56 protein-coding genes (1 of these 56 only partly in view) are annotated in these 57,189 nt (G+C 54.7%); 41 read left to right on the top strand and 15 right to left on the bottom strand.

Going from position 1 to position 57,189, the window contains the following annotated elements:
• Positions 1–617, top strand: the 3' portion of a protein-coding gene (locus tag ONV78_RS03310; RefSeq protein ID WP_279501096.1) for a hypothetical protein. It extends 115 nt beyond the left edge of the window; only the last 617 of its 732 coding nucleotides appear in the window; its start codon lies beyond the left edge, outside the window; its stop codon occupies positions 615–617.
• A 447-nt stretch (positions 618–1,064) separates the two neighbouring features.
• On the opposite strand, the gene ONV78_RS03305 is transcribed toward ONV78_RS03310, so the two are convergent.
• Complete coding sequence (locus ONV78_RS03305) at positions 1,065–2,078, bottom strand: tyrosine-type recombinase/integrase (RefSeq protein ID WP_279501094.1); 1,014 nt, start codon at positions 2,076–2,078, stop codon at positions 1,065–1,067.
• Complete coding sequence (locus ONV78_RS03300; protein ID WP_011400427.1) at positions 2,078–2,395, bottom strand: XRE family transcriptional regulator; 318 nt, start codon at positions 2,393–2,395, stop codon at positions 2,078–2,080. Before ONV78_RS03300 ends, ONV78_RS03305 begins: the two co-directional genes overlap by 1 nt.
• Before the next feature lie 495 nt (positions 2,396–2,890).
• Between ONV78_RS03300 and ONV78_RS03295 the strand changes: the two genes are divergently transcribed.
• The 6 genes from ONV78_RS03295 to ONV78_RS03270 all read left to right on the top strand — a co-directional run bounded on the left by ONV78_RS03295 (position 2,891) and on the right by ONV78_RS03270 (position 9,860).
• Positions 2,891–5,545 (top strand): toprim domain-containing protein, encoded by a 2,655-nt coding sequence (locus ONV78_RS03295; RefSeq protein ID WP_279501088.1) that lies wholly within the window; start codon positions 2,891–2,893, stop codon positions 5,543–5,545.
• 457 nt (positions 5,546–6,002) lie between these two features.
• On the top strand, positions 6,003–6,557 hold the full coding sequence (locus ONV78_RS03290) for a hypothetical protein (RefSeq protein ID WP_279501087.1): 555 nt from the start codon (positions 6,003–6,005) through the stop codon (positions 6,555–6,557).
• 168 nt (positions 6,558–6,725) lie between these two features.
• Positions 6,726–6,893 carry a hypothetical protein gene (locus tag ONV78_RS03285; RefSeq protein WP_279501086.1) on the top strand — a complete coding sequence of 56 codons (168 nt, stop codon included), beginning with the start codon at positions 6,726–6,728 and terminating at the stop codon, positions 6,891–6,893.
• Positions 6,894–6,957: 64 nt separating this feature from the next.
• Positions 6,958–7,536 carry a 3'-5' exonuclease gene (locus ONV78_RS03280; protein ID WP_279501084.1) on the top strand — a complete coding sequence of 193 codons (579 nt, stop codon included), beginning with the start codon at positions 6,958–6,960 and terminating at the stop codon, positions 7,534–7,536.
• 192 nt (positions 7,537–7,728) lie between these two features.
• Positions 7,729–9,129, top strand: a complete 1,401-nt coding sequence (locus ONV78_RS03275) for a hypothetical protein (protein WP_279501082.1) — start codon at positions 7,729–7,731, stop codon at positions 9,127–9,129.
• Entirely contained in the window at positions 9,129–9,860 is a 732-nt protein-coding gene (locus tag ONV78_RS03270; RefSeq protein WP_279501081.1) for a hypothetical protein, read from the top strand. Before ONV78_RS03275 ends, ONV78_RS03270 begins: the two co-directional genes overlap by 1 nt.
• A 596-nt stretch (positions 9,861–10,456) precedes the next feature.
• Here the strand turns inward: ONV78_RS03270 and ONV78_RS03265 are convergent.
• Complete coding sequence (locus tag ONV78_RS03265; RefSeq protein WP_279501080.1) at positions 10,457–10,720, bottom strand: ogr/Delta-like zinc finger family protein; 264 nt, start codon at positions 10,718–10,720, stop codon at positions 10,457–10,459.
• A 175-nt stretch (positions 10,721–10,895) separates the two neighbouring features.
• Here ONV78_RS03265 and ONV78_RS03260 point away from each other — a divergent pair, with 175 nt between their 5' ends.
• Positions 10,896–11,639 carry a hypothetical protein gene (locus ONV78_RS03260; protein WP_279501078.1) on the top strand — a complete coding sequence of 248 codons (744 nt, stop codon included), beginning with the start codon at positions 10,896–10,898 and terminating at the stop codon, positions 11,637–11,639.
• Positions 11,640–11,684: 45 nt separating this feature from the next.
• Here the strand turns inward: ONV78_RS03260 and ONV78_RS03255 are convergent, their stop codons facing one another.
• Positions 11,685–12,662 carry a phage portal protein gene (locus tag ONV78_RS03255; protein ID WP_279501076.1) on the bottom strand — a complete coding sequence of 326 codons (978 nt, stop codon included), beginning with the start codon at positions 12,660–12,662 and terminating at the stop codon, positions 11,685–11,687.
• A gap of 14 nt (positions 12,663–12,676) precedes the next feature.
• A complete protein-coding gene (locus tag ONV78_RS03250) occupies positions 12,677–14,422 on the bottom strand; it encodes a terminase family protein (RefSeq protein ID WP_279501074.1) in 1,746 nt (581 codons plus the stop codon).
• A gap of 159 nt (positions 14,423–14,581) precedes the next feature.
• Here ONV78_RS03250 and ONV78_RS03245 point away from each other — a divergent pair, with 159 nt between their 5' ends.
• The 26 genes from ONV78_RS03245 to ONV78_RS03120 all read left to right on the top strand — a co-directional run bounded on the left by ONV78_RS03245 (position 14,582) and on the right by ONV78_RS03120 (position 39,931).
• Positions 14,582–15,382: a GPO family capsid scaffolding protein gene (locus ONV78_RS03245; protein ID WP_279501072.1), complete on the top strand. Its 801-nt coding sequence runs from the start codon at positions 14,582–14,584 to the stop codon at positions 15,380–15,382.
• Between the two features lie 25 nt (positions 15,383–15,407).
• The gene (locus tag ONV78_RS03240; RefSeq protein WP_011394382.1) at positions 15,408–16,445 is read left to right on the top strand and encodes a phage major capsid protein, P2 family; all 1,038 of its coding nucleotides are present in this window, start codon (positions 15,408–15,410) and stop codon (positions 16,443–16,445) included.
• A gap of 3 nt (positions 16,446–16,448) precedes the next feature.
• The gene (gene gpM / locus ONV78_RS03235; RefSeq protein WP_279501069.1) at positions 16,449–17,150 is read left to right on the top strand and encodes a phage terminase small subunit; all 702 of its coding nucleotides are present in this window, start codon (positions 16,449–16,451) and stop codon (positions 17,148–17,150) included.
• A gap of 99 nt (positions 17,151–17,249) precedes the next feature.
• Positions 17,250–17,714: a head completion/stabilization protein gene (locus ONV78_RS03230; protein ID WP_279501067.1), complete on the top strand. Its 465-nt coding sequence runs from the start codon at positions 17,250–17,252 to the stop codon at positions 17,712–17,714.
• Positions 17,714–18,202, top strand: coding sequence for a phage tail protein (locus tag ONV78_RS03225; protein ID WP_279501065.1), 489 nt, complete (start codon positions 17,714–17,716; stop codon positions 18,200–18,202). The genes ONV78_RS03230 and ONV78_RS03225 overlap by 1 nt, the downstream gene beginning before the upstream one ends.
• Complete coding sequence (locus ONV78_RS03220) at positions 18,186–18,839, top strand: phage virion morphogenesis protein (protein ID WP_279501059.1); 654 nt, start codon at positions 18,186–18,188, stop codon at positions 18,837–18,839. Before ONV78_RS03225 ends, ONV78_RS03220 begins: the two co-directional genes overlap by 17 nt.
• A gap of 2 nt (positions 18,840–18,841) precedes the next feature.
• The gene (locus ONV78_RS03215; protein WP_279501057.1) at positions 18,842–19,945 is read left to right on the top strand and encodes a DUF2586 domain-containing protein; all 1,104 of its coding nucleotides are present in this window, start codon (positions 18,842–18,844) and stop codon (positions 19,943–19,945) included.
• Between the two features lie 18 nt (positions 19,946–19,963).
• Positions 19,964–20,419: a DUF2597 family protein gene (locus ONV78_RS03210; RefSeq protein ID WP_011394376.1), complete on the top strand. Its 456-nt coding sequence runs from the start codon at positions 19,964–19,966 to the stop codon at positions 20,417–20,419.
• 3 nt (positions 20,420–20,422) lie between these two features.
• Complete coding sequence (locus ONV78_RS03205; RefSeq protein ID WP_279501053.1) at positions 20,423–20,659, top strand: hypothetical protein; 237 nt, start codon at positions 20,423–20,425, stop codon at positions 20,657–20,659.
• Complete coding sequence (locus tag ONV78_RS03200) at positions 20,656–21,249, top strand: hypothetical protein (RefSeq protein ID WP_279501051.1); 594 nt, start codon at positions 20,656–20,658, stop codon at positions 21,247–21,249. The genes ONV78_RS03205 and ONV78_RS03200 overlap by 4 nt, the downstream gene beginning before the upstream one ends.
• Positions 21,246–21,725 carry a hypothetical protein gene (locus ONV78_RS03195; RefSeq protein WP_279501049.1) on the top strand — a complete coding sequence of 160 codons (480 nt, stop codon included), beginning with the start codon at positions 21,246–21,248 and terminating at the stop codon, positions 21,723–21,725. Before ONV78_RS03200 ends, ONV78_RS03195 begins: the two co-directional genes overlap by 4 nt.
• A 3-nt stretch (positions 21,726–21,728) precedes the next feature.
• Positions 21,729–21,959 carry a holin gene (locus tag ONV78_RS03190; protein WP_279501047.1) on the top strand — a complete coding sequence of 77 codons (231 nt, stop codon included), beginning with the start codon at positions 21,729–21,731 and terminating at the stop codon, positions 21,957–21,959.
• Positions 21,931–22,215: a putative phage tail assembly chaperone gene (locus ONV78_RS03185; RefSeq protein WP_279501045.1), complete on the top strand. Its 285-nt coding sequence runs from the start codon at positions 21,931–21,933 to the stop codon at positions 22,213–22,215. Before ONV78_RS03190 ends, ONV78_RS03185 begins: the two co-directional genes overlap by 29 nt.
• A 32-nt stretch (positions 22,216–22,247) precedes the next feature.
• Positions 22,248–22,391, top strand: coding sequence for a hypothetical protein (locus tag ONV78_RS03180; protein WP_279501044.1), 144 nt, complete (start codon positions 22,248–22,250; stop codon positions 22,389–22,391).
• Positions 22,392–22,397: 6 nt separating this feature from the next.
• Positions 22,398–24,422: a phage tail tape measure protein gene (locus ONV78_RS03175; RefSeq protein ID WP_279501042.1), complete on the top strand. Its 2,025-nt coding sequence runs from the start codon at positions 22,398–22,400 to the stop codon at positions 24,420–24,422.
• A 2-nt stretch (positions 24,423–24,424) separates the two neighbouring features.
• Positions 24,425–24,742 (top strand): DUF2590 family protein, encoded by a 318-nt coding sequence (locus tag ONV78_RS03170; protein WP_279501040.1) that lies wholly within the window; start codon positions 24,425–24,427, stop codon positions 24,740–24,742.
• The gene (locus ONV78_RS03165) at positions 24,739–25,908 is read left to right on the top strand and encodes a baseplate J/gp47 family protein (protein ID WP_279501038.1); all 1,170 of its coding nucleotides are present in this window, start codon (positions 24,739–24,741) and stop codon (positions 25,906–25,908) included. Before ONV78_RS03170 ends, ONV78_RS03165 begins: the two co-directional genes overlap by 4 nt.
• The gene (locus ONV78_RS03160) at positions 25,905–26,501 is read left to right on the top strand and encodes a phage tail protein (RefSeq protein ID WP_279501034.1); all 597 of its coding nucleotides are present in this window, start codon (positions 25,905–25,907) and stop codon (positions 26,499–26,501) included. Before ONV78_RS03165 ends, ONV78_RS03160 begins: the two co-directional genes overlap by 4 nt.
• Positions 26,502–26,514: 13 nt before the next feature.
• Positions 26,515–28,515, top strand: coding sequence for a phage tail protein (locus ONV78_RS03155; protein WP_279501032.1), 2,001 nt, complete (start codon positions 26,515–26,517; stop codon positions 28,513–28,515).
• A gap of 13 nt (positions 28,516–28,528) precedes the next feature.
• Positions 28,529–28,885 (top strand): phage tail assembly chaperone, encoded by a 357-nt coding sequence (locus ONV78_RS03150; protein ID WP_279501030.1) that lies wholly within the window; start codon positions 28,529–28,531, stop codon positions 28,883–28,885.
• Positions 28,882–29,784, top strand: a complete 903-nt coding sequence (locus ONV78_RS03145; RefSeq protein WP_279501029.1) for a hypothetical protein — start codon at positions 28,882–28,884, stop codon at positions 29,782–29,784. Before ONV78_RS03150 ends, ONV78_RS03145 begins: the two co-directional genes overlap by 4 nt.
• Entirely contained in the window at positions 29,781–30,302 is a 522-nt protein-coding gene (locus tag ONV78_RS03140; RefSeq protein ID WP_279501027.1) for a DNA-binding protein, read from the top strand. Before ONV78_RS03145 ends, ONV78_RS03140 begins: the two co-directional genes overlap by 4 nt.
• Positions 30,299–31,012, top strand: coding sequence for a hypothetical protein (locus ONV78_RS03135; protein WP_279501026.1), 714 nt, complete (start codon positions 30,299–30,301; stop codon positions 31,010–31,012). Before ONV78_RS03140 ends, ONV78_RS03135 begins: the two co-directional genes overlap by 4 nt.
• A complete protein-coding gene (locus tag ONV78_RS03130) occupies positions 30,988–32,079 on the top strand; it encodes a hypothetical protein (RefSeq protein WP_279501024.1) in 1,092 nt (363 codons plus the stop codon). Before ONV78_RS03135 ends, ONV78_RS03130 begins: the two co-directional genes overlap by 25 nt.
• A gap of 217 nt (positions 32,080–32,296) precedes the next feature.
• Positions 32,297–36,256, top strand: coding sequence for a hypothetical protein (locus ONV78_RS03125; protein ID WP_279501023.1), 3,960 nt, complete (start codon positions 32,297–32,299; stop codon positions 36,254–36,256).
• A gap of 531 nt (positions 36,257–36,787) precedes the next feature.
• A complete protein-coding gene (locus ONV78_RS03120) occupies positions 36,788–39,931 on the top strand; it encodes a transglycosylase domain-containing protein (RefSeq protein WP_279501021.1) in 3,144 nt (1,047 codons plus the stop codon).
• Between the two features lie 15 nt (positions 39,932–39,946).
• Here the strand turns inward: ONV78_RS03120 and ONV78_RS03115 are convergent, their stop codons facing one another.
• Positions 39,947–41,680, bottom strand: coding sequence for a glycosyl hydrolase family 8 (locus tag ONV78_RS03115; RefSeq protein ID WP_279501019.1), 1,734 nt, complete (start codon positions 41,678–41,680; stop codon positions 39,947–39,949).
• A gap of 174 nt (positions 41,681–41,854) precedes the next feature.
• A complete protein-coding gene (locus ONV78_RS03110; protein WP_279501018.1) occupies positions 41,855–42,760 on the bottom strand; it encodes a DUF4349 domain-containing protein in 906 nt (301 codons plus the stop codon).
• 294 nt (positions 42,761–43,054) lie between these two features.
• Between ONV78_RS03110 and ONV78_RS03105 the strand changes: the two genes are divergently transcribed.
• Positions 43,055–43,981: a 2-oxoglutarate and iron-dependent oxygenase domain-containing protein gene (locus tag ONV78_RS03105; protein ID WP_216735968.1), complete on the top strand. Its 927-nt coding sequence runs from the start codon at positions 43,055–43,057 to the stop codon at positions 43,979–43,981.
• Between the two features lie 3 nt (positions 43,982–43,984).
• Here ONV78_RS03105 and ONV78_RS03100 read toward each other — a convergent pair whose 3' ends face one another.
• Entirely contained in the window at positions 43,985–44,425 is a 441-nt protein-coding gene (locus tag ONV78_RS03100; RefSeq protein ID WP_279501017.1) for a nuclear transport factor 2 family protein, read from the bottom strand.
• Positions 44,426–44,556: 131 nt separating this feature from the next.
• Between ONV78_RS03100 and ONV78_RS03095 the strand changes: the two genes are divergently transcribed.
• Complete coding sequence (locus ONV78_RS03095) at positions 44,557–45,108, top strand: TetR/AcrR family transcriptional regulator (RefSeq protein WP_279501016.1); 552 nt, start codon at positions 44,557–44,559, stop codon at positions 45,106–45,108.
• Positions 45,109–45,127: 19 nt separating this feature from the next.
• Here ONV78_RS03095 and ONV78_RS03090 read toward each other — a convergent pair whose 3' ends face one another.
• The 3 genes from ONV78_RS03090 to ONV78_RS03080 form a co-directional block, all read right to left on the bottom strand.
• Entirely contained in the window at positions 45,128–46,744 is a 1,617-nt protein-coding gene (locus ONV78_RS03090) for an NINE protein (RefSeq protein ID WP_279501015.1), read from the bottom strand.
• Positions 46,745–46,922: 178 nt separating this feature from the next.
• Positions 46,923–48,695, bottom strand: a complete 1,773-nt coding sequence (gene ggt / locus ONV78_RS03085; protein WP_279501014.1) for a gamma-glutamyltransferase — start codon at positions 48,693–48,695, stop codon at positions 46,923–46,925.
• Between the two features lie 72 nt (positions 48,696–48,767).
• Complete coding sequence (locus ONV78_RS03080) at positions 48,768–49,751, bottom strand: AraC family transcriptional regulator (RefSeq protein ID WP_279501012.1); 984 nt, start codon at positions 49,749–49,751, stop codon at positions 48,768–48,770.
• Between the two features lie 163 nt (positions 49,752–49,914).
• Between ONV78_RS03080 and ONV78_RS03075 the strand changes: the two genes are divergently transcribed.
• From ONV78_RS03075 to ONV78_RS03065, 3 genes are all read left to right on the top strand, one after another.
• Positions 49,915–50,793: a metal-dependent hydrolase gene (locus ONV78_RS03075; RefSeq protein ID WP_279501011.1), complete on the top strand. Its 879-nt coding sequence runs from the start codon at positions 49,915–49,917 to the stop codon at positions 50,791–50,793.
• 68 nt (positions 50,794–50,861) lie between these two features.
• Positions 50,862–51,281: a MarR family transcriptional regulator gene (locus ONV78_RS03070; protein WP_216735961.1), complete on the top strand. Its 420-nt coding sequence runs from the start codon at positions 50,862–50,864 to the stop codon at positions 51,279–51,281.
• Between the two features lie 51 nt (positions 51,282–51,332).
• Positions 51,333–51,782: a hypothetical protein gene (locus ONV78_RS03065; protein WP_279501008.1), complete on the top strand. Its 450-nt coding sequence runs from the start codon at positions 51,333–51,335 to the stop codon at positions 51,780–51,782.
• On the opposite strand, the gene ONV78_RS03060 is transcribed toward ONV78_RS03065, so the two are convergent.
• Positions 51,783–53,339 carry a cryptochrome/photolyase family protein gene (locus tag ONV78_RS03060; protein ID WP_279501006.1) on the bottom strand — a complete coding sequence of 519 codons (1,557 nt, stop codon included), beginning with the start codon at positions 53,337–53,339 and terminating at the stop codon, positions 51,783–51,785.
• A 143-nt stretch (positions 53,340–53,482) separates the two neighbouring features.
• Here ONV78_RS03060 and ONV78_RS03055 point away from each other — a divergent pair, with 143 nt between their 5' ends.
• A complete protein-coding gene (locus ONV78_RS03055) occupies positions 53,483–54,247 on the top strand; it encodes a zinc ribbon domain-containing protein (RefSeq protein WP_279501004.1) in 765 nt (254 codons plus the stop codon).
• 8 nt (positions 54,248–54,255) lie between these two features.
• Here the strand turns inward: ONV78_RS03055 and ONV78_RS03050 are convergent, their stop codons facing one another.
• Positions 54,256–54,711: a GNAT family N-acetyltransferase gene (locus tag ONV78_RS03050; protein WP_279501002.1), complete on the bottom strand. Its 456-nt coding sequence runs from the start codon at positions 54,709–54,711 to the stop codon at positions 54,256–54,258.
• A 167-nt stretch (positions 54,712–54,878) separates the two neighbouring features.
• Between ONV78_RS03050 and ONV78_RS03045 the strand changes: the two genes are divergently transcribed.
• Positions 54,879–55,757 (top strand): transporter substrate-binding domain-containing protein, encoded by an 879-nt coding sequence (locus ONV78_RS03045; RefSeq protein WP_216735956.1) that lies wholly within the window; start codon positions 54,879–54,881, stop codon positions 55,755–55,757.
• Here ONV78_RS03045 and ONV78_RS03040 read toward each other — a convergent pair.
• Positions 55,751–56,224, bottom strand: a complete 474-nt coding sequence (locus ONV78_RS03040) for a hypothetical protein (RefSeq protein ID WP_279500999.1) — start codon at positions 56,222–56,224, stop codon at positions 55,751–55,753. The genes ONV78_RS03045 and ONV78_RS03040 overlap by 7 nt on opposite strands.
• Complete coding sequence (locus ONV78_RS03035) at positions 56,224–57,180, bottom strand: LysR substrate-binding domain-containing protein (RefSeq protein WP_279500997.1); 957 nt, start codon at positions 57,178–57,180, stop codon at positions 56,224–56,226. Before ONV78_RS03035 ends, ONV78_RS03040 begins: the two co-directional genes overlap by 1 nt.
• Positions 57,181–57,189 lie beyond the last annotated feature (9 nt).

The raw sequence follows: 57,189 nt of genomic DNA, 5'->3' as shown, positions 1-57,189 counted from the left end.
CAGCTCACGAAATGAGTGGGCCTTATAAAAAACAGTCTGGTTTAGTAGATCTTTACCAAGATGATCTTTACAGAAAATGGACTAAGAATAATACAGGGATGTCTCTAAGCCTTATTAGTACGGGCTGGAAGTTTTGGGACAGACCCATGGGAGAAGGCGCGCTAGCTTATCTTAATTTTGAAGTTAGGCTGAATCGCCGGGATCCTCATTATAGAGAGATTGACTCTCTATTAAACCCAGAGGAAATGGTGCAATGGCTACTCACATACAACAAAAATATGTGGGGAGAGTTTAATAAGGGACTACTGGCGCACCCTGAAAGACAAGCCATGCCTGTAGATCCTGAGCGAGACTTTTGGCGATATCCGAAAGCAGAAAATGATATAAAAAGAGTCTGCGTGAATGGGGTTAACTGGTTTTCTTACGTTGTAGATATGCCAAATAGAGCAAGAGAGCGTGTTTGGCACACTGCGATCACTGAAGACCATGAGTTGGCTTTTGATTTTGACCCGCAGCCTTTAGGAAGAGACTACTACTCAAATGAGCATGACTTAGATAACGCAATAGAACGTACTATCAATGAGTTTATAGAAAACGTTCATATTAAGCTCGACTAGCCCTCATCCTCCTGCATAGCGCTGACAAGCGCTATGCGCCTCACTTCTAAACCTTCCTCTATATTTTGCACGTCTGTAGGTTAGAAAATTTCGGCTCACATACTCGAACTTTCACTACAACCATCCTCCACATACCAATCCGTAAAATTTCGTTAACGCACGCACGCGCCGGGGTGCGGTGGACTATACTGAGAGTGAAGGCGTAGGCCCGCCGGGGAGTAGTAATACGGCGCAGATCTATGACAGTCCTTGTCGTCGTCACAATCAGCAACAGCACTTGCGTTCGGTTCAAAGATGGGCGTGTTTTCGCATATTCATCTCCCTGATTCCGAATCCGACTTAATAGCCCACAATAGGACACAATAGAACATAACTTACTGATTTATAATAGCCAAACCACTCCTTACACATCCTTACAGCTCGTTGCTGTGGACACAATGCGGACACTTAAAGCGTAGCAAGAGGGTTTTTGGATACTGCATCAGCCAAGTGGGCCGGAGCCAGTTTTGCGTAGCGAATTGTCATATCCAATGACGCGTGCCCCAAAATATATTTTAACTTCAGGATATTCCCATCATTGATCATATAGTGGGAAGCAAAAGTGTGTCGTAGGATGTGTGTTAGCTGACCGTGTGGGAGGGTTAATCCAGCTCTCTTTACTGCTCGCTCAAATGCTTCTTCTGATCCCGCTCCTCTAAACAAGCGCCCTCTTTCTGCACGTCCTGACAGTATCTCAACCGCCAATTCTTCCGAAATTGGAACTGCTCTTGATTTACTGTTTTTAGTGCCAACAAAGTGAACTTTGTTATGTCTGATTTGCTCCGCATTCAGTTTCTCAGCTTCCCCCCAACGGGCCCCTGTTGCCAAACAAATTTTCGACATGGCCAATACATTGGGATTTCTTGATTTCTTCAGGGCTTCTAGTAACGCCCTTATTTGGTCATTTTCCAGATAGGTTAAATCACGTTCGTCTATCCGAAGTTTTGAGACACCTTTAAGGGGGTTCTCAAGCTTCCAGTTACCGAACTTGATCAGTTTGTTAAAAACGGCCGATAAGTACATGTGATCATGGTTTACCGTGTTTGCTGAAACCAGCCTATTGCTGTTTTTAACTTTCTGCGTAAGTCGCCATCGCCTGTATTCTAAAAAGTCCTCGGCTGTAAACTCTTTGGCTATAGGGTTATTTAACTTCTCGCACAAAATTTTCAATGCGTGCAGCCGGTTATCTGCATCTTTAAGTGTATGGCCATGCAGATCATGCCAAGTTTTAACAAGATCAGATAATCTTCGCTTGTCCTTGGTTGGCGCCTTCCATTCACCAGAATAGGCTTTTGACTTTTGCTCGGCTTCCCACTGCTTCGCCTGCTGGAGCTTAGGAAATGTTTTTCTTACTCTTTTCCCTCCACGCCCTTCAGGCCTTATATCAACCTGCCATCCCGTTGCAACTTTCTTAAAAGCCATTACTTAATTTTTTCCTCCAACATATACCCTTCAGGAACCTGCCCTGCTTCTATTTTCGCTGCGATCAATCTACAGAGCTTTGCCTCACTGTTTTGCAAAGCGCTTAACGAGATATCACTTTCGCAAGCAACCCAATGCAGCATTTCTGGAATCAGCAATCCAACTTGAGCGAACTCATCCTCAGCCATTCTTGCTTTTTGCTGCTCAATATTTTTGAGCCGGAAATAGTCAATACCAAGCAGTTCGGCAAATTCACGCTGAGTTAATCCAATCAATTCTCTTAGTCCCTGGAGCCGATCACCCGCCTTCATTTTCATAGCTTTGCCTTCTCAAAATTTGATCATAAGTTGGCCTTCCAGTGATCTCGTTAATAGGCCACGTTAGAGCACATTATTACACCTTGCTGCATACATAGTGAATGTTACGTAAGAATTTTTACGCCTTCAGGAGTAACTATGAGCACCCGCAACCCAAATAGAGCACTATTTACTCTTTTAGGATCTAATACTACTTGACTGACGAGACGCAAGGAGTAAATAATACTCTGGAACACGTAAGACCAAGTTACAACATGATTAAATGGAGAGTTGTACTAATGAGTGAGGCTGTTGTGGTTTTAACGCCAGTGATGACTCAGGAGAATTTTGCAAAGCATTCTGGATTGAGGGTTGACCAGGTAAGAGGACAAGTTGACAGAGGGAATATACCAACCATGCATATTGGTAGGCTTCACCTCATTAACATCGCCCAGCTGACACTGGAATGCGTAAAAGCAAGCGAAAGCCAAGGGTAACTGGGGCTAAGGACGACTAATGCAAATTTTCGATAACAGAAACGAAATAGCGGAGGCGCTGGCCAGCGATGGCCAGTTCGCTTTCAAGCGTGTAGGGGAATACCTACAGCAGGGCAAGTGCCCAAACTGTGGAAAGAAAGAGCTTTTCGTCAGCATGAAGGAGCCCTGGCGCGTCAGCTGCAATCGCTTAAAGCATTGCGGCTATAGCGAGACAACCCGGGAGATATACCCGGAGCTTTTCAATAACTACTCCGAACGCTTCCCCACTACGGAGGCAAACCCGAACGCCACGGCGGACGCCTACCTGGCGCACAATCGCCGTTTCCCCCTTAGTGAAATGGTGGGCTGGTACGAGCAAGGTAGTTACAAGCTGCCCAAGTCTCAGGAGTGGTGTAATACGGTCCGTTTCTATCTGAACAGCGACCGGACCCTTTATTGGGAACGATTGATCGACAAGCAGAAGGACGACGGCCAGCGCATCAACTTCAGCGGCAAACGCCATAACGTCAATGGTCGTTGGGTGTTGGTTGATCCGGTCAAGGGCAAGTGGTGGATGCCTCCGACCCAGGAGCTTAAACAAGGCGATCGCGTTTATATCGTGGAGGGGATCTTTCACGCCTTGGCGCTGCACTTCTCCGAGCGTAAAGCGGTGGCGATCCTGGCCGCCGGTTATTACCCAAGCGAGGCGATAAAACCCTATCTAGGGAAAAAAATAACCTGGGTGCTGGCGCTGGATGATGACGCAGCGGGCCGTAAGAGCATGAAATCCCATTACACCAAGCTCCAGATGGCGGGTGAAAAAGTCGAGATATCTCTAACCGGGACCAGCAAGGACTGGGACGACCTTTACCGCCTGGACATGATCCACAATACGTTTCTGGAGGAAGCGCAATACCGGGGGAAAATGTTCACGGCGCAAAGCGTGATGTGGAAGGCGTACGCGTACTATTTGTGGAAGCGTCATTCTCACTTCGTTATCGACTTTGAGAACCGGCTGTATTCGGTTTCAGTGGACTTACATAAGCTGTCCGAAGCACTGGAAGGCGCAGCATTGACGCTAGGTAAAGGCTATGACTCCTTTAGTCAGCACTGCACGGCGTTCCCCATCAGTAACTTTGTGCCAGAGCTGCTTTATGCGGAGCGGGACGACATCCTGGACGAAAAATTCTATGTGTTCCGGGTGCAGTACAGCAGCAATAACGCGGATGCGTTAATCCAGTTGGACGGGAGCAACATCGACACGCCGTCTAGCTTTCATAAGGCGATGATCACCAAAGGCTATGGCGCGTTTTCCGGTAGCTCCAAAGACATGGCCATGCTGCATGAGCAGTGGTTAAACCGTAAGGTCAAAGAGATTCAATCCATTCCTTATGTGGGTTATCACGCCGACAGCCAGGCCTACATCTACCAGACCTTTGCTTTCAGCAAAGGCAAACAACTGGAACTGAATGCGGAGGGGTATTTTGAACTGGAACGGAGCGGCATCAAAACCAGCTTTAAGGGCTTTCGGGTGCAGCCTGGAGAGTTTAACCCGGAGTGGATCGACAACTTTATAACGACCTTTTCCTGGCAAGGTTTAACGGCGCTGGCCTTCTGGCTGGGCTCGTTGTTCGTTCAGCAGATCCGGGCGAAGCACAAGAGCTTCCCCTTTCTTGAATTAACGGGCGATCCGGGCGCCGGTAAATCCACGCTGATTGAGTTTCTTTGGAAGCTCTTGGGGCGCGACGACTACGAAGGATTCGACGCCATGAAGTCAACGGCCGCCGGACGCCGGCGCGCATTCACGCAAAGCTCTAACATGCCGCTGGTGTTGATCGAATCCGACCGGGGCGACGAGCCGGACGTGAAAAAGAAACAGTTTGATTTTGACGAGTTTAAACCCTTCTTTAACGGGCGCGCGGTTGGAACGTTGGGCGTCGCCAAGCGCGGCAACGACACGGAAGAACCGCTCTTTTTAGGCGGCCTGGTGTTTGCGCAAAATGCCGAGGTGGACGGATCGCCGCCCTTGCTGCAACGGATTGTCCATTGCCACTGTACGACGGAACACCACACATCTGGCACGCGAAAGCTGGCGCAGTGGTTCGAACGGCAAAGCGTCGACCAGATGGCGGGCTTTCTGCGTAAGGCGCTGGAGAATGAAACGCAGATCCTAAACACGTTCTTCAACGAGTTTAATCACTATGAGGAAGTCTTCACCAGCCGCGGGGAAATTAAAACCAGCCTGCTGCGTTTGGTGAAAAACCACGCCCAGTTAATGGCGGCTGCAAAAGCGTTGCGACATATCTTCCCAACCCTTAATGAAAGCGCTTTCAGTGGTTTGAGCGATTATCTGTATGGACGGGCTCTCAGTCGCCAGGAGCGCCTGGCGGACGACCATCCGGCGGTGGCGGAGTTCTGGGATTCATACGAGTACCTGAACCAGCAACCGGACCCGCAGGCGTACCACCAAAGCGCTTTGGTGGAGATGCTTAACCACCTAGTCGGAACGGGCGAGATCGCTATCAACCTAAACCATTTTGATGAGATGTGCCGCAACCATGGCCAGCGATCCCTGGACCTTAAAACATTGAAAAAGCTGTTGCCGAATAGCCGGCGTTACAAGTACTCAGACACCCGAAAAGTGAAAAGCAAATTGCTCGGAAAGACCATTCATTGTTGGGTTTTTAAGCGCTAACTAAATATGTAAATACGTGCGCCTATGTGCGCGTTAAGCATGGGAAGCCCGTTTTTTCAGGGGGGTGTCGGGAATTGGTAACTTTGGTAACCATTATTAAAAAAGTACTAAATTTATTAATTAATACAATGACTTATAGAGAAACTAAAAAGGTAACTTTTAGGTAACTTTTTAGTAACCGAGGTTACCTTTTGAGGCTCTGAAAAGTTACTCGCAGGTTCCCTTTTTCAAAAATGGAAAATCGTTATAAATCAACGTGGTAACTTTTTAGGTTACCTTCTGGTTACCTTTTAGTTACCAAATCGTGGAGGCAGAAAAATACTTTAAAAACATAGTTTTAAATTACTTTTTCGGAACTTGGTTACCAAAGTTACCAATTCCCGACACCCCCCACCCAATTATCGGGGGAGATTCAGGCCCGGGGCTGACCCGGAATCAATGTAAAGGAGTTAACACCATGATGAATAAAGGGGCGATTGCGCCCACTTTAGAGGCCCCCTTATGCCCAATGGAAACCTGGGCGGCGGGGATCTGCAACGGCCTGGCGATTGCGCCGGGCATGTCGAAGACCCTTAATTCGCGGCAGGCGCTGCGCTGTTGGGTGCATGAGGCGAAAACAAAAGGCCGGCTCGCCGTGCTCGAAACGCTGGGCAAGCGCCACTACAGAGCGCCGCACGAACTTCCCCAGGCGACCCCGGCTTTTTTCTTCTACTGGAGCCAAGCCGTCGAACTGCTGGGGGAAAACGCCTTTGCTATCCAAGCCATGAAAGAAGCCTACAAGGGCGTTAGGCGTCTGGAGCAGATTGGTTTGAGATCCCCGGCGGCGCTAAATGCGGCATTGCTCAACGCCAAACGTCGCGACCAGATCCTACTGGCGACCATGGCCAGCCTATTAAAGCCTGCGTGGGGAACATTACTTGTCGCCAGCCATGGCGTGTGTAGTCAAAGCGATCTGCCCGGGGGCGTGCTGGATAGCTATTACGAGTCGGTTATAGAGGGGTTGCTGATATGAGCAATCTTAAAAGAGCACTGGTAGCCGAACTTGGCGGGGACGCTACCAGCCGCACAAGCAACTCGGAAACCAATCCACACCAGGCCGACAAGTCGGCTCTGCTAGGCGCTCATGCGTTAGCCCGAGTGTGATTCTACGTGGTGAAACGTGCAGAGGAAAGCGCCGGCAATGGAACGCAATCACCCGAAACACAACGGCCACTTCATCGCCTGGCTAAAGCATCTAGTGAAAGGCGGCGAGTACCACCGCAGGTTAAGAAACAGGAACAAAAGAGCAACGCAGACGACAAGCGAAAACAACGACGTTTCGCCAGTTAACAATGGCGATATGAAATAACCAAATGGAAGCACAAGCAGAGGACCGCAACCGTTCGCCCTCTGCTTATTAGGACACTTTGAAAATGAAAATCGGATTAGAACTTTTTAATGCATGGCTAACAAGCTCCCGCGTGGTGGTGTTGGACACGGAAACCACGGGGCTGGATGATCAGGCGGAAGTGATAGAAATCAGCGTTATGGACATGCGCGGGAATGTATTGTTTGACCAGTTGGTGCGCCCGCTTAATCCAGTGCCGCCGGAAGCCACTGAGATTCACGGCGTTACCAACGAAAGCCTGGCGGACAAGCCAAACTTTCCAGACGTGTATATCTCACTCTGGCGAGCGATAGGCGGTAAAACTGTGGTCGCTTACAATGCCGACTTTGACCGTCGGCTATTAAAGCAGACCTGCGCCGCCTACAGATTGCCGATGATTGAAGCAGACTGGCAATGCGCTATGAATGCTTACGCCAGATATTGGAAAGAGCCCGACGTGAAACGAGACGGCTATAGAAGGCAGAGCTTAGCCAAAGCCGCCGCGCAAATGGGCATAGAAGTGTATGGAGCCCACCGGGCTGTGGCGGATTGCTTCACCACGGTGGAAGTGATTAGAGCCGTCGCCGCACTATCTAAGCCAGCACATCATAACACTAATCTATAGCCTTCCCGTTTAATATAAGCCCTATCCTCCAGTCAGTGGGTAAACCTACTGGCTGGCCCTTTCCCGTCGTTTCACTCGGTAGAATTGACCAGAAAAATTTATGCCATTAGGCTGATTCAGCGTTTGCCTAGACTTGGCTACTATACGGCCAGTTTTACCTTTCTGAGATACCCTAAATAAGGAGATTTACCCTTGAACGCCCCCGCAAAGAGACCCCAGCCTTCGATCAGTCAGGACAGCCTCACTAATTTCGGCTTTAAACGTGCTTTTGGTAATGCCGCATCTGGCTATATCTTGATGTTTGATGGCGTTGGCAATGAGTCAGGCCGCAAAATTTATGTGCCCGGCGGCTCATTGGGAATGCACTTCGCCAAGCTGGTGAAGATGCAGGGTAGTCATACCGAACAACTGATCCTATCCAGACTTTCGCGCTTGAGATCTTGCGCAGGCGGTTTTCAATCCTATTCGAATAAACGTGATGCATTTGAACATGTAGACATCGTTGAAAACCTCAGAATCAGCTACATAATTCGGCAAGACACGGTTGGCGGATTAGGACCAGGCATTTATATCACTGATATCGAGTTTGTGAACCACGCTAAAGGCCATACTCCTGGTTTATATCATATTCGATGTGACCAAGATGAGTGGATTCCATCTGAGACTGCTGATAACAAAATAGAAACAACACATGCTGCAATAAATGGCATGGCTGATAGCATGGAATATGCTGCTACTAAAGTTATACCAAGGATAATAGAGGGTGGATACGGGGGAGATGATAGCCTGGATAAGAGCAAAGGTTATACACTTGCTTACAATCCAAGACCTCTCTACTCAAGGGGAACAGAGTGGACAACTCCAGAGCAAAAAGTAACTTCGGCGGACTTTACTGCACAACTCGTTGCTAAAAGCCTTTACGACGCTCAAGTGGCTGGCAAAGAAATAAAGTGGACTATTCATGGTGATGGCGCCGACCTATTTCTTAATGCTCTGAACAAGCTCCCCCGACACTTTAAGCTGAACATGCACACTCTATATTTTGGGGCTCCATCAAGAGCAATCCTGGGTGTTCTTGATCACATTAAAATAAAAGAAATGAAGTTGGCGAAAGAGCTCATCAAAAATCAGTCGGATGACTTCCGAGACACAATTGCGAGGACTCAACTGTTATTTCAAGTGGCCCAGCGTGTTAAGGATTTGGGACCAGAGTACAAGCTCTACTCTTATAAATTGAGAGGGGACGCACGAAAATCCAGAAATACGGCCATCACCCAGGGGTTGATAGCTTCAAGCGCAGGCATGTCTATGGGTGGAATCATTGCAGCAATATCAGCAGATATGTCCGCTTTTTCTGCATTAGCTGCAGCAGTCGGCGGTATGTCAGGCTTAGGCAGCACTCTCTTTCTTCTGTATAAGAACGCTGAGTTAATTAGAAATTTATTCGCAACCCATACAATGAACCCTGAAATCAACCCGCATATGAACCCACATATGAGCAGCGGTGATTTTAATACTATGGTTGAGGCTAAATATGAAGGTTTAGGGAAATCCTTTATCGGTGTAATGAAGGAACTTGGGAGACGTTCTTGATGCGCTGGCTCCAAAGGCTAAAAGCATCCAAACTGAACCCAATGGGCCCTGACTTTTCAGCGGCCCCTTGGGTCGGATTTAATCTATCTGGAAAGAGGTTACGTTTTCGTTGTCCTAGTCATGAGATGAGCGGCCCTTTTGAAAGATACGCTGAGAATATAAACCTTTACCAAGATGATATTTTTGAAAAATGGAAAAAAACTAATTTAGGTATGTCTGTATCTCTGCTAACAACTGGCTGGAAGTATTGGGATAAACCTTTTGGTGAAGGGGCTCTAGGATATTTAACGTTAGATGTAAAACTTCACCGGAGAGATCCACACTATAGAGAAATAGACACTATGCTGAAGCCAGAGGATATGGAAAAGTGGCTATTGGTTTTTTCTGATGGATTATGGGGAAGTATAAATAGAGACTTGGTAGCTAATCCAGAAAGAAAAGTTCGCCCAATCATTCCAGAGAGGGACTTTTGGCGATACCCAACAGTTAGTAAGGATATCAGCAGGCTACGTATTAATGATCTCAACTGGTATACATACTCTGTCGACATGCCAGATAAGGCCAAAAGGCGCCGCTGGCACACCCCGATAACTGATGATCATGAGCTAGCATTCATTTTTAACCCTTCCGCTCTCGGGCGTGACTATTATGAGTCTGGTCATGGCTTAGATGATGCAGTGAATCAGACTGTTAAAGAGTTTATAGACAACGTTCACATAACGTTCGGTTAGCTCCCCCTTCCGCATGGCGCTGTAAAGCGCTATGCGCTTTAGCTCTGGCCTTCTCTTTAATTTTAAGGCTTCTCTCCTCCCTGCCTTTGTTGTGCTGGTTACTCGTTTAGTAAATAAGCAACCAGGGACAAAATGTGACGTAGTTCACAAAACAGAAAAGATTTAACAAAGATTTGTTACACACTGTTCCTGTGCAAAAGTGGTATAAAAAACAACTGTATTTACATACAGTTATCTGAAGAATCTAATGTGAAATCTGATCTTTTTATAGCCAACAAGTCAGTTTGTTATCAGATTGGTTATGCTTTGAACATTCACCACGTTAATTGTGGCCTCGATCAATCAGAGGTTCTGAGCCATGAAGGCGTAAAAGGAAGTATTTGGGAGTTATCGAGTTTTGTTATCCAGGACGAAAAACATTAACAACACTTTGGATCTGCTGACGGATAGTCAGAGAGTGTTAAGTTTCATGCAGCAGTGCTTGACGCGAAATTCATGGCCAGAGTTGAACCAGGAAAGCCAGGAGGGGTTCGATATCATCATTGAGGACGTAAAGGAAAAACTGGAGAAAGCGCAGAAAGCGATTAAAGCGGAAACTAAATAGCGCCCGCATTGTGTTGAGCCTGGGCCAGTAGTTCCAACTGCTCGGCCCGATCCATCCCCCGTAACATTTCAATCATCATTCGCTTGGCCTGAAACGACGACGGGCTGAGCGTATGGCTAAACGCCAGATTCATGACAAAGCTATGCCCGCATTCCGCGTTTTTACAGACGCAGTATAGATTCGCCAGTTTGGGGTCTAAGACTTGGCGACTGGTGATAATGGCCTTATTTCCGCACTCTGCACAGTTGACTTGCATCGACTTCGCCCTTACTTCAAGTGAATGGCAATAATACCATATTACGCCAAAATGAGTAATAAATACCCCATATCTATAGTGATTTGAAGAAGCAAATTTCTTAGAGATTTTTCAAAGAGGCTTGTTTAAAATTGACTGTGTAATCATATATAAAAATTGTTATAAAACGAAAAAAATGGACGCTAAATTTATTACTAAAAAACTAATTAGTGCTTTAAAAAGTCAGCTAAGATTATTGCCAATAAATATTAATGACGCTATGTTTTTCACAGCAATTGGAGTTATTACAAGCACGGGGATTCATACAAGTAGCTTGATTAAACTTCCTACTAACATGGACCGAGATTATTTTAATAAAATATTATTTGATCACCTCCCTATTCTTTCAATTGCTTCGCTATGGCTGGTTGTAACGATTTTGTCACTACTTAGAATGATAATTTCCAAACATACAAAAACATATAAGATAGTATCTTTACAGGCTCGCCATCTCTCAGAAAGGGTTTCACAGCTATTTTCGCCGGCTTTCTTTGTTTTATTGGGCGTTTCCGTGACAACTTTTTGTATCTTTTTGTGTAAGAAGGAGGAGGTATATTATCAGCTCTCTGTGTTGGTGCTATTTTTTGATGCGATAATGTTAATACTATGTACTTTAGTTAATTTCATATCAGAAGATTCAAATGCGAGGTATCCTCTATCAATTCAAAAACTATCTATTGCCTTATTGATATTTATTCCTAGCACTTTAATTTTTTATGCCGTCACTAACGAGAAAAAAATAGAGGTTAGTACTGAGTTTACTATTTCTGAGATAGACCATATCAAGGAGGCAGCTAAGATTGAGAATTTAAATATTTCTGAATTTATCCATCAGGCTGCGTTAAGCAGGTATAATTCGCATAACCTAGAAGGAAAATGAATACTATAGAATAGTTGGTAATCGTTTCACTTCTCAGGTAGAAGCTTATTTCATACTTATAAATCGCACCTGTTTTTGACTAGGTAGCTCGTCATTCAGTTTTAAAAACACATGCTGCATGGGGACGACTTCGTTTTCATAGTATACGCGGCTGATCTTTTCTATATCCCCAAAGCCCCCTGTGTTCTCCGGCATGATGCCGGCCAGCGCGGGCTGAATGCGCCACATGCTTAATACGTCGTTGCGGCTTAGATTTTTGACCCGCTCAAACTCATCTTTGGTGGCAATGTCGCCCACGGGGATGATTTTCACGGAGTCGGGCTTTCCCCCAGGTATGTTGATGTACAGGCTTCTAAAATTGCCCACGCCCTTGCTGGCGCGAATCTGTTCTTTCAAGGATTGTTCATCTTCAGGGTCCAGCTGCGCATCGGCGGTGTAGAAGATAAAGCCCATGTGGGCGCCGTTGTTGTAGTACTTGCGCCTAAACAGGGTGGCGCTCTCATTCAGCAAGACAGATTGCAGGCCACCCAGGTATTGCGGAACGCCATAGATTTGCTGATTCACGTCGTACTCTTTTAACTGAATGATTTCCCCCGGACGAAACGCTAACGGGTCCACCTGGTTAGGCTGCAGTAAACAGAACTGGTCCGGGGCTTTCATGCGTCGCATGTTCAGCGCCGGGATGTGCTTCAGGCGGACGACCTGACCCAGGCGGTTAAAGATCCGCTGAAAATAGCACATGCCAAACACCAGGTAATCGAAGCCGGCGTTCTCCAGATCGGTGGCGCTGAGCACGGGCGACGGCACGTAAAACTTGCGCAGCATGTTGCGCTTAAAATAGGGAATGGTCCCGTGATGGGCGTTAGCGCGTAGCAGTTTGGCCAGCCCGGTGAGACTGACGGGCGGCGCGTAATAGTCGCCATGGGGATTTAAGAACACGCCCAGGTAAGAGGTCAGCGTTGTGTCTAAAACAGCCTCGGGCGCGCCAAAGCTAAACGCAGTCGGGGAAGTCAGTTTGCTCATTTTCTAATGCTCTCTTATCCCGCCATGGCGATGGAGCCACGGCGTTGCTTACGGTCCAAGGGTTCATTGCTAAGCGCATGCATGATCGACCAGGCCACGTCCGCATGGCCGGTTTTGCTGCTACGGTCGGCCACATAGGTGACCAGGTCGTTTCCCGTCGTGGTCTGTTTCACCTGGAGGAACGCCTGAGGAATGTCGGTGTGCTCGGCGTCCCACTCAATGCGCGCGTTTTCGATCACGTCCATGGCCTTCAACACCAGGGCGGTTTTGGCGTTTAGGCTGTAGTGAATGGGCGTGGCCCGTGGGTAGAAGGCTTTCACCTGCTCGAATACGCCCAGGCCGGGGCCGGTGCAGTCGATGCCGACAAACTGCACGTTGTAACGTCCCAATAGATCCTTGATGCGGTTCGCCTGATAACTGAACGCGCCTTTTAACTGGATCTTTTCCAGCACGCGGAACTTGCCGGCGGGATGCATGGGCGGCGCCACCACCACCACGGTGGAGCGGTCCCCTGTGCGCGCCGGATCGTAGCCCAACCACACGGGATAGTTTGCAAAGGGGCGCGGCTGCCTGGGCTTGAAGTCGGGCCAGACCTCGCCGCTGCATACGGCGCAGCTCAACAGATCGTCCAGCTTGAACACGGAGAGGCCCGCTTCCATGAAGGCGCACATAAACAGGTTCTTAAATTCAGCGTCGGTGTATTCCTGCTTCAGTTCGTCAATGTCGAACAGGTCGCAGCCTTGATCCGCCGCATCCTCCACCGTGACCACATTACGCCAGACCTTATCCGGGCCCAGCTGGCCCTCCCGTAACGCCGCCCGCGACAGATCAAACTCGACCTTATGACGGCGGCTCTCGTTGTAGCGCTCGCCGCTCCACAAGGTGTACGCGCCATGGCTTTTCACTGACGGCGTGGAAAAATAGGTTTTGCGCCATTTCTTATGCGCCGCCATGCCGCTGGCCAGCTTGTTAAGCCGATCAAAGTCGGGAATCCAGAACACTTCATCAATGTATAAATGGCCGTGGTAACCCTGGGCGGTGCGGCCATTGGTGGACACAAAACGCAACTCCGCGCCGTTGCTGAGCGGAATCACGTCCACACCTTTCAATTCCGTATCGAAATACTCGCGCGCAAACTTGAGGATATAAGCTTTAAAAATGTCCGCCTGGGAGCGGCTGGCGGATAAAAAGATTTGGTTATCGCCGGACGTGATCGCGTCCTGGAAGGCTTCCCAGGCAAAGTAATAGGTGGCCCCGATCTGGCGCGACTTCAGAATAAAACGCGTGCGCTGGCTTTTGTTATCGTGCCAGCGGTGCTGGTAGTCGTAAAACAGTTCTTTGCGGATCGTCTCCAGGCGTTCCGGGGTAATCCCGCTGACGTCATTTTTAACGCCGCGCTTTTTCTTCTTACGTTGGCCGCCTGCGTCTCCGTGTTCCGACTGTGCTTTCTCTCTCGCGGTTTTGGCTTTCTTTAAATCAATGCCGGCCAGCTTATCCAGCAGGTTGCTAAGTCGGTCTATCTCCTGGTAATCGCCCGCCACCTTATTGGTTTTTTCCACTAAATGAATTAACCGCCTGGCGGTGGCCTGCTCGACGGTTTCGTGCTGCAGCATGTCTTTCCAGTTGTGCCGCTCAATCCACTGGTAAATAACGCGGACGTTATTAATCCCCAGCTGCTGCTGGATTTCCGCCGGCGTGATATGGCGAAGAAAAAGGCCCTTCGCCGCTTCGATGATTTCAGGGGGGTAACGTGATGACATGCGGCCCAGTGTAAGGGCTTTTTGGTGGCGTTAATCCTGATTTAACTCCTTGTTATTCCTACTAAAAACGACAAGGAAAAACGCGTATTCAAAGCCTTTGCCGGGCTCGGTGGGAAGGCCTATCTTGGCGTCATCGCAACGACTGACGGACCCGAGAACATGCCCCGCACCCTGCATACCGATTTTGTCAAAGTGGCCACCAGCGGACCCACGATTGACGGGCGCAATATCGCCGCCCAGGACATCATCGACATGGCAACCAACTACGACCCCGCCGAATACACGGCGAACATCTGGTACGAGCACATCCGCATTTTCGGCAATCTCGGCCAGGTGGTGGCGGTGAAGCACGAACAGGACGACAAAGGCCGGGAGTGTTTGTTCGCCAGAATCGCCCCCTCGGACCAACTGATTTTGATGAACACCAGCGGACAAAAGCTGTTTACCTCTATCGAGATCCAGCCGAATTTCGCGGGAACCGGCAAAGCCTACTTAGCAGGCCTGGCAGTGACTGACTCGCCGGCCAGCCTCGGCACCTCGGAACTGCGCTTTAACGCCCGGGCGCAACACCCGGACAACCTGTTCACCACCCCGATTGAATTAGCGCCGCTGCGCGTGGACAACCCGACCAGCCTGTTTTCCCGGCTTATGGGCAAGTTTGCGCGGACGGAACCCAGCCACGAACCCAACGAGCAAGAACACGCCATGACGGAAGACCAATTCAACCAGCTTAACCGCGCCCTGGCGGACGGCTTCGCCAGCCTCGCGGACAAGCTGAACGCCAAAGACGAACCAGAAGCCCCGGATCTGGCGCAAGCGCTGGCGGAGATCAAAGCCGAGTTCGCCGACCTGAAGACCGCGCACGACCACTTAAAGGCGGAGTTCAGCGCCGCCCTGGAAGAAGCGCCCGGCACGCTCACCCCTGAAGGCCTTGGCGACGCCGCGCCACGCGTGCTGTAACTCCAACCACCAACGAGCGGACCGAATGAACTTTAAAACGAAACAATTATTCAATGACATGTGCGCCGCCATGGCGGCCACCTACGGCGTGGGCTCCGTCGCGGAGCAGTTCAACGTTGAGCCCACTATCGCCCAGGAGTTGCAGGACAAAATCACCGAAAGTTCGGAGTTCTTGCAGCTGATCAACGTGGTGGCGGTGGATGAACTGAAAGGGGAAAAGGTGATCGGCAGCGTAACCGGCTTTGTGCCCAAGCGCACCGACACCGACAGCGCCGACCGCCAGACCAGCGACGTGCTGGCCCTGGGCAGTAAAGGCTATGAGCTGCACCCGGTGGAATACGACACCCACATTAAATACAAAACCATCGATTCCTGGGCCAAGTTTCCCGACTTCCAAGCCCGTTACGGCGGCTGGGTGCGCAAGGCGATCAGCCTTTCCAAGCTCCGCGTGGGCTGGCTGGGAACCAGTTGCGCGCTACCTGCGACCAAGCCCGGCGACCACCCTAATGGCGAGGACGTGAACAAAGGCTGGTTGCAGCAACTGCGGGAATTTAAATCCGGCTCGCAGTGGTTCGTTGAAGGCGCGACCGCCGGCCAGATCCGCATTGGCGAGGGCGGCGACTTCGCCAACCTAGACGCAGCCGTTCACGCCTGCTTACAAATGGTGGACGAGCTGCATCGCGACGGCGGCGACCTGGTGGTGATCATGGGGCGCGATCTGCTGGCGGAGGACAAAGCGCAGCTGTACGCGGCGCAAGGTCACAAGCCAACGGAAAAGGAGCGCCTGGAGAACCAAGCCATTATCCGCACCTATGGCGGCCTGCCGGCGATCACCGCGCCCTTTTTCCCGGCCCGGGGCCTGCTGATCACCAGCCTGGATAACCTGAGTCTTTACTACCAGGCCGACAGCCTGCGCCGTCAGGTGATCGACAACCCCAAACGTAACCGCGTGGAAGACTTCAACAGCCTGAACGAAGGCTATGTGATCGAGGACGAAACCAAGGCCGCCGGCTTTGAGTTCGCCAACGTGAAGCTGCCCACGGGCGCCGGCGACTGGGCTTAACCCATGCCGCTGCTGACCGTCCAACACAAACAGCGCCGCCTCGCCAGGCAGGCCGCTAGCGACGCCCTAACAGCGGCGGAGATGGCGCGCAATGCGTCAGTCATGCATAGCGCTCTGTCGCCCCGGGTGCGGGGCGATTACCCGGTGGCGCTGGCGGCGCTGACGCAATGCCGGGAGCAGCTGGCCGAGCTGGACAGCATCCCGGACAAGGTCGCGTTAAAGGCGCGCGTGTTGCCCCAGTTCATGGATTTTTTGCAGGCGTACCGGGACAGCGGCCAGCGCTACCCCAACGAGGTGTTGGTGTTCTGCGTCATCTGGTTGTTCGACGTGGGCGACATCGAGAACGCCCTAAGCTGGGCGGGCCTCGCCATTGAGCAACAGCAGTGCATGCCCGGCCACTTTAAACGGGATCTGCCGACCTACGTGCTGGAAGAGGTCCACGACTGGGCGGAGCGTCAGTTCAAGGGCGGCGACAGCGCCAGTCCTTACCTGGATGACGCGGCGGCGCATTTAACCTCGCAGGCCTGGCCCACGGCGAACGACATTGTCGCCGGCAAGTTGTACCGCCAGTGCGGCCTGAATGCGGAACAAAACGTCGACCTGAACGCGGCGCTGGCGTACTTCGAACAGGCGCAGGCGGCCAACCCGGCGGCGGGCTGTAAAACCCGCATCGCCAAACTACAGGCTAGGCTCGGACTGGCCTAACCGACTACCCACCCAGGCGGGCGCCTGGGGGCGCTGCCGGCCTCGCGCCGCGTCAGCTAAACCCAGTGCGCGCCGCCTTCTTATTCGGAGGCTGCGACCATGAGTTTCAGCGGTAAAAGCAACGCCGTGATAGAGGCGACGCTGACCAATGACGGCTTTTTCCCGGACCTGTCTTTGTCGGAGTTCCAACGGGTTTACCGCATCCCGGCGGAGTACCACGGGGACATGGTCGCCGCCCATGTGCGCCAGGCCATGCTGGACATTAATTTCAGCCTAGCGATGCGTAAGGCGGAATGGCTGAGCAGCGGCGTTGCGTCGCTGGCTGAAGCCAACGGCGAGCAGCTGGACGGTCACAACGTGCTGGTCCTGTATTACCTGCGCGCCGTGTCCTGCCGCGCCAAAGCGTCGCTGTTGAACGCCTTCGCCACCATGAACCGCCGGGCGCAGGCGGAGAACCTGGCCAAAGAGTCGGACGAGGCCGAGCAAAGCCTATTAAGCGACAGCGTGCGCGCCCTGCGTCGCCTGCTGGGCGCGGCCACGGGCATTACGGCGGAGTTGCTGTAATGGCCCTGGCGAAACTGCGCGACCTGACCCGCTTTCTGCTGTCCCAGGATCTGGCGCCGGCGGAACAGTGGGACAGCTGGATGGAAAACGGAACCCTGGAGGCAGCGGACAAACGCCTGGGCGCGGGCGTGCGGGTGTGTCGCCTGAAGTATGACGCGGTGCTGGTGGTGGAACGCTACAGCGGCCCGCCGCAACTGCTGATCGCTCACGTGGTCACCTGGTTGATGGACCACGACCCGGAACGGGAGCGGGACGGCCTGGGCCACCCCGACATCGATGTGGACGTAAACGGCGACGATACCGCCGACATAGAAACCCGCATCGGCTTTTACGAAAACCTCGACCTGGTCGCGGACGCCGCCGGCGCGATCCAGTTTGGCGGCGAGCGCTGGCGGGTGGAGTCGGTCCCCGTGTACGAGCCGGACGCGGTCGGCGTCGGCGATGACCAAGCCCAGCCCACGGATGCGCCCTATGTCCGTAAAAATTGAGGTCGGCGGCCACCTGAAGCTACAGCGCCAGCTGGACCTTTTGAAACTGCCGGCGGCCAAGCGCAGGCGGATTCTGGGACAGATCGGGCGCCAGGTGCGGACCCAGTCGCGCAAGCGCCTGCGCAGCCAGACCGGCCTGGACGGCCAGCCCTGGGAAGCGCGCAAACAGGGCAATAAAAAAATGCTGCGGGGATTGAGCAAACGCCTGGCGATATTCCCCGGCGCGGATCGGGTGGACATTACCTTTAAAAACACCCTGGTCGGACGGATCGCGCGAGCGCAGCAAGAGGGCGTCACGGAAATCATGACCCGCGCCCGCATGCAACAGCGCCACGGCCACCCCGACTACGCCGCCCCGGCGACCCGGGCCCAGGCCAGGCAGTTACGCGAGGCGGGATTCACCCTCCCGCGCGGCCAGGGACGCGGACGCAAACGGCCCACGCTGAAGTGGGTCACGCAACACCTGACCTTCGGCCAGGCCGGCGCCGTGCTGCGCGCGCTGACCGACAAGCCGCGCCAGGGGCGCTGGTTGATTCCCCTGCCGGCGCGCAGCTTTTTAGGGGCGACGCAGCACGACATCGACGCGTTCATTGATCGCATTTTTGAACAGACATTCAAGCAGGCAACAAAGGGTTAACCATGGCGCAAGGCAAGGTCACCATCAATAACTTGAACCTCTCGCAAGGGAACTTTCCCGAGGTGGAGCGCAAGGCGCTGTTTATCGGCGTAGGCGCCAAGAACCTGGGACGGGTGCTATCGCTGAACACCCAAAGCAACCTGGACGAGATCCTGGGCGCGGACGACAGCGCCCTAAAAACCAACGTCGCGGCGGCCAAGGCCAATGGCGGCGAGAACTGGCAAGCCTACGCGGCGCCGATCAATAGCGGCGATCCCTGGGAAACCGCCCTGGATCAGGCCATGTTGACCGTATCGCCGGAACTGGTGGCGCTGTGTGCGCCGGCGGCGGACGCCGCCGCCATCGAGGCGATGCAGACCAAGGCGGAATTGATCCGCACCACAATAGGCCGGCGCGTCATCGTGCTGACCGCCAGCGCCGGCGTGGACCCTGAAACGCAAAGCTGGAGCGATTACGAGGCGGCCCAGGCGGCGATCACTCACGGCGCGGCCTGTCCCCGCGTGGCTGTGGTCCCACTGCTGCATGGCAACGATTTAGGCGTATTGGTGGGTCGCTTGTGTAACCGGGCGGTGAGTATCGCCGATAGCCCGATGCGCGTCGCCACCGGCTCCGTGTTAGGCCTGGGGGACGCCCCCGTGGATCGCGACGGCGTGGAGCTGCCGGACGCGACCCTGGCGACCCTGGACGCCAACCGTCTGTCCTGCGTACAGCGTTACCCTGATTACCCAGGGACCTACTGGGGCGACTGCAATTTGTTGGACGTGCCGGCGGGCGACTACCAGGTGATTGAAAACCTGCGCGTGGTGGACAAGGCCGCGCGCGCCATTCGCATTCTGGCCATCGCACGCGTGGCGAATCGTTCGCTGAATTCTACGCCCGTGAGCATCGCCGCCAACAAAACCTATTTCATGCGCCCGCTGCGCGAAATGAGCAAAAGCGTCGTTTTTGCGGGCGAACATTTTCCGGGGGAGATCAAAAGCCCCAAGGACGACAGCATCGAGATTGTTTGGCCCACGAAAACCCGGGTGGAGGTGTACTTGAAAGTACAGCCGTACAACTGCCCGAAAGACATTACCGCCAACATCATTTTGGATCTGTCCCACTAAGGACACGGAGGAACAACCATGAGTCAAAAGCGCCTCTCCGGCAAAGACATAGACGTGATGATCGGCGACATGCTGGTGCATGTGGAGGAAGTCACTTTAAGCATTGAGGACGCCACGGCGGTCACCAAAACGCGCGGCATTCCTAACGGATACGTAGACGGCGAAGTCAGCGCCTCCGGCGATATCACGGTGGACACCACCAACCTGCAAACCATTTTAGACGCGGCCAAGGCCGCCGGCAGCTTCCGCGCCCTGGAGCCGTTCGACCAGGTGTTTAACGGCGCCACCAGCGGCGGCGAACTGCGCATAGAAGCGTTCGGCTGCAAGTTAAGAATTTCGGATCTCTTGAACGCCAAAGCCAGCGGCGGCGAGCAGCTGACCCACAAACTGGCCTATGACGTGACGGACCCAGACTTTGTGCGCATTAACGGCGTGCCTTACGTGGACGCGTCGGAAACGGAAAAGCTGGTGTAAGAAATGGCAAGGGACATCTTAGACCAGGCCGCCGAGCTGCAAGAAAAGCTAAACGCGCAGGCGTTAGCCCGGCAGCTGGCCGGCTCCACCCTGGGCCAACCCAGCCGCGCCGTCTGTATTGACTGTGAGGACGCTATTCCGGCGCTACGTCAGCAGCTTGGCGGGGTCTCCCGCTGCGTGGAATGCGAAGACTACTACCAACATGCGCAACGGCAACGACGCCAAAGGGGGCGCGGATGAAGGCTATCAACTATGAACAACTGCGCGCGGCGGTGCGCAACCAGGGCCACCGTTTTTTTGAAACGGGCGACTACAACCTGAATCTGGTGGGCGTGCGCGCCCAGGATCGCCACGCCAACACCTTTAACGATGCATTGTATGCGGCCTTTCAGACCCAGGGACAACCCCATCTGTTTTGCTGGGCGGCCACCACCGATCCGGGGCTTTATTGGCGAGAACATTTAGCCAACCCAGCCGGCGCGGCGATTGTGAAGCCCGGCCAGTATCCCGGCGTGTGGGCACTGGGCAAACACCAAGGGAAATATGACGCCCTGGTGCAACGCGGGCCGATTACCGTGTTTCGGGATAAGGACCGCAACGCCCAGCTGGACGCCCAGGGAGAAACCGAAACGGGTCACTTCGGCATTAATTGCCACCGCGCCACTCTTCAGGGGACCAGCCAACAGGTGGACCGCTGGAGCGCGGGCTGTCAGGTGATCGCGGACAGCGCCGACTTTGATGTGCTGATGGCATTGTGTCGCAAGGCGGCGGGACTGTACGGAAACCGTTTCACTTACACCCTGTTGGACGAAACCGAGGTGAGCCGATGAGCCTGTTAAGCAAAGTGGTGGACGTGGTGACCGGCGGCCTGGCGGACAGGGCTTACCAAGTCGTCAAAGACTATTTCCCGCCGGACATGAGCGAGGCGCAGCGCGCCAATGTGCAGCTGGCGCTGCAAAACCTGGAGCTGGAGAAAAAACGCCAGGCGGAGCAAGCGCGCCAGGCGGCGGAAAAGCAGTTAACCGAGCGCATCAAGGAGCTGGAAGGCAGCGCCAAAGACTTGCTGCGCCTGCCCATTCTGGGGCCGCTGATGTTGTTTTTACGAGGCTGTCAGCGCCCGGTGTGGGGCTTCGCCACTCTGTATCTGGACTGGATGTGGTTTAGCGCCTGGACCCTGGACGAGCAGCAACAAACCGCGCTGATCACTATCAACGTGCTGGTGCTGGGATTCCTGTTTGGCGAGCGCGCGCTGGCCAACGCCGCGCCCCGCATTCTGCACTTTATGAAAGCCCGTAAAAGGGGGTGAGCCATGCCCGACAAAGCCGCGTCAGCGGCGGCTTACGCCAGCTCCGCCGTGGCGACCTTATTCGGCTTAAGCCTGAGCCAGGTGGTCGCCCTGGGCGGGCTGCTGATCGCCGCCGCCACCTTCGTGATGAACTGGTATTACAAACAAAAGCATTTAGATCTGGCCCGCGAACAGGCCAGCAAACAACGCAACGGAGTTAACCAAGATGAGCAACCCAACCACCCAACTGATTGACGTTTCGGCCGCCGGCCAGGACTTCAGTTTTAACGTGACCCGCGAGGCGTACAACAAGTACGTCAACGCGGTGACGCCGACCAACAAGATCGCCCCCAGCCATAACTTTTTGGTCGGGACCGTGGCCCAGGAGCAGCGCGACGCCTTAGTAAAACTGATCCGCGACACGCCCGGCGCGGAGGTGCAGCTGGCCGGTGCCGTGCTGGAGGAGTACACCCCGGACCTGGGCATCGTGGCAAAAAAGCGCAGCGCATAGCGGACCAGATCGCCGCCAACGGCTACGACCAGTTGCGCGCCTACGCCGCCAAGTGGTTGTCCGCGCAGGAGCCCAGCGAGGACGCTCTGGGGCTCGCGTTATTTTTAGAGCGCGATTACTGGAGTAAACACGAAATCGCCGTGGCGAACGGCATCGCCAAAGCCTTAAAAGGGTAAGACAGCATGAGCAACAAACTCGAAAAACTGATGTTCAGCGTGTCGCTGATCGACCGGGCGAGCGGCGTCGCGGGCAAGATCCAGCACAGCCTGGACCGGCTGACCCAGCACGCGACGCGGGGCTTTGTGCAGATGGCCGCCGGCGCTACGGGTTTGCTGGGCGCGGGCGTCGCCCTGGAAAGCATGCTGGGGCCGGCCATTGAGATGGATCGCGCCTTGGGGGAAGTCAAAAGCCTGGGCGTGGCCAATGACGCCTTGCGCACTCTGGAGGAAACCGCCTTGCGCTTTTCCATCCGCTACGGCGAAGCCGCCGACGACTTCGTGCGCTCCAGTTACGACATTCAAAGCGCCATCGCCGGGCTAAGCGGTCGCGAACTGGCCACGTTCACCGAGGCCGGCGGCGTGCTGGCCAAGGCCACCAAATCCGACAGCGCCACGATCACCAATTACATGGGAACCATGTATGGCGTGTTTCAGCGCACGGCGGAGCAGATGGGCAAGGCGCAATGGGTGCAACGTCTGGCCGGCCAGACCGCCAGCGCGGTGCAGATGTTTAAAACCACCGGCGCGGAGATGGCGGCGGCCTTTGGCAACCTGGGCGCGGAAGCGCAAAGCCAGGGCGTGACCCTGGCGGAGCAAATGGCGGTGTTGGGATCGCTGCAGGCGACCATGAGCGGGACCGAGGCCGGCACCAAATACAAGGCGTTCTTAGCTGGTGTCGGCAACGCCCAGAAAGCCCTGGGCCTGGCGTTCACCGACAGTCAAGGCCGCTTGCTGCCCATGGTGGAGATCCTGACCCGCATTCAGGGGAAGTTTGGCGACATCGACACGGTGGCCAAGGCGGACCTGTTGAAACAGGCCTTTGGCTCCACGGAAGCGGTGGGCCTGGTCAAGCTGCTGATGCAGAACACGCAGGGCCTGGCCGGCGCCATCGACCAGCTGGGGGCGCAGACCGGCATGGACAAAGCGCGGAGCATGGCCGAGGCCATGATAGATCCCTGGCAACGCTGGGCGGCGGGCGTGAATGCGGTCAAGGTCAGCTTGGGGCGCGCCTTTTTACCGATATTACAGCCCATGCTGGACCAACTCACCGCCGGCGCGGAGACGCTGACGCGCTGGACCCGGTTGTTTCCGAACCTGACCCGCCTGGTGGCGATCGCGACTTTAACCGTGATCGGTTTGGTGGCGGCGGCCTCCGCCTTCGCCCTGGCCGCTGGCGTCGCCCAGCTGGTCCTGGCGGGCTGGCACGCGGTGCTGTTGCTGGGAGCTGGGGCGATGCGCGCCTGGTCCCTGGCGGTCAGCGCCGGACGCGCGGCGCTGTTTCTGTTGCAGATAGGAACCTATCTGGCGGCGGGCGCCTTTACCGCCATGCGGGTGGCCTTGTTGACCGGCGCGGCGGCGACCTGGGCGTTTTCCACGGCGCTGCTGGCCAACCCCATTACCTGGATTGTGTTGGGCGTGGTGGCGCTGATCGCAGCCCTGGCCGCCCTGGTGATCTATTGGGACGAGGTTAGCGCGGCGGCGTCCGCCGCCCTGGGCTGGATCGTGGAAAAGTGGACCGGCTTACGCAGCCTGATCGAGGACAACGCCTTTTTAAGCGCCGTGTTTGCGCCGCTGCTGGCGGCGGCGGATCTGGCGGGATGGGTGATTGATTCGTTTGGAAAGATCCCCGACTGGTGGGCGCAGTTTACGGACTGGCTGGCGCAGCTGGACCCGTTCGCCGTGATCGGCGCCGGGGTGGATTGGTTGATAGACAAAATCAACGCCATTCCCGGGATCGACCTCGGCGACGGCGGCGAGATCCAGCTGTCCGAAAAAGTGCGCCAGGAGCGCGAAAACATCCAACGCTTTGCGCCGGCCCTGGACGAAGGCCGGATGAACCAGACGCCGCCCGGGGGCTTTCTGCAGCAAGTCAGCAACGCCAACAACACCACTCACCGGGGCGTGACGGTGGAGAAACTGGAGGTGAACGCCAACGGGCCGGTAAACGGCTTCATGCTGGCGGATGAACTGAGCATGGCGGCGGGGTGACTATGGCGGACTTTATAGACCTGCACATCGTTAACAACGATATCAGCCTGGACGCTATCGGCGTGCCGCAGGAGATCAGCGGGCGCGCCTCCATCGCCCAGGACATTAAACACATGATCCGCGAAAGCGGCTTGCTGGTGGAGCTGATCGGCGAACGCAACCCGGAAAAAGTGGCGTTAAACCTGAGCAGGATTGAAACCCGTGTGGAGAACGACGCGCGCATCAAGCCAGGCACGGCCAAGGTTACGCGCACGGACCCGGAAACCGTGTATATCACCGCCAAAACCCTGAAATACGGACACATCGAGTTCTACCTATGAACGATCACCACGCAGATTTTGCGCGCCTGGTCAAAGAGGCCGGCATTCCGACCACCGAGGCGGAACTAAAAACCGTCTGGGAATACGAAGTCGCCGCCCAGGGCGTGGCGTTCAGCAACAACAGCGAGTATTCGCCCTGGTGGCGCATCGTGTCGGCGCTGGTCACCAAGCCCGTGCTATGGCTGGTGGACCTGCTGATTACCGGCGTACTGCCGCAAATGTTCGTAAAAACCGCGTCCGGCTCCGCCCTGGATCTGCTGGCCTGGGGCGTGGCGGTGGAACGCAAGCAGGCGGCCAAGGCGCGTGGACGCGTGCAGTTCACCCGGGGCGACCTGTCCGGTCAGCTGGAGATCCGCGCGGGAACTGTCATACAGAGCGCGAGCATCAACGGCAGAATCTACCGCCTGCACACCACCCAGGCGCGACGTTTTTCTGATGGAGAAGCCACGTTACTGGTGGACGTGGAAGCGGTGGACACGGGTAGCGGTTACAACCTGGCGGCGGGTTATTACGCGGTGATGCCGAGCCCCATCCCCGGGGTAACGGTCACCAACCTGGACAACTGGCTGTTGCAGCCTGGCGCGGATCGGGAGACGGACGACGCGCTACGTCTACGAGTGCGCAACCAGTTCAGCGCGGTGAACCAGTGGCATACCGACGCGGTGTATACGGCGATCATCGCCGGCTTTGACGGCGTCAGCGTGGATAACGTGTTTTTTGAGCATGAAGCGCCGCGCGGTCCCGGCACGGCCAACGCCTTTATTTTGTTTGAAACCGGAACGCCGGACGCGGCCTTTTTGGCGCGCATCCAGGCGCGGATCTCCGACGAAGGCAACCATGGACACGGCGATGACCTGCAGGTGTTCGCCATGCCGGAAACCCAGCACGACGTCAGAGCTGATATGTGGGCGGACAGCGCCCTGGATGCGGACGCGCGGGAGCAGTTAAGGCAATCCGTGACGCAGTTTATTCGGGCCGCGTTTCGGGAGAATCAGGACTACCAGCCGACGCGGACCTTTCCGTTTAGCCGGTTTTCCTTCAGCCGCCTGGCGCAGGAGTTACACACGACGTTTCCGGCGCTGGCGTCCATTGATTTTAAAACCAGCGATATCACCAGCCGGATGGATATCCCCCGGCTGAAGTCGCTAACGGTGACCTTGCCATGATCGAAATTAAATTGCCGTTTTGGCTTGGCGGGGAGCAGCTGGCCAAGCTGGCCCGCGCCGCCCGTCGTTACTGGGAGCGCGTCGAACACTGGCTGCGCTGGCCGCTGCGTCAGATCGACGCGGAAACCTGCGCCCTGGGCGTGCTCAATCTGCTGGCCTGGCAACGCAATATCGCGCGCTTCGCCGGCGAGCCGGAACGCCTCTACCGGTTGCGCGTGAAGTACGCCTACGCCAATGCGGTGGACGCCGGCAGCGTCGCCGGCTTCAAGCGCATCATGCTGCGTTTGGGAGTGGGCTATGTGGAGATCGAAGAGCGCGCCCCCGGGCGGGATTGGGACGTGATCATCTTGCGTCTGTCCGATAACCAGCTGAGCGACAACCCGGAGCTATTGCGCATCATCCTGCAAATGTATGGGCGCACCTGTCGCCGCTATGAGTTCGCCTTGATTACGCCCATTACCTTCGGCGTGCGCGTGGGGGAATTTGACTGGGACCAGCACACCCTGACGGCGACCTTGCCGAACAGCCTGCGCCTGACCTTACGCCTGGCGGAGCCTAACCACGATTCACAACAGTTAGTCGCACGACTTTAAAGGAGTTTTTACCATGCCTGTGATCACCCTCGCCGGGGAACGGCTGATCGCCCAGAAACAAGCGGCGGGCGCGCCGCTGACCATCGACGGTTTTGTGCTGGCCAACGTGCCAGGACTGGACCCCGTCGCGCCCATTGACCGTAACGAAGGTTTACCCGACGCCAGCCACCAGGTGTTTAGCGGCGGCGTCACCCAAGTGGGCTACGTCAATCCTAACCTGGTGGTGTACTCGCTGATATTGGACAGCACCCAGGGCGACTTTGCGTTTAACTGGATCGGCCTGATATCCACGGCTGACGATAACGCGGTGGTGGCCATCGCCCATGTGCCCCTGCAACAGAAACGCAAAACCCAGGGCGGCGTCACTGGCAACGCGATCACCCGCAACTTTATGCTGGAGTTCAACGGCGCGCAGTCGCTGACGGACATAACAGTGAGCGCTGACACCTGGCAGATTGATTTCACCGCGCGTCTGTTGGGCATCGACGAGCGCGAGCGTTTGAGCAATCAGGATTTTTACGGCGCCGCCACCTTCATTCAAGACGGGTTTAAAGTGGTGCACGCGGGTGGGCGCTTCGCATTGCAGCCCGGCGTCGGCTATGTGGGCGGCGTGCGCATCGAGCTGACCGAGCCCTTAGCCGTCACGGTCACCGCGCGGCCCGCCAGTATTTGGGTGGACGCGGCCCTGGTGGGCGACGTGAGCGGCGTGGAGGCGCGCTTGCAGGTGATTGTCGCAGAGCAGGCCGAAGGCGGCCCCGACGCCAACGGCGTGCGTCACTATGTGGCGAAGCTGGCGGATATCGCCATAGATGGCGTTATTACAGATCTCCGTCCGCTGGCGGTCGCCGCGATCAAGGACGCCCTGAAAGCGCATAAGGTCAACTCTGACCCACATCCGCAATACCTGACCGATGGCCAGGGGCGTAGCGTCGCCGGCGAGGTGGCCAAGTCGGCGTTAACTGCGCACCAGGCGGACGCCGATCCGCACGCGCAATACCTGGACACGGACAGAGGGAAGAAAGTCGCGGCGCAAGTGGTTCAGGGGTTTATGGGCGCGCACATGGCCCAGGCGGACCCGCATCCGAATTACCTGCGCAAGGAGCAATTTACAACGCTGATTTCCGGGCGCAAAAACTTGCTGATTAATCCCTATTTTTCCGTGTGGCAAAGCGGCCCCACCGTGGTAAGCCCCACACATGGAACCTATCTGGCGGATGGCTGGAAGCTGCACCGCGTGAATAAGTTCAACGGCGAGCTGAACGCGCATTTGCTGGATAACAAGCTCGGCATGGCGCTGACCTGCACCGCCGCGTCCACCCGAAACGGCCTGGTAAGCGTCTCTCAGTTCGTCGAGGCGTCCACCTTGCACCCGATCACCAGCCTGGGCAAAACCAGCATGGTGAAAGCGGTGTTTAAAGTGCGGTTCTGCGCCAACTACACCGGCAAATTGAGCGTGGCGGTCCACAACCGCGACGCCAGTCTGCTGCTGGGCTGGAAGTCTTCACCGATCACGGGGGGCGCTACCTTTCCCTTTCAAGAGGTGGAGGTCGCGTTCGAATTTGGGGACTACCATTTGAGCCCGGAGAGAACCGGCGTCGGGGTAATCGTCTCGGTGCATGTTGAAGACGACACCCATTGTGGATTTGCGGCCAAGGCCAACAACCAGCTGCGCCTGCATGCGATGCAGCTGGAGCTGGGCGAAACGTCCAGCGAATTTGAACCGATCTCATTGCATGAAGCCCTGGCGCAATGCCAACGCTATTACCGCGCGGTGACGATTCCCTACTTGCAAGGATGGACCACCGATGAAGAGCGCTTCACGGTGGGTAGCCTGTGGTATCCCACCATGCGCGTGCCGCCGGCGGTCAGTCTGTTGGACCTGTCTTGCACGGGCGGTATTTTTGCCAGAGCGGAAGGGATCACCGATAAAAACTGTTATATCACCCTGCAACCTAACGGCAGCGGACACACGGCGATCAGGCAAGGCAGAGCCATTTTGGACGCCCGCTTTTAAGGAATATGAAACGATGACGAAACGCTACCTAGAAAACCAATTCGGTGAGTTTGTGTGTAACGCCACCACGTACCCCGCGCACTTTAAAGCGCAGATCCTGGCGGAGGTGGAAGCCGGCGCCGCGACGCTGAGCCCGTTTGACCGTAGCGCGGCGGCGTTGGCGGACAAGCAGCGTGCGGAACGCGCCTGGCGTGACCTGGAGCTGAAGCGCGCGGACATTGAATTATTCAAAGTGGAGGACCTGGACAGCGACGGCCAGGCGCAGCGCTGGCGGGCGTATCGCTGCGCCCTGCGCGACTATCCCCAGCAGGCGGACTTTCCGAACGGACCCCGGCCCAGCGCGCCGAACCTTCGGCCCGAGACGCCATGAGCTGGCGACTGACGGCGTTCAGCGCGTCAAATACCGAGGCGCAAGCCGTCGCCCTGGCGGCGCCGATCCTGGCCGGCGCGGATGCGTCCCTGGCTGAAGCTAGCACGCGGATTAATGGTGTATCGCTCGCGTACTCTCCGAATCCCCTGGCGACGCAGGCCAGCGAGGCCTCAGCAGTACGGGAGACCTATCAGGCGCTTATGCGCTACGAAGGCCAGATCCTATGCGTGCATCCGTTTCAGGAAGGCGTGGGCGACGGGAGCGGACTCTATCGCTATTTGTCCGCGCCCAATGCGGCAGCGCGCCTGGCGGCCAAACTGACTGACGCCCAGGACACGGGCCGGCCCCGGGGCCAGCTGGACGCGGTGTCCGTGCTGATCGTGGCGCGGGATCTGGCGAGCTTCGCCGAACGCCTGGAAGCCTTCAACGCCATATTCCCCACGCCGGAACTGCAACTGGCGCAGCGACGCGCGGCGCAGCTGGCCACCCTGGAGCAGGAAAAATTCATCCTGCCGGATGCGCCCCTGACGCCGCCCTGGGTAGCGCGCGATGGCGTACAGATCCCGCGCCTGGCGCAGCACGGGCGCGCGGTCGGGGCGCAGCTGGCGACGGCGCAAGGTTACGCAGCGGAAACACTTAGTCCGGTGGCAGAGCTGCAAGCCGTCATTGAACGAAAGCGCCAAAGCCTGCAACAGCTGCAAAGACACTACGAACAGTTAAAAGGCCAGCTGTCTGGCCAAGCCGGTTACGCACTTTACGCCCAGGATGATGCGTCAACCGTGGCGGCGCAGATCAAAACGCCAGGCGCGCCTGGACATGAATACGTGCTGACGGCGGGGGCGTTGTTTGTGGCGGACGCGGGCCGGCTAACCTTTTTAAAAGAGATATTCGGATTATGAGATTGAACGATTTTACCGTCCCCGGGACCGAATTAACGGTGACGGGCAATCTTCGCATCGAGACGGAGGACTTGGGCGGCCAGACCAGCGGCACGGATCGCGCTAACAAGGGCATCAAGCCGAAAACGCTGACCGTGTCCCTGCTGATTCTAAAGAAACACGCCGGCGATTTAACCGACCTGGTCAAAGTGGCGGAAGCGGAGGACGGCGCCGGCAAGCTGCGCGTTTACGACATTGTCGAAGATACCGCGCGAGCTATGAACGTGCGCCAGGTGCAATTCACCGGGGCGTTTGTGTGCAAGGATCTGTCCCCCAGCCAGGCCTGGCGCGTGAGCTTCACCCTGGCGGAATATCTGAGCGTGGCGGAGAAGACTGAACAGCGTCGCGACCTGAGCCAGACGGAGGTGCAACAGGCGACCGGGGAAACCATCGCCGCCCAGGAAGAGACGCCCGCCGAAGGGGAAACCCTGACGGGCTTTGAAACGTTCCTGAGTAAGGTGGACAAGGCGCTGGCATGAAGCTGCATAAATCCCTGAGCGTGGGCGGAACGCCGCTTAAATTGGTGTCGGAGGACGTGCGCCTGGCGCTGTTCAGTCCTGGGCGGGCCGTGTTTACCGTGCAGGCGGACGCGCCCTTGTCAGGTGTAGTCCAGTTCGCCCTGGGCTATGACCCCAGCGCCTTACAGCGCTTTTTTATTGGTTACGTGGAAAGCTGTACGCCCCTGGATAACCAACAACAGCGGGTGTTTTGTCGCGAGCTGACCGCCACGTTAAACCGGCGCTTAGCGCTTAATCTGCGCCATGTGACATTGAATGACACCCTGGCGGCGATCAGCCAGGACACTGGGCTAACCTTCGTGACGCCGCTGGAGCCCTACGCGACCGCCAAAGCGCCGGCGTTTTATTCCTGGGGCAGTGGTTACCACTGTATGGACGCCTTGGCGGAGGTGTACACGATCCCAAACATGATCTGGCAACAGCAAGGCGACGGCGCGGTTTACGTGGGCAGCTGGACGCATAGTTACTGGGCGACCCGGCCCGTAGAGATCCCGACGAACTTATTAAACGGCTTCGGCGTGGCCAACCGCGCCCGCCTGCCGATGACGCCCAAACTCCGCCCAGGCGTCTGGCTGAACCAAATCCATTACGTCACCCAGGTATGCCTGGCCGAAAATCATATGAACCTGACCTGGAGCGCTGCGCCGTGGACGAAGAGATTAAAAAGATAGTGTTACGGATGTTTCCAGAACTGAGCGGCAATTTGCATTTGCCGCGCCTGGCCAAGGTAGTGGCGATCAGCGACCCACTGGAGAAGCCGGAACTCTGCGACCGCTTCCGCCCCCGCTACGCGGTGGACGTGCGCGTGCTGACGCCGCAGGGCGAAGAAGATCCGGAGTTACCGCTTTATCGTTGTGTGCCGCTGCCAGCGTCCTATGGCGGCATCGAGCGCGGCCAGTATGGCTTCCCGGAGCCGGGGACCATCGTAGAGGTGGCTTTCGCCTACGGCCTCCCGGATCAGCCCTTTATCCGCACGGTGCTGGGACAGGGTTTAGGCGCGCCAAGCGTCCAGCTGGGTGACCTGGTGTGGCAGCAATCCGAAACGGTTCGCCAGCGTGTGAGCGCCAAAGGCGACTGGCTGCGGGAAACGCACGGAGACATAACCGACAACAGCGCCCGCCGGCGCGTGAACGCGCTGGACAACCAGGAGCGTTACCAGGACAGCCAGACTGAAGTCGGTGAACATAGTGCGGAGCACATCGGCGGCGTGAAGACTATTGAAGCCCTAGGCGCGTTAAAGCTGCTGAGCAGCGGGCACGCCAACCTGTCGGCGGCGGATAACCTGAACCTAACCACCGCCGCCGATCTTAACCAGGCCATCGCACGGAACCGACACGCGTTGATCCAAGGCGACGACCAAGCCACCGTAGGGGGCTCTCGTTCAGCAACGATCAGCGGCAACGATACGCAAACAAGCGCCAACAAAACCATAAACGTTCAGGGAAGCCATACCGACATCGCCAGCGCGGTCAGGAAGATTCAGGCGCAAGTGATAGAACTAAAAGCCACCGCCGCCTTGACCATCCAAGCGCCGGCCATCGCCATGGGCGGCGGAGGCGTGGACGTGTTGCAGGTGATTGCGGATCTGATCGGAGTGGTTCAAGAGTTAGCAGCTACGACGGCGAGCCACACACACAGTGACGGAGGAAGCGGGACGCCATCAAGCAGTGGGAGCCATAACGGCCAGGCGAGCCGCGCAGGCGCTTTGAAAGGCCAGATTACAGGAGTAATGCCATGAGCTCAAATTTCAACCAATCGCCCGAAGCAGACATTGCCCAATGTGCTATTTTTCTTAATGACTAACACTGGCAGGCTGTCTTTGATCAAAAGCGGGCGTTAATCAGATAAATATTCCTTAGAAAACTAGCACAAGACGCCAAAGGAAGGAGAAATATAGAGACTGTCCTAGCGGCAAAATGATCTTGCTAGTCCTCAATAGTGAAGGAAAGAGCCATATGCGAGCACGCTACTGGGCTCCTATAGTTAAATTAGAAAAGCATGAATATGGTGGAGGCTCAATAATCATGGCGGATCATTCTTCAGCGCAGATACCACCACCAAGAAACTGGCAAGATTTTGAAAGAGATTCAAGAATATTATTTGAATGTATTCTGAAAGATCGTGGAGTACAAAAAAATGGTAGATCTGGACAAGCACAAAATGGTGTAGATATATATGGAAGACAAAATGGAGAGGGAGATAAGTGGATTGGAGTACAATGCAAAGGAAAAGATGCAAACTATGGTCAGGTGGTTACAGAAGCTGAACTTCGTGACGAAGTAAATAAAACAAGAGGTTTCGAGCCGGAATTATCCGAATTCTATTTAATTACAACTGCGCCTGATGACGCTGTAATACAAAAAGCTGCTCGAACGATAACTAATGAAAGAACTAAAGAAGGACGACCGCTATCAGTTAATGTATGGGGCTGGGGCCAGATCCAAGAACAAATTTCACGCTTTCCGGAAGCTATAAATGCGTTTTCTCCAGATAGTTCGCCATTTACAGGTCAGTTGATGGACGGAAATAGAAAAATAAGTGAGCAAAATGAAGCTAATGCGAATCTTCTTCAAGATATAAAACAATTATTAACGCAAAAAGAATTTCATATTCATACAGATATTGAAAATTCCGCAAAGGAGCGGTTTGACAAAGAGTTACACATTCAAATTGATCAATACAGAGATCTACTTGTATCAGGAAAACCAAAGACCGCACTCAATTTCCTTGAAAGTCTAAAAGATCGATGTTGGGCAACTGCTTCGGATAGAGTGAAGTTCAGAGTTACTACTAATATTGCGTTGTCAAAGCTTGAATTAGCTAAGGATAATGCCGAGGAAAGTGCCAATCTTCTTATAGAAGCTAGCGAGTTTCAGCCGGAAGATCCTAAGTCAAAAGCAAACATCATACTTGCCAATATTTTGCTGGGCAATCGAGAGAAAGCGATTGAATTGGCCACAGAATTTTTAGCTAAAGATAATAATGAGTATGTAGCTTTGTATCTGCTTCAGTCATCTGCCATGAATATGGATATAGATGATCCACTGGAATTGATACCTGACGCCATCAAAGAAGCTGAGTCAGTATATAATGGACTAATAATATTTCATAGGCTAAGAAATAATTCGAAATGGATTGATATTTCAAGAGAGGCAGTTGCTAAATATCCTAAATGCAAGCATCTCATTAGGTTTAATGCTGAGGCTGAAATTCAGGATTATTTATCTGGAAAACCATTTTTTAAAGGTGAAAAGAATAATAGCAATGTCAATATAAAAAAATTGCAGGAAGCATCTGATAAGCTTCAGGGCTTTTGGGATGATCAATTGAATAGTGAGCTGCCCAATGTTGACCCTTCGCTACCCTATAACTTGGCATTATCATATAAGATTCTTTTGGATGATGAAAAAGAGAGCAAGGTTATCTCAAAAGCAATTGAGTTATTTCCAGACAACTCAGATATAGTTAGATTTTATGCAAATGATTTGATAAGGAAAAATAATAGGAAAGAAGCGATTAAAGTATTGAATAATGTTTTTAATGATATTGGTAGTCTTTTAATGCTTGCCGAAGTGAAAAGCAGTGAAGATCCTCAAGGTGCTTTGGAGATACTCGAAAAGACTAAACGCATTAGTACGATATCTTCGTATGAGCGTATGGTTGCAACTGGCTTAACTGTAGATTGTATATTAAAAAACAAAACAGAAAGTGAAGAGGAAAGAATAAAGTTGGCAGAAGAAGAGATTGGTCGAGTTATTGAAAAGTATAAGAAAGAGCCATTGATATGGGTTATAAAGGCTAATATATATAAATTCTCAAATGACACAAATAGACTCGAAGATGCATTAGAGAGGGCTGCGAATCTTGTCACTGATAAATCAAATTTTTATGAAAGGCTTACTTTGTCACAGGTCTTAGAGTCTTTCGGGAAATATTCTGCTTCAGCGGATATTTTAAATGGTTATGTTGATGCGTCTTATGATAGCCCAGCCCTTAGGACTTTGTTTTTCTCATTGTTAAAATCTGATCGTCGAGGTGCGGCCAATGAACTTTTAAGAAATATGCCTGACAAAGTATCACAATTACCAATATTTTTAGAAGGTGCATACTGGCTACATATTCGTAGAGGTGATTATAAATCAGCTGAGTCTGTAATTTCCAAGCTTATCTATGAGATGCCAAATGAGCTTAATCCATATTTGTTGAGAATCGATGTTTGGTTGCGTCTCAGAAATGAAAAAGATATAGCATCCTTCCTTAAAGGAGATGCTGAATCCCTTTCAGGAAAACCATTAGAAAAGATGAGGCTTGCCAATATATTGATTAGATTTGGTTATCATGAAAGAGCCTTTTCATTAAGCTATAGAATAACCGTAGAAAACAGCAGTAATCATAATATTGTTTTATCTTATATTGAATTATTTTTAAGCCCTTGGTTGACTTCTTGCGCTACTGTCAACATGGACAAAGTATCCGAAAATACTTATTTTAAAATAAGAGACGAAAATGGAGAGATTGAAGAATTTATTGTAGAGAACAATGATGAAATAGTTAAGGTTAACAATATCTCTATTCTGCCTGGCCATATGTTTTCTAGATTGGCAACGGGATTGGGTGTTGGAGATGGTTTTGAAGATAATATAGGTGGATGTTGGACAATCATAGAAGTAAAACATAAATATTTATACCTGCTTCATTTTTTGATGCACAGCTTTAACAGAAAGTTTCCTCATATTGATGGATTTAGACGGTTCGTTTTTAATAGTGATGCCGCTGAAAAGTCAATAATGCCTATACTGGATAGCGTAAAAGAGAGCTACGATCATAACGAGAAGATAATAAAGTTGTATGAGAAAGGTTTGTTACCATTAGGGGCAATTGCTAACTGGATGAAAATAGATGTTATTCAGCTATGGCAAGAGTTAGTTTCTAAAAAAATCGAATTCAAAGTTTGTGTTGGTGGCATTGGCGAGCTGGATATGGCTTTCAGAAATATAAATGAGAATATGTCTCGGGGCTGTGTACTTGATGCATTGACTTTGCATATAGTTAACGTTATGGGGTTATACGAGATTGTTTCGAATATATGTGGCAAACTATATACAACTGAAAGTGTTGTAAACGTATTTAGGGAGAGATACCATGAAATTGCCAATCATAACGGGCAACCATTTGTGCGGATTTTTTGGCAAGATGGAACTTATTATCGCGATGAGGTTTCACCCCAAGACATTGAGTCTATCAGGCGAGCCAGAGAATCTGAGTTAAACTGGGTAGAAAGTAACATCAAAACCATTCCATCTGAAACACAGCATTCCATTCCTATTGAAGCCGAAAAAATTAGAGATTCCATTTCAAGTGAATTCTTAGATCCAGTACTTCTGGCAAATAATAATGAGTATATTTTATTGTGTGAGGATCAGGCATATAGACAGCTTAGCAACAGATATTTTGACATTAAATCTTCTTGGTTGCAGCCTGTACTAAAGGCGGCGGTAGACAGGGGCGTGATTTCTATCAATGAATATATGGATGCTATATCTTTTATGATTGATTCTGGGCATGGGTTTATTAGCATAGAGTCTAATTTGCTTTTATTTGCAAAGGAGCGAGGAATAAATAAGTTAGAAAGTATCGCCAAAGCGTTATTTTGCATTAACGCTGAGGTCACATCTCATCAAAAAGTACTAATACAATTTTTGAAGAGGCTGTGGGGCAGCAAACTGGAGCCTACTTTGGAGCAGCAGGCTGCAACCAGTATTCTTTTAAGACGGTTGTTCTTTGGTAAGTGGAGAGCAAGCTCAAAAGCGGATACCACTGATATAGTTTTATCAATTCTAAGCCCAATGGACAATAATCGTATTTTTTTAAAATACTTAAATGGATGGATGGATGGCCACTTCATAGCAAACTAGTCATCTTCATGGTTGCTATTGGGGTAGAAAATAACTATTTCCTTTCGAACACTGGACGCATTTTTTCACTTAGAGCCGTAAGATGTCTCTAGCTGCTGTATACTAGCTTTAAAAAACTCTTCCATAATGTCAACTACGCATTGATGCTCGTCAACGTAAGTTAATGTCCCTTCCTAGGGATAAACTAGTACCTAAATCTCTACTCTGCTAATAACGCATGCTACGGCTTGCAAACCGTTATAGAGTGAAAACTCACTCCTCCCCACGCCTGCGGGTTTCGAGAAAAGCTTTTCGCCATGAAACTGGATAGCCGAGGGAAGGCCCGCCACTGGCGAGCATGTGAGAGCTAACGATTTTCCTAAATTGAAACTTTCAGCTATGTTTTGAAGTACGGGGGAGCCAAGTTTAAGGAGGAAGCCGCAGCCAGCATCCCGTGGACACCGCTTGCGGCTGTGGACACTTTGTGGACATAATAAATCATATTGATCATTTATTGAACAGCAGTATTATCCATAAGTGATTGATTTAATTATGTTTACGATATTTAAAGCCCGCCAAAATTGGCCTAACAGACCTGATTCCGAATCCCAGCCGGATTCTCTGCCCTCTTTTGTCGAAAATGAGCAAGGGGCGGGGTTGAAGAGGGTGCTGTTGCGCAATACCGCGCTTATTCTGGTCGTGGGAACTCTCCTTTTTTACTTTGAAAGTCACACTTCTCGTTTTCAGGCGCGGTTGTTTTCGCGCTACGCCGGTCAACTGAACTACAGCCTTACTGCGGGGCCTGCGGAGGCGGTGCGCTATCCTGAGCAGGGGCCGTTTGATAAGCGTCTGGGATATGTGGCTCTGCCGGATTTTCTGCAGCAACTGAATCAGCAAAGCTGGGAGGTTAAATCCCAAGCCAATTTCTCTCCCGCCTTGATGGAGTACACCTCCCACGGTCTGTTCCCACCCTATCGGGAGAAGTCACAGGCGGGACTGGATATTCTCGACTGTCGCGGGGACGTGATGTACCGCAACCGTTATCCACAGCGGATTTATGACGACTTTGAATCCGTGCCGCCGCTAGTGGCGAGCACGTTGCTGTTTATTGAGAACCGTAACCTGCTGGATACGGAGCACCCGCTGATTAATCCCGCGGTGGACTGGGGGCGCTTCAGCAAGGCCGCCATTGTGCGCATCGGCAACACGTTAGGCGGAGATTTCGCCTCTATGGGCGGCAGTACCCTGGCCACGCAAATGGAAAAGTATCGCCATTCCGCCGAAGGGCTGACTTCCTCACCCCGCGACAAGCTGCTGCAAATGCTGTCCGCCAGCGTGCGCGCTTATCAAACCGGGCCGGAAACGCTGTCCGCCCGCAAGGATCTGGTGCTGTCCTACCTGAATACGGTCCCGCTGGCCGCCGCGCCCGGTCAAGGCGAAGTACACGGCGTCGGCGATGGTTTGTGGGTCTGGTTCGGGGCGGACTTTATTGAGGCTAACCATCTGCTCAACATGAACGGCGCGGAAGGCGAGCTGCTGGAAAAGCAGGCTCAGACGCTGCGCCGCATATTGTCCCTGATGATCGCACATCGACGCCCTTCCTATTATCTGATGCAAGGCCGCGCCGACCTGGAGAATCTCACTGACAGCTATCTGCGCCTGATGGCCAATGGCGGCGAGATCGGCGCGCCGTTGCGGGACGCCGCCCTGGGGCAACGCACGCACTATCGTGATTTTACGGAAGCCCGCGTAGTGACGCCGGTGGATGCGGACAAAGGCGTCAATGTGGCGCGCCTGCGTCTGGCGCGGATGTTCAATTTGTCCCTGTACGACCTGGATCGCACCGATCTGACTGCCTCCTCTACCCTGCAGGGCAGCCTGCAACGTCAGGTGTCCGCCTATTTGCGCGGCCTGAGCGACCCTGAATTCGCCAAAGCCACTGGACTGGTAGGGCCGCGTTTACTGTCCGAGGGCCAGGCGCGAGAGGTGTATTACAGCTTCACCCTGTTCGAGCGCTCCGCCACCGGTAACCGGGTGCGGGTGCAGACCGACAACACCGGACAGCCCTTCGACATCAACGAGGGCAGCAAGCTGGAGCTGGGCTCCACCGCCAAACTGCGGGTGCTGGCCAGCTATCTGGAACTGATCGCCACGTTGCACCTGACTTACGCCGCCGAGGACGAAGAAGTCCTGCGTCACACCGCCAAGACGTCACATGATCCCATCACCGCCTGGGCGCTGGAGTATCTGATCCAGGCGGAGGACAAATCCCTGCCGCCCATGCTGCAGGCGGCGCTGGACAGACGTTATTCCGCCAATCCAGAAGAGATATTCTTCACAGGCGGCGGGGTTCATACCTTCCGCAATTTCAGCAGTCAGGACAATCATCGCTTTCCCACCGTGCGAGAGTCCCTGCGCGAGTCCATCAACCTGCCCTTCGTGCGCCTGTTGCAGGATCTGGTGCGCCATGAGATCAACGCCAACCAGCAGGACAGCCGGCAATTACTGGGAGACCCCAACGATCCCCGTCGCCATGAATATCTGGCGCGCTTCGCCGACCGCGAGGGATTGATCTTCCTGCAACGTTTCTGGAGCGCCTATCAAGGTAAAAGCAGCGAAGAGCAACTGGATATATTTCTGGACCGTCTGCGCTTGAATCCAGTGCGGCTGGCGGCGGCGCATCGCTATATCTTCCCCTATTCGGATCTGCGCACCTTCGAGACTTTTCTGGCGCAGCGACTGCCCCATGACAGAATCAGCGACGAACGCATGGAGGAATTGTTCGTACGCTATGCCCCCGGCGCTTTCAGCCTGCCGGATCAAGCCTATATCGCCGAAGCGCATCCGTTGGAGTTGTGGTTGCTAGCGTATTTACAGAAACATCCGCAGGCGGAGTTCGCTGAACTCTCCGCGGCCAGTCGCGAGCGTCGCCAGGAAGTGTATGGCTGGCTGTTCCGCACCCGCGCCAAGAATGCGCAGGACTCCCGTATCCGCACCATGCTCGAAGTTGAGGCTTTCGCCAACCTGCATCAGCGCTGGCGTCGTCTGGGGTATCCGTTCGACCATCTGGTGCCCTCGCTGGCCTCCGCTCTGGGCAGTTCCGGCGACCGTCCCGCCGCCCTGGCGGAGTTGATGGGCATCATCCTCAACGATGGCCTGCGCCTGCCCACCTTCCGCCTGGATCAGTTGCATTTCGCTGCGGAGACGCCTTATGAAGTGAAATTGCGGCACTATCGCACCACTGCCGACCGGGTCATGGACCCGTATGTGGCGGCGGCATTGAGAGACGCGTTGTCAGACGTGGTTGAGGCTGGCACGGCGCGGCGCCTGCAAGGCGGTTTCGTACTGCCCGATGGACGCATGCTGGCGTTGGGCGGCAAGACCGGCACCGGCGACAACCGTATCTTCAATATCTCCGATAACGGGCGTCGCAGCGGCGGCACGGCGCTCAATCGCACCGCCACCTTTGTGTTCTATCTGGGAAGCAACCATTTCGGCGCGCTTACCGCCTATGTGCCGGGCAAAGCCTCCAGCGACTTCCATTTCACCTCCGCGCTGCCGGTGCAGGTATTACGCGGTATGGCGCCAATTCTGGAGCCCTACCTCACCCCCGGCGACGTGACCCTGTGCATCGACACCGTCAAGCCGCATCAGGAGCTGGCGCAGGCGGAAGTGGATATGCTCCCGCCGCTATAGCCTCCGGGTGATCGCTCAGCGATTGGCGCAGAAACCAAACTCCGTGCTTTCCCGTGGCCCCAACTCCCGGTTCCAGTGCACCCCGGAAGCGTTCAGCGCATTGCCTTGCTGGCTCCAGTTCGCGCTCCAGGCGGTGTAGACCTGTCCTTCGATGGGAACGGACACGGACCAGACCAGATCGCTGTCGCTGGCGTTGAGGACGCGCACATCTGCGCAGTAGCCATCGCCCCAGTCATCAGTTTTACGCAAGGTGGTTTGCGCGGGGTTGTCCTGATCGCCACCGTCGCCGCCATCATCCCCTCCGTTGTCGCCACCATCTCCGTCATCTCCGTCATCTCCGTCATCTCCGTCATCTCCGTCATCTCCGTCATCTCCGTCATCTCCGTCATCGCCGCCATCGTCCCCACCATTATCGTCACCGTCATCACCGCCGCCCTCTACCGGCGACCACCAGTTGCCGGAGATAAACAGCATGGACAGCAGATTGATAGAGTCGGAGTAATAGTCAGAGCGATTGCCGCTGATCAGATCCCACCCCTGATTGAGGAAGCTCTGATGCCCAGTGACTGAAGCCGCCGCCACCATTGGCGCGGTGAACGCCATGGCGGAATAGCCCACTAAAGGCTCGCCATTAAGCTTGTAGCCGGCCATGACGCCGCCGGGATCGCCACCCGTAGCGTTGACCGCCCATTGCATCAGTTTGCTCATGGCGGCGCTGGCGCGCGCGTCGCCGAAATGCGCGGCATCAATGGCGATACGCAAAGGATAGCGACAGGCGTTCCAGGAGAAGTCGTCGTCCGTGTCCGCCTCAAGGAAATTCGGCGGCGCCGGCCGGGGATTGCTGTCGATAACAAAGTCCGACATCAATCCGGTGGCGCTGGCGTGGTTTTGGGTCATCTTGTCGATGACGCCATAGGCGGTGTCCGCCGCCTCGCCCCAGAATGCGTCGCCAGTGGCCTGCTGATAGGCGTGCATGTGATCCGTCATCCAGTCGGAGGAGCGGGTAGTCCACTGGTCGTCATCCCAATCCCCCAGCATGGTGCGCTTGGAAGAACGGTGCACATCATCGCCTTTCAGACCGTTATTAATGATGCGCTTCGCCTGTTGCAGGTAATTGATGGAGCCATCGGAGCCCCACTGATAATGCGCCAGCAATAGCGCATAGGCGATGTCCATATCGCCGTCGGAGGCGGAATCGGAATCCTTGCTCGTGTTTTCGCTGGCGTCGATGACCCATGACATCAAATGATTGTTGAGCGTGGAGCGATGCTTGTCGTACATGTTGTACATGCCGTCGAAGTACTGCTTCGCCTCGCCGTCATGCCCGGCCATGAGAGCGAACAGCATCATGCCGTAGCCATGAGCCTCCGAGGTGGTGATCTCATTACCGTCGCCGCCGGTTCCTTTCATGTTGACGTAATAGCCGCCGCCGGGCGTATTGCCGTTGGACGGTTTCACGTAAGCGCTTTTCCAATAATCGTAGAACTGGGCGACCTTGGCGTTCATTTGCGCCTGAGACACATGATCCGGTTTGATTTTGCCGGCGAACTCAAGCGCCTGAGGAAAAGGCCGCGCCGCCTGCGCCTGCTGCGCCAGAGATTCCTGACAAACCGCATCCGCCGCAGCGATGGTTGTTTTCGCCGTCGAGTCCGCGCAACCGGCGAGCGCCGTCTGCGCGCTCAAGGCTAATCCAGAGAGAAGAATCACCCGCGCCGCCAAAGGCGCGATTCGAAATGTATCAGGCATCATGGTCCGCTTCCTTTACTCGTTTTTTCAGGTTGTCGCCCGAGTCTAGGATGGGAATCGTTCCCAAACGATCACCCGAATGGAGTAAATACCAGCGTATTCCGACAGGGGATTTGGAGTAGGCGCTCTTCGAATAAAGAGCGCCAAAATTGAACTGGACGCTATTTCTGCGCCCGGCTAACGCCGACGCAACTTGCGCCAGATAAACCGCAGAGGGAAGAACAGAAGGCTCAGCATCACCAGCCATGGCAGCAGGTAGGCGCAGGCGGTGATAACTTCCGAGATGGCTTCCGACAGGTCTTCCGAGAATGAGGACAGCGAGCGACTGATAGGATTCCAGAACGACTCATTATGCTCCGCGTCGAAGGAGATGTTGAGGATATCCATGTTCACCCGCTGCAGCAGATAGGCGTTATCGCCCATGGCCTGCTCCAGCTCCGCCTGAGTTTGCGCCAATTGCGAGGCGATTTTGATCAGTGAATCGATGTTGTCGGCGGAACGCTTCTCCAGTTCCAGCAGGCGGTCCCGGTAACTGGTCAGCATCTCCACCTGCTTTTCCGCATCAACGATGGACGCCGCCAGATCCTCCACATGGGTATTCACCTGCGTCACATCCCCCGCCTGCGCCAGTTGTTGCAGAATCGGCTTCACGCCGGCGGGTTTGATGCGTAAACGCAGACTGGCGCGCGCGTATTCCCGGTTCAGATCGGCGTCGAGCAGCGTGCAGTGGTTTTCCCGGTCCGCCGCGCAGGCGTCCATGATTTGCTGGTGCGTGACGGCGATCTTGTCTTCCTGCAAGCGCGCGCGAACAGAGTGCTCATAAGCCAGGTAGGGGTTGGATTCACGCTGGGCGGACTCCGCCCGTAAAGACGCATCGCCTTGCATCCGCCCCGGGTAATCAGTGGGGCTACAGGCGGCCAGGGTCAGCATGAGTATCGCCCACATAAAGCGGCGCAAAATCGGTTTCTGCATGGAAATCATTTCCTTCTGGAACAGGGATGACGGACGAAAACAGAGGCCGGACAGGCGAATAGCGCTGATTGCGGCGCATGCCTGACCAACAGGGAGGACGTGGCGTTTCACGATAACCGAATCCTCCCTGATGTTTGAATCTTAACGGCCGCGGTTATCTTAAGGACAATTGCTCAAGAAGTGTTAGTAAATCCAAAGACGGACGCTTAAAATTGCGCCCCCGATTTGTCCGTCACCCTGGCGGCCCGCCCCAATGAGGCGGGTGTTTTCACCGCCACCGCATTCCTGTGCGCCGGGTTTGACGCATCGCAAGTTTTAAGCGGCAGTTTTAAATTTCTTAACCAAATGGTCGAGTTTTCTATTACACTCCCGCTAACAATAACAGTTAAACAGAAGGGTTTTCTTATGATACCAGTTCTCGATATTTCCCGGTTTGACTCAGACCGGCAGGCGTTTTTGGCCGATCTAGGGGCCGCATATAAAGAATGGGGCTTTGCGGGAATTACCGGACACGGCGTACCTAAAGAAACTATCTTCAATGCCCTGCGCGCCGCGGAGAAATTCTTCGCATTGCCGGAAGAGGTGAAGAAAAAATACTTCCTGGATAACTACGGCGCACGCGGTTATACCCCGTTCGGCACAGAAATCGCCAAAGACGCCGCCGTGGTGGACCTGAAAGAGTTCTGGCATGTGGGCCGGGAAGTGCAAGGCGAGCCGCCTTACGAGCAACTGATCCCCAACGTATGGCCGGAAGAACTGCCGGACTTCAAGTCCGCCATGCTGGAGATGTATCAGGCTCTGGATAACCTGTCCAACCGCATGTTGTCCGCCTTCGCGTTATTCCTGGGCGAAGACGAAAACTTCTTCCGTGAGAAAATCAATTTCGGCAACAGCATCCTGCGTCCCCTGCACTATCCGCCGATCAATGATGATTCCCTGCCTAACGTGCGCGCCGCCGCTCACGAAGACATCAACCTGATCACTCTGCTGGTCGGTTCCGAGCAGGAAGGCCTGGAAGTGTTGAGCAAGAAGGGCGAGTGGACGCCGATCTCCATGATCGAAGGCACTATCATCTGTAACGTCGGCGACATGCTGCAACGCATGACCAACCACGTACTGCCTTCCACCACTCACCGCGTGGTGAATCCCAAAGGCGAGGCGTCCAAACACAGCCGTTACTCGATTCCGTTCTTCGTACATCCCAATCCGGACGTGTGGCTGACCGCTCTGCCGCAGTGCGTCACCGAAGAGAATCCAGTGCGCGACGAACCTATTCTGTCTCACGACTATCTGGTTGAGCGTCTGCGCCAGATCGGTCTGCTGAAGAAGTAACTCTCAGCCAGCCACTGCGTAACGCAGTTCTGAGGGGTTGATGGCGTAATCATTGGCGCTCATATCGCGCCGCGCCATCAGTCCCTCTGCATTGAACTCCCAGTGCTCATTACCATGGGTGCGCATCCATCTCCCCGCCTCTGCGTCATACCACTCATACTCAAAGCGCACGGAAATACGGTTGTCCTGATAGCACCATAACTCCTTCATCAGTTTGTAACGGGTTTCCCGCTCCCATTTACGGGTCAAGAACTCACGTATACGCTCACGTCCCTGGAAAAATTCAGCGCGATTACGCCACTCCGAGTCCTCCGTATATCCCAATGCAACCACCTCTGGATTACAGCTATTCCAGGCGTCTTCCGCCATTTTCACCTTGGCGCGGGCGGACGCTTCGGTAAAAGGAGGAACTGGAATCTGCTTGCCGTCTCTTTCAATAAACATGAATTGCCTCTCTGTTTTCATCAAAAAGTAGACTATATTGTCTACTTACGCAGGAGAGAGTAGACAAACCAGTCTACCTTTGCAATCAGAAAGTAGACAAATTCGTCTACTTATTTGTTAAGTGATTGATTATGAAAGTTTCAGCACGAGAAAAAATTATCGAAAGCGCCTATCGCCTGTTTTATAAGCAAGGGCTTCGCGCCACTCAGGTGGATCAGGTGATTCAGGAATCCGAGGTGGCCAAACGCACCTTCTACAAGCATTTCCCTAGCAAGCAGGATGTGGTGATGGATGCATTGCAGGAGCGTCACCAACGCTGGATGCAATGGTTCACCAACAGAGTGGAAGCGCTCAACGCTCCAAGTAAAGAGCGGGTGCTGGGCATCTTCGACGCCTTACGGGAATGGTTCGACGACCCTGAGTTTCGCGGCTGCGCGTTTTTAAATGTGACGGCGGAGATCTATGACGCTCAGGAGCCGGAACGGGAGCTGGCGCGGCGACATAAGCAGGATATGGATGAGAAAGTCGCCCAGTGGCTGAAAGAGGCAGGCGTGGAGGATGAAAGTCTGGCGCGGCAGATTGGGGTGCTGATCGACGGCGCTATTATTCGCGCCCAGTGCTTTGGCGACGCGGATTACGCCCAGACGGCGCGGGCTTTATGCGCGGCGATATTACGCGTCTGAGTCGAGAAGCCGGATCGCGTCAGTTGGCCACCGGACCGCTATTTTTGCGCTCCTTGAAGCTGGCCGCGACGGCTTGCAGCACCTCGCTTTTACTGTCGTAACGGGACGCCAGCGTCCAACCCAGCACCTGATAAAAGTGCGCGTCGCCCATCACTGTGGTGATCAGGTAGGTCACTTTGACGCCTCCGGTCGAGCCGGTCAGCGCCACCTGGCGCGCAGGCAGGCCATTGATTTCAACCGGGCTCCACTCTCCCAGCGTGCGGGGATTTTCCAGAGATTCCTGCATCAGGGACACAATGAGTTCGGAATAGTCCGTCAATGTATAGCCGTCTTCAAAATCAACGCGGGACTCTTCCAGAATCAGCGCATAGGCGTCATCGAACAAGTTGCCGACTCCCAGAGACGCCTCTTCATTCAGGTCATCCATTTTCTTCCAACGTCCGGGCACGCTGAGGGACAAACGTCCGTCAGCGCTGCGCAGCACCTTGTCCAATGCCTCCGACGCGGCGGAGACGCGCCGGTCTCCGCTGCTGGTGTGGCTTCCGCCCCGACATATAGTCGGGCGGTATTGATCCGGCATGGAGCCTTCCATACAGGTCCATTCAATCTGACCGTTCCTTTCTGCGGGAACCCAGTCAATGGTGTTATTTTCGCGCAGACTCTTGATGTCGTAAGTCACGACCATGCGGGCGTTTTGTTGCAGCTGAATACTGGCGACTTTATCGCGCAGCTCCTCAGGCAACCCCGCATCCAGGTTCTGGTTGGGATAGAAGCCCGTACGCTGGATAAAAGCGCTGACTTTGTCCTGGTTTTCCTTAACAAACGGCATAGAGGTCTGGACTTGAGAGCGCGCTATGTAGTCTTGATAAGCGGGGATCGCTACCGCCGCCAGGATGCCGATAAAGGCCACCATTACAAATAACCCGACAACCGCCGCGACAATCATAGCCGCGCCGCCGCCGCGAACCTGACCGTATTTTTCCTGCCATCTGTCTTCCGACGACGCAAAAAAGACGATCGCCTCAATCAACGACACTATGCTGGGAATCCAGGTAAACCAGAACAACATATAGAAAATGCCCCACCATTGCCCCAGATAGAAGCGGTGCACGCCCAGTCCGCCCAGGAAAAACGCCAGCAGCCCCGCCGTCACTTTGCTCTTGGAGCTGGTGGGGGATTGTTTGGCGTGACAATGAGGGCACTCGCTCAAAGTGGCGGAGATATGCGCGCCGCACTGACGACAATAAACGATTTGATCTTTCACTACCGGCGCAACAGGCGCACGGTAGGCGTTCGCCACCGCATCATTGGCCGTCGCTCTTATCGGTTCAGCGGACTTGGCGGCGGCAGGCTTGGGCGCAGACGCTGCGCGCATGGGCGGTTCTTTCTGCACCGGCGCCACGGCGCTCTTGACCAGTTCACACACGCCACCGGCCTGCTCTATCGCGGTTTTATATTTTTTGGCGGTGGCGCCATCAACGCCTTTCTTGATCACATGACGGCTCTTCACCATCATTTTTTCCACCTTGTCCACATCCGTCCTGAACAAGGCGGCCAGTTTGTTTATTACATCATCTGGGTTCATGCCCTGCTGGCACTGCCCCAATAAAACAACATCGAATTTTAATTCAGACACGACTATTCCTGTCAGCCTTACAGCCGCTAAGTGATTGATACTACGCTATTATACGACCATCCTGAGTTCGTTCTACGACGTGGTGGTCAAAACTGAGATGGGAGAAGCGTCCGCTTCTTCGTTAAGAAAAAGCGGCGCATAGTACTAGGATGTAAGGATAGTTTAAAAGCCCGAAGGGTCAAAAACCCATGGCGGAGGATGTGCTGCGACGGGGGTCGGCGGCGCCGAAAAACACGCCGTTTTCATCAATGAGAATGCTCTGGCTGGCGCCCATCGCCGCCTTCTGATTCACCGCATGCCCCATTCCTTCCAGCAGCTTCACGGTATCGGGGCTGAGACCTTCTTCCACCCGGATCTCATCTGGCGACCACTGGTGGTGAATACGGGGCGCGTTCACCGCCGCCTGAATATTCAGGTGATGGTCGATGACATTCATGATCACCTGCAAGGTCGTGGTGATGATGCGAGAGCCGCCGGGACTGCCGGTAATCAGGAAGTTCTTGCCTTTGTTTTTCACGATGGTCGGCGACATGGAGCTGAGCATGCGCTTATTGCCTTCGATCTTGTTGGCCTCGCCGCCCAGCAAACCATAGGCGTTGGGCACGCCCGGTTTGGCGCTGAAGTCATCCATTTCGTTGTTCAACAGGAAGCCAGCGCCATCGACCACAATATGCGATCCGTAGCTGAAGTTGATGGTGTAGGTGGTGGACACCGCATTGCCCTTGTTATCGGCGACGGAGAAGTGGGTGGTCTCATTGCTTTCATAAGGCAGGGGGTTGTCCGGCGCCAGCGTAGAGCTGGGCGTGGCGCGGTTCATGGGAATATCCTTGCGCTGCTTCGCCGCGTAGTCTTTGGACACCAACCCTTTCTGCGGCACTTCTACAAAATCGGGGTCGCCCAGGTACTTGGAGCGGTCTGCATAGGCGCGCTTCATGGCTTCCGCCATCAGATGAATCGTTTGTGCGGAGTTATGCCCGAGGTAGCCGATGGGATAGCCTTCCAGAATGTTCAGAATCTGTATCACATGGATGCCGCCGGAGCTGGGCGGGCTCATGGAATAAATATCAAAGCCCCGGTAGGTCCCGTGAACGGGCTCGCGCATGACCGGCTGATAACTCTTCAGGTCTTCCAGCGTAATCAGTCCGCCGCCGCGCTTCATTTCCTCCACGATCAGCTTGGCGGTTTCGCCCTCATAAAAGCCTTTAACGCCTTTCTCGGAAATGCGTTTCAGGGTCGCCGCCAGATCTTTCTGGATAAAGCGGTCGCCGGGTTCGTAGAAAGAGCCGTCCGCTTTGAAAAACACTTTGCGGGAAGAGTCCCATTTGCCCAGTCTTTCGGCGCTGTCTTTCACCCCATGACTGAAGCGGGGCGTGACGATAAAGCCTTCCTCCGCCAGCCGGATCGCCGGGGCCAAAGCTTCCTGCAGAGAGATCGTGCCGTATTTCTCCAGGGCCAGCGCCAATCCCGCCACTGTGCCAGGCACGCCCGCCGCTTTGTGTGAAAAGCGACTCAGATTGCTGTCCGCGTCGCCGTCCTTGTTCAGATACATATCCCGGGAGGCGGCCGCCGGCGCTTTTTCCCGGTAATCGATAGCAATCACTTCGTTGCGGCTTTCCGAGGAGATCAGCATGAAGCCGCCGCCGCCAATATTGCCGGAACGGGGTTGCGTCACCGCCAGCGCGAAAGCGGCGGTCACTGCGGCGTCGATGGCGTTGCCGCCGTTTTTCAACACCTTCAATGCTTCTTCCGTCGCCAGTGTATGGCTGGTGGCCACCATGCCGTGATGCGCTTCCGTGGGAACGCTACGGTCTCCCTCCAGAATGAATTCAGCGTTGGTGGGCGCCGCGACCGCCAAGGTCAGGGTGAGTAAGAAGGGTTTCGAGAGGATAGTTACGAGAGACTTGAAGCCAAAAAGGCGAGCGTCAGTTATTTTTTTTGTTTCGCTTAGCATAACAACATTCCTTATTGGTGAATGGACAATGCCGTTCTTGTACGCCAATAACATGCCAGTAATAACAAGCGCCTACAAGCATCGTTTGCGAAATTCACTGGGCGTCTCGCCGGTCCAGCCGACGAAGGCGCGGCGGAAATTGGAAGCGTCGCTGAAGCCCAGTAACTGCGCGATTTCATCCACGGTCAGACGGCTGTCCCGCAAGTGCTGCAGCGCCAGTTCTTTTTTCACTTCCGCCAGCAGCGCTTTGTAGGTAGCGCCCTGCTCCGCCAACTTACGGTGCAGGGTGCTTACGCTCATATGCAATCGCGAGGCGAGCTCGGTCTGGCTGGGGAATTCTCCTGCGCCGGCGTACAGCATTTCCTTCACCCGTCGCGGCAGCTGTTCATCCCGGTCATCATGCTGGATGGACTCACAGCGTTTGGTGAACAGGCTCGCCGCCAGGGGGTCCGCCGAGGGCAGCGGCTGCCGCGCTACGCTGAAGGGAATAAGGATGCCGGTAAACGCCTGCTGAAACCGTACCGGCGCCTGAAACATCTCTCTATACAAGGCCACGTGAGGCGGCTCCGCATAACTAAGATGGATTTCCACGCCCTGCATGCGGCCGCTCAGGAGAAATTCCGTGGATGTGTAGATGCTGCTGATCAGAAATTCGGTGGTCACCCAGGGCCGCTCTGGCAGCTTGAAACTGGACTCGCAGGCCAGCTCGTAATAGCCGTCGCAAGTCCGCAATTCAAAATACGCCTTGGGCGCCTGCACGCTGTAGAACTTCACCAACAGTTGCAGCGCCTGTTCATAGCTGGCGCTGGCCATGGCGGCGTATCCCAGCGCGCCATGAGTGTTGATATTCAGACGTCGCCCCACCAGCAGACCAATGCCGGTCTCCTGCACCCGCTCCGCCGCCAGGCGGGTCACCCGCTCCAGGCGCCGTTGGTCGATCAGGGTGTCCGCATTGAGTTCGTCTTCCTGTAACTGGCAATCCTGCAAAAATTCCGCGCGATCAACGCCACGCTCCACTAACAAGTCGATCAACGCTGCAACGTAATGACCTCTCATGACAGCTTTATCCGCTCAGGTTTATTGTTGTTGGCGGCGTCCGGCGCCGAGTCTGTCGTTGTGACAAAGAATGACCCGCTATTCGATGGGCCGCAACCTGTTTGCGAGCAGCGTCCGGTTATAGATTGTAATCAGATCACTTGGGTCAACGGGAGACGCCGTCATGACAATGGAACACACCACCACAGAACGCCACCCCGCCGCAGGAGAGGGCGACAGCCGCACGCCGCCGGAGATCAACGTCGAGCCGCGCAATCTGAGCTTCGACGTGGACGCCGAACTCAGCACGCTCTGGCATGGCGGCGACGCATTTAAAACCGCATTCTTCAATGCGCTCTCCCTGCAATTTCCCGAGGGCGAGCATCTGTTCATCAAGGCCGTGCGCGACTACCGCAAAAATGTGAAAGATCCCCAGCTGCAACAGCACATTCGGGGATTTATCGGTCAGGAAGGCATTCATAGCCGGGAACACGCCCGCTACAACGACGCTCTGGCGCAACGCGGCTATAACCTGGACAAAATGAACGCCCGCTTTCACAAACACATGGAGTTTGTCGGCGGATTCAAACGCAGTCGTCGTCTGGCGGGGACCTGCGCCGCCGAACACTACACCGCCGTATTGGCTCACGGCGTATTGAAGAATCCAGACTGGATGGCGGGCGCAAGCCCAACCATGCAGGCGTTATGGCGCTGGCATGCGGTGGAGGAAATCGAGCATAAATCCGTGGCCTTCGATGTGTATCAAAGCCAGGTCGGTCTCTATCGGATGCGCTTCGTGGCGTTCTGGATCGTCACCTTCCAGTTCTTCCGCTTCACCTTTCTCAACACCGGCTCCATGCTGAAAACGGAGGGGAAATTCTGGGATCTGAAGACCTGGCTGCACGGACTGAATTTCCTGTGGGGCAAGCCCGGCGTACTGCGCCAGTCATTGCCTCAGTTTCTGCGCTATTTACGTCGCGACTTCCATCCCTGGGAAGTGGATGACCGGGAGGAAGTGGCGCGCTGGCTCAACAATAATGAGCGCCCGACGGAGGCGGCCTGAGCCCTCTGCAAGGCTCTATTTAGAATTCTACTTGCAGCGATATTGTTAGCGCACTAACATACTGCGCCATGAAATTAGATGACAGCCTGGGTTTTCTGCTCAACAAAGCCGCCGGAGAGATGAAATTCGCTCTGGAGACGGCATTGCGTCCCTATGATCTGACGCCAGGACAATGGTCAGTGCTGGCGCGGTTGCGACAAAACGACGGCCAGAAAATCAGCGAGCTGGGAAAATCGCTGTTTTTCGACCGCCCCACCATGTCGGGCATCATCCGTCGGCTGGACGCCAAGGGGCTGATCCTGAAAGTCCCGGACGCTAGCGATCAACGCGCTTACCGGATACATATCAGCGCCAAGGGCGTTGAGTTGATGGGCGAGTTGCCGATTCTGGCCCAGGACATCAATGCGCGGGCGTTAAACGCCTTCACGCCTGAAGAAGCTTCCCAATTCAAAGACTACTTGCGACGCGTTTTGAAAAACATGTCGTAGGGCGTTTTTTTAAGCATATAGTTAGCGCACTAACAAAAAAGGAGTCTGTTTGTGAGAACTTTACTAAAAACCGTTCATCTACTGTCGATCGCCGTGTTCTTTGGCAGCATCGCCGCCTATATCTTCTTCGGGGCGATCCTGCCGGAAGATGACTTACGCGCTCTGACGCTGAACCGGGAATGGGTCGCCGCCGGAACCGGTTGGCTGACGCTGCCGGCGATGTGGCTCGCCGGCCTCAGCGGCATTCTGTTGTCTGGAAAGCCCAAAGCGACCTGGTTGTGGATAAAAGTCGCCGGGTTTGTTCTGATCGCCCTGAATGCCCAGTTGATGGTGTATCCGGCCATTCTGCAATCCCTGGAGACGGTCAACGACGCCAATCAGGTCTTCGATCACGCCATGCTGCGGGAAGCGGTGTTCGGCGCGTTTAACGTGCTGCTGATACTGACCCTTGTGGTGGTGGCGATCAGGAAACCGTTCCGCCGCAGCCGACCCGCCTTCTGATCACAGGGATTCGATCCGCTCCAGATAGTCCTCCGCCTGCGCCAGGATCTCACGTCGCTGCTCCTGCGAGAAACGCTCCCAAGTCCGGTAGATCATGGCGAGCCGAGGATTATGCTGAAGCCGTTCCCGATGCCGCTCAATAAAGCGCCAGTAAAAGCTGTTGAAGGGACAGGCGTTGGCGCCGGTCTTGGCTTTGACGTCGTAACGGCACCCCTTGCAGTAATCGCTCATGCGATGAATATAGGCGCCGCCGCTGACGTAGGGTTTAGTGGCGATCAGACCGCCGTCGGCGAACTGGCTCATGCCGCGGGTGTTGGGGGCTTCCACCCATTCGATGGCGTCCACGTAAACGCCCAGATACCATTCATCCACCTGATCCGGATCAATCCCGGTCAACAGGCAGAAATTGCCCGTCACCATCAGACGTTGAATATGGTGGGCGTAGGCGTATTGCAGCGACTGCCCCACCACCTTGCTGACGCAGCGCATATGGGTGTCGCCGTCCCAGAAGTAACCGGGAAGGCGTCTTCCTGCGTCAAGCGCGTTGCTTTGCATGTATTCCGGCATATTCGCCCAGTAAACGCCACGCACGTATTCACGCCAACCGAGAATCTGCCGCACAAAGCCCTCGATCTGAGGCAGGCTGATGTCTCCATTAGCCTGCTCATAACGTTCCAGCGCCGCGCGGATCACCTGCATGGGATGCAACATTTTGGTATTCAAGGCGAATGACAGCCGGGAGTGATACAAACTCCACTGCGCCTCCACCGCGTCGGTCATGGCGTCCTGATAGCGCCCGAACTGAGGCAGACACCGTTCGCAAAAGTGTTGCAGCAATTGCTGCGCCTGACGCCGCGTCACCGGCCACAGCAAACGCTCATGGGCGACGCCGAAGGTCTTCGCCCCGTGTCGCCGCAGACGTTCGAGAATGGCGCTGACATCATTATCGAAACACAGGGGATCGGGGATATCCGCCAACTGCTCCGCTTTGATTTTATTGCGATTTTCGCTGTCGAAATTCCACTTGCCACCCAAGGGCGCGCCGTTCTGCATCAGAATGTCAAAGCGCTTGCGCATGCGCCGATAAAAATTCTCCATGGTGAGATGCTCGCCGCGCACAAAATGATCGGAGATCTCCGCAAAAGGCAGTAGAAAGTGCTCCGTGTCCGCCGGCGCGATTTCAATCCGTTCCCCTAATTGCAGTCGTTCCATCTGCTGCAACAGACGGTATTCGTCCGGGCGCTGATACTCAAAGCGGCGCACTTGATGACGTTCGCACAGATGCTTCAATAGCGCCGGCAAATCGGCGAACTCCTGAGTGTCATCCAGGGTCAGATGCAGCACTTCATGGCCCGCCTTCCGCAGGGCATCGGCGAATGCCTGCATAGAGGCGAAGAAGGCGCAGACTTTCTGCACATGATGCACAACATAATCGACTTCCTGAGGCAGCTCCGCGATCACGTAAAGGACGCCCGGATCTGTTTCTCGGAACCAACTGTGGGCGGCGTTGAGCTGATCGCCGAGCAACAACCTCAGCGTATGAACATGGGCGGGCATGATGCACTCTACCTGGCTTGACCGATGAAGCCCCCTCGCCTGCGTGTTGCGAACGGGTTGTCATGATTACGCCCTGGCGCTTGCTTCGGATCTCTGCTGACCTAGAATCACAAAACCTATTTACGAAAAGATCACGCCAGTATATGAAATGTCCCAAATGCGGGTTTGAACAGAGGGATAGCAACGTCGACTGCGAAAGCTGCGGCATTGTATTCGCAAAATATTTGAAATATCACCCGCCGCAACAGGCCCATGACAGCCCACATCCCGCGCAGGAACCCGAGCTGGAAACGGAAGAAGCGGAAGAGAAAGTTTCCTGGCGGGACATTTTGCTATATCCCGGCGACGCCTCTCCCGATCCCATTTCCGTCGGCGGACGCGCGCTGCTGTTGGCGGCGCTGGCGCTCTGGGGACTGTGGTTGATGACCTCCTCCATCGCGTCCAACGTGGCGGGCGAGTCCTTTCTTCACCTGATTAATCTGCCTTTTCACGAAGCCGGGCATGTGATTTTTCGTCCCTTGGGACAGTTCATCGCTTCCCTGGGAGGCAGTCTGGGCCAGCTGATCATGCCCGCCATCTGTTTTGGCGTTCTGCTGTTCAAACATCACAACACCTTTGGGGCCGCCGTGTGCGCCTGGTGGTTCGGAGAAAACTTCCTCGATCTGGCGCCCTACATCAACGACGCGCGCGCGGGACAACTGCCATTGCTGGGCGGCAACTTCGGCCACTCCTCCCCATACGGCTTCCATGACTGGGAGTACCTGCTCACGGAAACCGGACTGCTGCGCTTCGACCATGGCATCGCCCAAGGCGCCCATTTACTGGGTTCATTGATCATGATTGTCGCAGTCGTCTGGGGCGGCGTGGTGCTGTACAGCCAGTATCTTCTGATGCACGAACAGGAATAACGCCGTAACTACGCCAATTCATAAAGTACATCAGGACAACGTTCTTCATTGCCGGAGCCGTCAGTAAAGCGCACTGGGACAAACCCGTGGCGTTCATAGAAGCGGCGTGCGTCCTGGTTTTGCTGAAAACAATGCAACCTGACCGGCTTCGACGCCAGTGACAACACATGGGTCAACAGCTGCGAGCCGATGCCGCGTCCGACGTAGTCAGGGGCCAGATAAAACTGAGTCAGCCAGGTCAGGCGGTCGCCTTTGTCCAACGAGAGAAATCCGGCGATGCGCTCATCCGCCACGGCGAGCGTCACGGACTCGCGGGGAAGCAACAGGTATCGCACCCAACCACGGACTTCCCGTTCCGAGTGGGCCATAGGAGCATAAGCCAGAAACTTCTTTCGCGACGCCAGCATGATATCAGTCACGGTATCGGCGTCAGCCGCCGTGGCCGGTCGCAATACTACATTCATCGTTTACTACCTCTCAAACAAGCATAGCCGATCGGATGGCCGCTGCTCACCGTCCGGTCTTCACACATCGACGCAGGTGACGGGAGACGCCGATTTTGGCCAAATACGGCGGACTCACCTAAGCTTTAAAACGCACCCGTAAATCAAAACACCACGACGGAAATCCGATGATACGGCGTTTTCACTGGATACGGCTCCCACTGCAATCAGGATCAGCGCGCCGCGCGATCGCCGTGCTGACGCTGTCCCTCCTGCTGCTCCCGTCTTCGTCCGTCATGGCGGCGCAACGACCGACGACCATATTGGCCACACTCAACTGGGAGCCCTATGTCGGCGAAGAGATGCGCAATTTTGGATTCGTCTACGAACTGGTGACGGAAGCGTTCAAACGCGGCGGCTACACGCCCAACGTCAAATTCCTGCCCTGGGCGCGGGCGCTGGACATGACCGAACGAGGGGAAATGGACGCGCTGTTCCCGGAATATTACTCCTCCTCCCGCCTGGAGGATTTCGTTTACTCCGACCCCTTTCTCGGCGGCCCTGTAGGCTTTTACGTACGCAACGACAGCGGCATCCAGTTCAGCGTGGACCCCAGAAGAAATCAGCTTGAGGCGTTACAGGCGCTGTCTCAGTATAAATTCGGCGTGGTGCGCGGCTATATCAACACCGACACCTTTGACAGCGCGTCCTTCCTGTACAAGGAAGACGTCGTCGACGACCTCACCAATTTACAGCGTCTCTTCTATAACCGAGTGCAACTCATCTTCATCGACAAATTCGTCGCCCGCTACCTGCTGGAAAAAAACTACCCGCAATACCTGCGCGACCTCCGTTTTCTGGAGCCGCCCCTGGAGGTCAAATTCCTGTACGTGGTGTTTTCCAAAAAGGCGCCCGACTATGAAGACCAGCTGGCGGCTTTCAACGCCGGCTTGAAAGCCGTGAAAAAAGACGGAACCCTGCAGGATATTTATACTCGTCACGGCTTCCGGGAGGTCTTGGAATACGAAGGGGAGCTGGAAAGCCGTCGACTGATCCCCGCTCACTGAGGAGGGACTGTCCCCTCCTGTGAAGATAGACGCACTCCCTGCCTGTAAACCTTATACAGCAAATACCATGAGAACAGCGCGGGACCACCGCCTGCGACCCAGAACCCTACCAGCACGTCAAAGTCACCCGCCATGAGCCGACCAACCAAGGAGTGTTGATAAGACCGCCCGCCTGTGTCGCCAAGCATATAAATAAAAACTCCATTTCCAGCAATCAAACCCAGCCATATCCATATCGGAACACTTCTCAGAACATAACCTGGGCGCCGTATCCATAACCACACTAATGACAGTAAGGCGAGACCAGTCGCTGCGAAAAAGATCATAATACTGAAATCGAATCCCTGTTCATTCTGTTTCAAATGCCAGATCACTAATGAAAACCCAAAGATATACATCATCGTCGTAGGGAGAATACACAGTAAGCCCAGCAACACCTTTAAACCTTTTAGCGCTACGTTTTTCATCAGCCATCCTTTTCCACATCGGCAGGTTTGCCCTTTAATACGGGGCTTTCTCTCGCGCCTTCCGTCCGCATCAACCAGTCCCTAAACGCCCGGATTTTATTTTCCTCACTACGCGCCGGGTGATGCAATAAATAGTAGTTTTCCGCTTGCGGCAAGTCCCGTTCACTCAACGCCAACAGCGCGCCGGAGCGTAGTTCCTGCGCCACCAGCACTTCCGGCAGCAAGGCGACGCCCAGTCCATGCATCGCTGCTTCGATCACCATGTAGTAATGTTCAAAGCGGGCGCGCCAGGTCGGCGTAGTGAAATCAAAGCCCTGCGCCTCGAACCAGTGAGCCCACACATGAGGCCGGGTGGAATGCAACAACAGGCGACCGGGGTCAGCTTCGCCCCGCCCCAAAGCCTCCAGCTCCTCCCTTAGCGATGGCGCCGCGACCGGCAGCAACCGCTCCTGGAACAGTTTATGTCTCCGCACGCCGGACCAGTCGCCCTGACCGATATACAGCGCCACATCCAAACCATGCTCATTCAGGTCCAATTCGGTGAACGCCTTGGAGAAATCGGAAGGCGTCGTCTTCACTTCGACCGAGATATTGGGATAACGCCGCTGAAAATCCTGCAGCTTGGGAATCAACCATCGGGAGCCTAACGTCGGCAACGCGCCAATCGTCAGCAAACCGCCCTCGCCCCGATGTTGCAGCAATTCATCTGTGCCCAGTGACAGGCGATCCAACGCCTGTGTGACATGAAACAGATAGGCGCGTCCGGCGGCGGTAAGTTGCAGGCGGCGCTTGTGCTGACTGAACAACGGCGTTTGCAGACGTTCCTCCAGCCCGGCGATAGCGCGGCTCACGGCTCCGGGCGTCACACAGAGTTCTTCTGCGGCCTTGGTGAAACTGAGGTGACGGGCGGCGCATTCAAACGTACGCACCGCGTTTAAGGGAGGCAGCATCCGCATAGTGAGAAA

The sequence above is a fragment of the Hahella sp. CR1 genome (assembly GCF_029813005.1).
Taxonomy (GTDB): domain Bacteria; phylum Pseudomonadota; class Gammaproteobacteria; order Pseudomonadales; family Oleiphilaceae; genus Hahella.
This window is presented reverse-complemented; position numbering and strand designations above follow the sequence as displayed.

Coding starts and splice junctions, on each gene's coding strand:
- ONV78_RS03305 (WP_279501094.1), bottom strand. CDS start 2,078: ATGGCTTTTAAGAAAGTTGCAACGGGATGGCAGGTTGATATAAGGCCT.
- ONV78_RS03300 (WP_011400427.1), bottom strand. CDS start 2,395: ATGAAAATGAAGGCGGGTGATCGGCTCCAGGGACTAAGAGAATTGATT.
- ONV78_RS03295 (WP_279501088.1), top strand. CDS start 2,891: ATGCAAATTTTCGATAACAGAAACGAAATAGCGGAGGCGCTGGCCAGC.
- ONV78_RS03290 (WP_279501087.1), top strand. CDS start 6,003: ATGATGAATAAAGGGGCGATTGCGCCCACTTTAGAGGCCCCCTTATGC.
- ONV78_RS03285 (WP_279501086.1), top strand. CDS start 6,726: ATGGAACGCAATCACCCGAAACACAACGGCCACTTCATCGCCTGGCTA.
- ONV78_RS03280 (WP_279501084.1), top strand. CDS start 6,958: ATGAAAATCGGATTAGAACTTTTTAATGCATGGCTAACAAGCTCCCGC.
- ONV78_RS03270 (WP_279501081.1), top strand. CDS start 9,129: ATGCGCTGGCTCCAAAGGCTAAAAGCATCCAAACTGAACCCAATGGGC.
- ONV78_RS03265 (WP_279501080.1), bottom strand. CDS start 10,720: ATGCAAGTCAACTGTGCAGAGTGCGGAAATAAGGCCATTATCACCAGT.
- ONV78_RS03260 (WP_279501078.1), top strand. CDS start 10,896: ATGGACGCTAAATTTATTACTAAAAAACTAATTAGTGCTTTAAAAAGT.
- ONV78_RS03255 (WP_279501076.1), bottom strand. CDS start 12,662: ATGAGCAAACTGACTTCCCCGACTGCGTTTAGCTTTGGCGCGCCCGAG.
- ONV78_RS03250 (WP_279501074.1), bottom strand. CDS start 14,422: ATGTCATCACGTTACCCCCCTGAAATCATCGAAGCGGCGAAGGGCCTT.
- ONV78_RS03245 (WP_279501072.1), top strand. CDS start 14,582: ATGCCCCGCACCCTGCATACCGATTTTGTCAAAGTGGCCACCAGCGGA.
- ONV78_RS03240 (WP_011394382.1), top strand. CDS start 15,408: ATGAACTTTAAAACGAAACAATTATTCAATGACATGTGCGCCGCCATG.
- gpM (WP_279501069.1), top strand. CDS start 16,449: ATGCCGCTGCTGACCGTCCAACACAAACAGCGCCGCCTCGCCAGGCAG.
- ONV78_RS03230 (WP_279501067.1), top strand. CDS start 17,250: ATGAGTTTCAGCGGTAAAAGCAACGCCGTGATAGAGGCGACGCTGACC.
- ONV78_RS03225 (WP_279501065.1), top strand. CDS start 17,714: ATGGCCCTGGCGAAACTGCGCGACCTGACCCGCTTTCTGCTGTCCCAG.
- ONV78_RS03220 (WP_279501059.1), top strand. CDS start 18,186: ATGTCCGTAAAAATTGAGGTCGGCGGCCACCTGAAGCTACAGCGCCAG.
- ONV78_RS03215 (WP_279501057.1), top strand. CDS start 18,842: ATGGCGCAAGGCAAGGTCACCATCAATAACTTGAACCTCTCGCAAGGG.
- ONV78_RS03210 (WP_011394376.1), top strand. CDS start 19,964: ATGAGTCAAAAGCGCCTCTCCGGCAAAGACATAGACGTGATGATCGGC.
- ONV78_RS03205 (WP_279501053.1), top strand. CDS start 20,423: ATGGCAAGGGACATCTTAGACCAGGCCGCCGAGCTGCAAGAAAAGCTA.
- ONV78_RS03200 (WP_279501051.1), top strand. CDS start 20,656: ATGAAGGCTATCAACTATGAACAACTGCGCGCGGCGGTGCGCAACCAG.
- ONV78_RS03195 (WP_279501049.1), top strand. CDS start 21,246: ATGAGCCTGTTAAGCAAAGTGGTGGACGTGGTGACCGGCGGCCTGGCG.
- ONV78_RS03190 (WP_279501047.1), top strand. CDS start 21,729: ATGCCCGACAAAGCCGCGTCAGCGGCGGCTTACGCCAGCTCCGCCGTG.
- ONV78_RS03185 (WP_279501045.1), top strand. CDS start 21,931: ATGAGCAACCCAACCACCCAACTGATTGACGTTTCGGCCGCCGGCCAG.
- ONV78_RS03175 (WP_279501042.1), top strand. CDS start 22,398: ATGAGCAACAAACTCGAAAAACTGATGTTCAGCGTGTCGCTGATCGAC.
- ONV78_RS03170 (WP_279501040.1), top strand. CDS start 24,425: ATGGCGGACTTTATAGACCTGCACATCGTTAACAACGATATCAGCCTG.
- ONV78_RS03165 (WP_279501038.1), top strand. CDS start 24,739: ATGAACGATCACCACGCAGATTTTGCGCGCCTGGTCAAAGAGGCCGGC.
- ONV78_RS03160 (WP_279501034.1), top strand. CDS start 25,905: ATGATCGAAATTAAATTGCCGTTTTGGCTTGGCGGGGAGCAGCTGGCC.
- ONV78_RS03155 (WP_279501032.1), top strand. CDS start 26,515: ATGCCTGTGATCACCCTCGCCGGGGAACGGCTGATCGCCCAGAAACAA.
- ONV78_RS03150 (WP_279501030.1), top strand. CDS start 28,529: ATGACGAAACGCTACCTAGAAAACCAATTCGGTGAGTTTGTGTGTAAC.
- ONV78_RS03145 (WP_279501029.1), top strand. CDS start 28,882: ATGAGCTGGCGACTGACGGCGTTCAGCGCGTCAAATACCGAGGCGCAA.
- ONV78_RS03140 (WP_279501027.1), top strand. CDS start 29,781: ATGAGATTGAACGATTTTACCGTCCCCGGGACCGAATTAACGGTGACG.
- ONV78_RS03135 (WP_279501026.1), top strand. CDS start 30,299: ATGAAGCTGCATAAATCCCTGAGCGTGGGCGGAACGCCGCTTAAATTG.
- ONV78_RS03125 (WP_279501023.1), top strand. CDS start 32,297: ATGCGAGCACGCTACTGGGCTCCTATAGTTAAATTAGAAAAGCATGAA.
- ONV78_RS03120 (WP_279501021.1), top strand. CDS start 36,788: ATGTTTACGATATTTAAAGCCCGCCAAAATTGGCCTAACAGACCTGAT.
- ONV78_RS03115 (WP_279501019.1), bottom strand. CDS start 41,680: ATGATGCCTGATACATTTCGAATCGCGCCTTTGGCGGCGCGGGTGATT.
- ONV78_RS03105 (WP_216735968.1), top strand. CDS start 43,055: ATGATACCAGTTCTCGATATTTCCCGGTTTGACTCAGACCGGCAGGCG.
- ONV78_RS03100 (WP_279501017.1), bottom strand. CDS start 44,425: ATGTTTATTGAAAGAGACGGCAAGCAGATTCCAGTTCCTCCTTTTACC.
- ONV78_RS03095 (WP_279501016.1), top strand. CDS start 44,557: ATGAAAGTTTCAGCACGAGAAAAAATTATCGAAAGCGCCTATCGCCTG.
- ggt (WP_279501014.1), bottom strand. CDS start 48,695: ATGCTAAGCGAAACAAAAAAAATAACTGACGCTCGCCTTTTTGGCTTC.
- ONV78_RS03080 (WP_279501012.1), bottom strand. CDS start 49,751: ATGAGAGGTCATTACGTTGCAGCGTTGATCGACTTGTTAGTGGAGCGT.
- ONV78_RS03075 (WP_279501011.1), top strand. CDS start 49,915: ATGACAATGGAACACACCACCACAGAACGCCACCCCGCCGCAGGAGAG.
- ONV78_RS03070 (WP_216735961.1), top strand. CDS start 50,862: ATGAAATTAGATGACAGCCTGGGTTTTCTGCTCAACAAAGCCGCCGGA.
- ONV78_RS03060 (WP_279501006.1), bottom strand. CDS start 53,339: ATGCCCGCCCATGTTCATACGCTGAGGTTGTTGCTCGGCGATCAGCTC.
- ONV78_RS03055 (WP_279501004.1), top strand. CDS start 53,483: ATGAAATGTCCCAAATGCGGGTTTGAACAGAGGGATAGCAACGTCGAC.
- ONV78_RS03050 (WP_279501002.1), bottom strand. CDS start 54,711: ATGAATGTAGTATTGCGACCGGCCACGGCGGCTGACGCCGATACCGTG.
- ONV78_RS03045 (WP_216735956.1), top strand. CDS start 54,879: ATGATACGGCGTTTTCACTGGATACGGCTCCCACTGCAATCAGGATCA.
- ONV78_RS03040 (WP_279500999.1), bottom strand. CDS start 56,224: ATGAAAAACGTAGCGCTAAAAGGTTTAAAGGTGTTGCTGGGCTTACTG.
- ONV78_RS03035 (WP_279500997.1), bottom strand. CDS start 57,180: ATGCGGATGCTGCCTCCCTTAAACGCGGTGCGTACGTTTGAATGCGCC.